Origin of the sequence: Kitasatospora sp. NPDC059646 (genome assembly GCF_042734615.1) — a bacterium.
GTDB lineage: Bacteria > Actinomycetota > Actinomycetes > Streptomycetales > Streptomycetaceae > Kitasatospora.
Genome location: NZ_JBHWDS010000040.1, coordinates 1 through 54,328, shown reverse-complemented (window position 1 = coordinate 54,328; position 54,328 = coordinate 1). Strand labels below are relative to the sequence as shown.

Sequence of the window (54,328 nt, the reverse complement as noted above, 5' to 3'; positions counted from 1 at the left end):
GCCGGGGCTGAGGTCGGGCAGGTAGGGGTGGGACCAGGAGTGGTTGGCGATCTGGTGGCCGGCTGCGGCGATCCGTTCGAGTTCGGCGGGGTGCGCGAGGGCGTGCAGGCCGACGCAGAAGAACGTGGCGGGGACGGCGTACCGGTCGAGGACGTCGAGGATCCGGCCGGTGTACGGCGGGTGGGGGCCGTCGTCGAAGGTGAGCGCGACCACGGGGCGTCGGCGGTCCCCGGCGGACAGGCAGCGGCCGGCCCGGTGCAGCTGGGCCAGGGCGTCGGGGTCGCCGGCCGGCTGCGTGTCGCGGCCGCCGAGCGTGCCGGTCGCGGCGCTCAGCCGGAACACGGCGGCCGGGTCGCGGACCGCTGCCAGGGCCAGTTCCTCGGCCGGGACGGAGCCGAATCCGGAGCGGGGCGGCAGCACCCACGGGTCGGCCCGGCAGACGGCCAGTCCGGCGCCGATCAGGCCGCCGTCGAGCACGCCGTTGGTGGAGTCGATCACCGTCAGCAGGCTCTCCCCGGCCGCCGCGAACTCCCGTTGCAGGCGCAGCAAGTGGCCGGTGACGGCGGCTACCGGCCCGGCGTCGAAGCGGGCCGGCGGGGCGGCGGGGCGGCCGTCCTCGTCGAGTACGGCGACCTCGTAGCCGGTGCCGGTCCAGGCGATTCCCGAGTAGCGCATCCTGCCCCTCCCGCCGGTCGCGGCCTGCCGCCGCGAGACCGCTCGGGAGCCTTTCGGACGGGTCCACGGCCGTCAAGTCCCGGAGGGGCCGCCGGGGCCCGGGCGGGTGGCCGAGCCGCAGGTGGACGGGCCGTCAGGTCCCGCTCGCCGGGCGGAACGTTTCGGCGCGGCGGCGGCGGGGGCCCGCCGCGGGATGCGTGGCGGGCCGGCCTGTCGACGGGTCAGCGGCTGGCGATGGAGACCTTGCGGAAGTCGACCCGGAGGGTCGGGAAGCCGTCGCCCGGGGCGTTCTGGTCGTCCTCGCCGCCGGCCGCGATCTTCTGCAGCACGTCGAGTCCGGAGGTGACCTGGCCGAACGGGGTGTAGTGGGGCGAGAGCTTGGTGTCCTTCCAGACGAAGAAGAACTGGCTGCCGTTGGTGTTCGGCCCGGCGTTGGCCATCGCCACGGTGCCGGCCGGGTAGGTCGCCCCTTCGAGGTTCTCGTCGGGGAAGGAGTAGCCGGGGCCGCCGCTGCCGGTCCCGGTCGGGTCGCCGCACTGCAGCACGTACAGCCGCTGGGTGGTGAGGCGGTGGCAGTGGGTGCGGTCGAAGTAGCCCTTCTCGGCGAGGAACCGGAACGAGAAGGTGGTGCACGGGGCCTTGTCGGTGAGCGCCTTGAAGGTGATCGTCCCCTGGGTGGTGCGCAGGACGGCGTTGTACGGCTTGGCGGCCTTCTTCGCGTCGAACACCGGGATGCCCTTGAAGTTGTCGGCGGGCACGGCGGGCGAGTACACGCATCCGGTGCCGGCGGTCGCGGCGGCCGTCGGTTCGGCGGCGGCCGCCGCGGTGGTGGACAGGGCGAGCGGCAGGGTGCACAGGGCGGTGAGCAGCGCCCAGGACTTGCGGGTCGTCTTCATCTGGCGGCCTCCCCAGTGGAGTCGGTCGGGCATCGGCGTTGATCAGGGACCTGCCATACCTGCCCACTCGGGCCCCGCCCACACCCCGTACCGCTGCGGTCACACCCTTGACGGCCCCTTGACGGTCCGTCACGGCGGGAGCGCCCCGCCCCCCCAGTGGGGCGCTCCCGGGTCGTGCGGGGCGGTCAGCGGCCCCAGGCGGAGAACTCGGCGGTGGCGTTGTTGCCGCTGCCTCCGGCCGGCTGCGGGACGTAGAACTTCAGGTCGGTGCCGCTGGAGTCGTAGCTGTTGGAGCCGACGTACGGGTTGTTCCAGTGGACCTGGATGATCCGGCTGTTCAGCAGCGGGTTGGCGCAGTTGTCCGCGTAGAACCGGGCGTAGCCCTCGGTGCCGGTGGCGAAGCCGTTCGACTCGGAGGCCCAGCTGCCCTGCTGCCCGTCGTAGATGTGCACGGGCGGCTCGTAGGTCCAGATGCCGTGCGAGAGCCACCAGTTCTCGCGGGTGAGGGTGCAGCCGGTCCAGTTGTTCAGCTTGACGGTGGTGCTGCGGGCGGCGCTGGCGAGGGCCGGCTTGGCGGCCTCGGCGGTGGGCGCCCCGGCGGTCGCGGCGGAGGCCGTGCCGGTCAGCGTGAGGGCCAGTGCGGCGGCGGCGGTCAGCGCGCCGGCGAGGCGGATGCGGGTTCCCATGATTTCTCCCCCCGGAGTATCGGCGGCCGGTCTGTCCGCCGGCCGTGTCACCACTGTGCGACGTCGGGATAAACCTCCGATGGACGGGCAATGACAGCGGTGTTCATCCGGCCCTTGCGGGGCCCGGGCGCCGCCCCGGACGGGTACCCGCGCGGGGCGCCGCGTGCGCGCCCCGGGCGCGGGGCGGGACGGCCGTCGCGCCCCGGTGCGCCTGTGCGGGAGGTGTCGCAGGAGGAGAAGCATGGCGGCAGCACACCCTTGAGAGAGAGGCATCGTCCCGTGGCCAGCGAGTTCCAGCGCGCCAAGCTCACCACCATGTTCGCGGCGTTCGACACGGACCGGAACGGGTGCCTCGACCGGGACGACTTCCAGGACCTCGCGGAGCGCTGGCACCGTCTCCCCCGGGTGGCCGCCGATCCCGAACTGGCCGGGCGGGTCACCGAAGTGGTGCTCGGTTGGTGGGAGCGCCTGTCCGCTGCCGCCGACCGCGACAACGACGGCGACGTGGACCTGGACGAGATCCTCGCCATGGTCGACCGGCTGCCGGCCATGCTGGAGGCCGTCAACGCCACCGCCGACGCGGTCTTCGACGCGGTCGACGAGGACGGCGACGGCCGGATCTCGCACGCCGAGCACCGCCGGCTGGTCAACACCTGGCACGGCCGGGCGATCGACACCGCGGACGTCTTCGAGGTGCTCGACCGCGACGGCGACGGCTACCTCGGCCGGTCCGAGTTCGCCCTGCTGTGGGCGCAGTTCTGGATCAGCGACGACCCGGCCGACCCGGGCAACCTGCTCTGCGGGCCGGTCCCTCGGCAGCGGCCCCGGCCGTCGGCGAACTCGTCGGAACGCTGTCGGAGTTGAGGTGTTCACGGATACCCTCTGCGCGGACGGCACCGGCTGTCCGCACCGTGGAGGAGGGGTCAGGGTGAACACGCTCGCGGCACGGACGGGAGCCGGCCTCGATCCGGTGCTGGCGGACCGGGTGACGGAGGCCCTGCTGCTGGCCGGCCTCCCGGTCGCGCACGGCGGCCACGGGCCGGGCGTCCACCTGCTGCCGGACGGGGCGCCCGGGGCGGTCGTGCTGCGCTGGCTGGCCTCGCCCCGGTTGGAGGACGCGGCGACGGCGGGCGGCGGGCCGAATCCGGCGGCGGCGACCCGTCAACTGGTCGCCGACGCCGTGGAGAACGCCCTCGCCGAGTTCCTCCCCGCGCTCGGTCTGGACGCGGAGCACACCACGGTGCGCGGTGCGGCCGGCCTTCCGGCCGCCGCCCCGCCGGAGCCGAACTCCCCGCCGCCGGTGGATCCGGCGGTCCGGGCGGACCTGGTCACGGCCGTGCGCCGGAGCGCCGCGCTGGCCGGCCTCCCGCTGGCCACCCGCCCGGGCGCGGCCGGGATCACGCTGACCGCCTGCACCCCGACGGGGCTCCCCGATCTCGGCTGGAACCCGTCCCCCCGTCTGCCCGCGGACGTCCGCCCCGCCGTCCGGGACGCCGTCCGCCACGCCCTCGGCGTCGCCCTGGCCGCCACCGGCCTCCACCTCACCTGGCACCGGCCCCCGGGCATCCCGCCCCAGCTCCGCGCCCACGGCCCGTCCGGCGCCTGACGACCCGTCGGCCGGCTTCCTGACGGCCGGTCAGCAGTTCTCAGGAAGGTGGTCGGCGAGCAGGGCCGCGAAGTCCTCGGGGGTGAGGATGCGGATGCCGAGCTCCTCGGCCTTGGTGCGCTTGGAGCCGGCCTTCTCCCCGGCGACCAGGAGGGTGGTGCGCTTGGAGACGGAGGAGGAGGCCTTGCCGCCGGCGCGTTCGACGAGTTCGTTCATCTCGTTGCGGGAGAGGGCGGCGAGCGGGCCGGTCATCGAGCCGGTGACGACCACGGCCTCCCCCGCCAGCGGGCCGGCCTCGCCCGCTGCCGCGGCAGCGGCCTCGCCTGCTGCGGCGGGGCGCTGCGGCTCGGTGACCTGGGTGCCGACCTGCTGGGCGGTCAGCTTGTCGAGGAGCGGGGCGAGTTCGAGGAGCTCGGCGGCGACGACGCGGGCCTTCTCGGTGCCGATGCCGGGGACCTCGGCGAGGGCTTCGGCGTCGGCGGCGCGGATCGCGGCCAGGGAGCCGAAGTGCGCGGCGATCCGGCGGGACATGGTGCGGCCGGTGCCCCGGACGCCGAGGGCGCAGAACACCCGGTTGAGGGGCTGGCTGCGGGCGGTCTCGATGGCGGCCAGCAGGTTGTCCGTGGAGGTCTCGCCCATCCGGTCCAGGGCGAGGAGCTGCTCCCGGGTCAGGGTGAAGAGGTCGGCGATGTCGCTGACCAGGCCGGATTCGACCAGCTGGACGGCGCGGGTGCCGCCGAGGCCCTCGATGTCGAGCTGGTCGCGGCCGGCCGCGTAGATCACCGAGGCGACGGCCTGGCAGTTGCGGCCCCGGACGCAGCGCCAGCGCTGCTCGGAGGTGTCGATCTCGTCGCCGCAGCGCGGGCAGGCGGCGGGGAAGACGATCGGGGCCTGGGTGCCGTCGCGCCGGTCGGCGAGCGGGGCCTCGACGCGCGGGATCACGTCGCCGGCCCGGAAGACGTAGCAGAGGTCGCCGAGCATCAGGTCGCGACGGGTGATGTCGGCGGGGTTGTGCAGGGTGGCGTAGGTGACGGTGACGCCGTCGATGACCACCGGCTCCAGGACGGCGCGCGGGGCGATGATGCCGGTGCGGCCGACGTTCCACTCCACGTCGAGGAGGCGGGTGACCTTGTGCTCGGCGGCGAGCTTGCGGGCCACCGCCCAGCGCGGGGCGCGGGAGCCGCTGCCGGCCTGGTGGCGGTCGGCGGCGGTGTCGGCCTTGACCACCACGCCGTCGATGCCGAAGGGCAGGGCCTGGCGCAGCGCGGCGATCTCGTCGATGCGCTGTTGGACGGCGTCCAGGGTCTCGCAGCGGAGCGGGGCGGCGGCGGTGCCGGCGGCGGTGCTGGCGCCGAGCACGGCGAGACGGGCCAGCAGGGCGCTGTGCGAGAGGTCGACGTCCAGGCCGATGGCGTCGTAGGCGAAGAAGGTGAGCTCGATCCGGTACGGGCGGTCCTTGGCGCGCAGGGTGCCGGCCGCGCCGCTGCGCGGGTGGGCGAAGGCGGGCGCCTCGTGGGCCAGCCGGATCCGGTTCGCCTCCTCGAACTGGGCGGTGGTGAGCAGGACTTCGCCGCGCAGCTCGACATCGATCGGCTCGGTGAGGGCGGCGGGGAGGCCGAGGACGGCGTCGGCGGCGTGGGTGATGTCCTCACCGGCCAGGCCGTCGCCGCGGGTGAGCATCTGGACCAGGCGGCCGGCCCGGTAGCGGGCGGCGACGGCGAGCCCGTCGAGCTTGGGCTCGACGCACCAGCCGGCCACCGGGCGGCCCAGCCGCCGCTCCAGGCCGGCCGCCCAGTCGGTCAGCTCCTGGGCGTCGAAGACGTTGTCGAGCGACAGCATGGGGACGGAGTGCGGCACGTCGCCCCGGACGGCGCCGCCGGCCACCTTGCCGGTCGGGGAGTCGGGCAGCACCTCGCCCGGGTGCTCGTCCTCGTACGCGGTGATGGCGCGCAGCAGCGCGTCGTACTCGTCGTCGCCGAGCGGCGTGGAGCCGTCGGTGTAGTAGGCGGCCGAGGCTGCGACCGCGGCCGCGACCGCGTCGGCGTAGTCGGCGGAGGAGAGCAGCGAGGAGGCGGTGTCCGTCATGGGAACATCATCCTGACCAGCACTGACAATCCGAAGGAACGGTTCCGCATCGGCCGCTGCGGCACCGGGCCGGCGGTCCGCCGTCCCGGTCGGCGGGGGCCTCCCTCGGCCGAACTGACGGTGCGTCGGTTCAGAGCGCGGTGCCGATCAGGGCGAGCGCGCCGGCGCAGGAGACGGCGAGCACGCCGTTGCGGGTCGCGGTGGGCGACAGGCGCGGGGAGAGCGCCATGCCGGTGGCCGCGCCGAGGGCGAGCGCGGCCACCGGGGGCCAGGGCGGCGGCACCGGGCCGAGCACCAGCGCGGTGCCGATGTTCTGCACCAGGAAGAAGGCGTGCAGGGTGGCCCGGGCCTGCCGGGGCGGCCAGCCGGCGTTGGCGGCGTACAGGCCGATCGGGGGGCCGCCGACGCCGCCGACGACGTTCAGTGCGGCACTGGCGAGTCCGCTGATCCAGGCGCCGGCGGGGCGGCGCAGGAACGAAAGACACAGCCCGCGGGCGAGCAGCGCGACGCCGGCCAGCACGCCGAGGCCGGCGGCGACGGCGAGCAGCCGGGTGTCGACGGCGTGCAGGAGCCGGGCGGCGACGGGGGCGGCGAGCAGGGCGGGCAGCAGCAGCCGGCCGGCGTCCCGGGGGCGGACGTGCCGCCAGTCCCGGGACAGCGGCAGCAGCGAGGCGAGCACGGCGAGCAGCAGCACGGTGGGGACGCCGCGGTGCGGGCCGAGCGCGGCGATCAGGGCGGGGGCGGCGACCAGCGAGAAGCCCATGCCGGTGGCGGCCTGCGCGAACGCGCCGAGCGCGACGGCCGCCGCCGCGAGGGTCTCGGGGCCGGTCACCGGCTGCGGTCCAGGGTGCAGCGGCGTTGGAACCACAGGGCGACGGCCATCAGTGCGGCGGGCAGCACGGTGAAGCCGAGCAGCAGGGCGTCGAGTGCGGTGCCGCTCTGTGCGGCGGTGCGGCCGCCGGTGCTGGAGGCGAAGCCGCCGAGCGCGAGGGCGGCGGAGTACAGGTAGGGGCCGACGGCGGTGCCGGTGGCTTCGGTGGCGGTCCACACGCCGGTGTAGGCGCCGGCCTTGGCGGATCCGGCGGTGTCGGCGGCGTGGACGGCGTCGGACAGCAGGGAGAACGCGAACAGTTGCAGGCCGGAGAAGGCGATGCCCATGGCCATCACGACGACGGCGGTGAGCGCGGTGCCGGGGCCGCCGCCGAGTCGGGCGCCGGGCAGCAGGGCGAGCGAGCCGGCGGCGAACACGGCCTGGGAGAGCAGCAGTCCGCGTTGTTTGCCGATCCGCCGCGACCAGGCGCTCCAGCCGGGTCCGGCGACCATCGCGGGGGCGAGGAACAGGCCCATGAACAGCGCCGTCAGCGTGGCGTCGTGGAACAGGTACTGGGTGGCGTAGGGCAGCGCGGCCAGGAACAGGTGGGTGGTGGTGCCGGTGAACAGGTAGGAGAGCACCAGGGCGCGGAAGTTGCGGTCCCGGCCGGCGATCCGCAGGTCGGCGAGGGCGGAGTGTCCGGCGCGCGGGTCGGGCGGGCGGAAGCCGCAGGCGTCGGTGAGTCGGCGCACGCCGCTCAGGGCGACGGCGGCGGAGGCGGTCATCGCGACGGCCAGCAGCACTGCCATCCGGGCGTAGTCGGCGCGGCCGCCGCCGGCGGCGAGGGCGGGTGCGGCGACGCCGGCGCCCAGCAGACCGACCGTCAGCAGGGCCATCCGGAACATGAAGACCCGGGTCCGCTCGTGGTAGCCGACGAGCAGGTCGGACGGGGTGGTGAGGTAGGGCACCTGGAAGGCGGCGAACAGCAGGTTGCCGGCGATCAGCCAGCCGCCGACCCACAGCGCGGCGGGTGCGCCGGTGAGTGGGCCCGGGACGGAGAACAGGGCGGCCATCGCCAGGCCGAGCAGCAGTCCGGTGCGCATCATCCGGCGGCGGTGGCCGTGGGTGCGGGCCTGCCGGTCGGAGCGGGAGCCGAGCAGCGGGTGCACCACGATGTCGACGATCTTGGGCAGCAGCAGGGCGGGTCCGGCGAGGGCGGCGGGGACGCCGAGCACGTCGGTGAGGAAGTAGAGCAGCAGCAGTCCGGGCACGGTGACCCAGACGCCCATGCCGACGGAGCCGGTGGCGTACAGGGTGAGGGTGCGGCGGTCGGCCCGGGGCGGGGCCTGAGGGTCCGTCACGGGGTGCTCCGGTGGCGGGCGGCGACGCCGGCGGCGAGCGGGGCGTCGTCGAAGGAGCCGGCGGCGGCGCGCGCGGCGAGGGTCTTCCGGACGATCCGGTCGGTGAGGGCGGGCAGGTGCCGGGCGAGGAAGAACTCGATCGCGCCCTTGCGGGTGGTGGGCAGGTCGCGGCGGGCCCGGACGGCGAGCGCGGCGCGTTCGACGGTGTCGACGACGCCTTCGAGCGGCTCGTAGACGCTCATGCCGTCCAGCGAGAGTCCGGCGGCCCTGGTGGAGTCGTGGATGGGGCTGCGCACGGCGGACGGGTAGACGCAGCTGACGGTGACGTGGGTGGCGAGTTCGAGGCGCAGCGCGTCGGCGTAGGCGACCATGGCGCGCTTGGAGGCGCCGTAGGCGGCGGCCAGCGGGAGCTGCATGACGGCCATCCGGGAGGTGACCATGACGACCCGGCCGCGGGCGGCGACCAGCGCGTCGACGCAGGCGGCGGTGGTGCGCCAGGTGCCGAGGAGGTTGATGTCCAGTTGGCGGCGGGCTTCGTCGCCGGGGGCGAGTTCGGCGGGGGCGGGTCCGCCGATGCCGGCGTTGTTGACCAGGATGTCGAGGCCGCCGAGGGTGTCGAGGGCTTCGGCGACGGCGGTGGTGACGCTGGTGTCGTCGGTGAGGTCGCACCGGAGGACGGTGAACGGTTCGTCGCCGGTGGGGCGCAGGTCGAGGCCGACGACGTGGGCGCCGGCCCGGGTGAGGCGTTCGCCGAGGGAGCGGCCGATGGTGCCGGAGGCGCCGGTGATCAGGATGCGGCGGCCGCGCGGGTCCTGACGGCGGTCAAACAGTCGGATCGTCATATCGCAGCCTTCGGAGTGGGTTTGACGCCGGCCCGGCGGGCGCCGGCCCGCAGTTCGCGCGGCAGGGCGGCGGTGTACTGGTCGAAGTCGATCCGCATCATCGGGCGCTTGGCGCCCCAGCGGCGGACCGCGGCGGCGTGCGCCCGGCGGACCTGGGCGCGCTGCTGCTCGGGCGCGGGCAGCGCGTACCGGCCGGCCAGGTGGGCGGCGACCAGCTTGCCCTGGGCCTCGACCACGGGGAGCGCGGCGCCGGTGGACTGCATCAGGCCGACGAAGCTCAGCGTGGGCTCGTCGAGGTGGAAGACCCGCTGGTAGAGCGGCATCGCCTCGGGGTCGTCGCCGGTCCAGCGCGCGTCCAGGAACGGGATGGTGACGTGGTATCCGGTGGCCCAGACGATGACGTCGACCCGGTCGGCGGTGCCGTCGGTGAACACCACCCGGTCCCCGTCGAGCCGTTCGATGCCGGGGCGGGCCTCGACCTCGCCGTGGGTGAGCCGGTGCAGGATGGTGTCGCTGATGGTGGGGTGGTTCTGGAACAGGCCGCCGGCCGGCTTCGGCAGGCCGTACCTCTCGGGGGTGCCGACGGCCAGCCGCAGCACGGCCTGGGCGACGGCCTGCCGGATCCGCCAGGGCAGGACGGCGAGGGCGCCGCCGGTGGCGTCGGCGGGGCGGCCGAACAGGTACTTGGGCACGATGTGGCTGCCGTGCCGGGCGGACAGCAGCACCGGTCCGTCCGCCACGTACGAGGCGTCGACGGCGATGTCCATCGCGGAGTTGCCCATGCCGACGACCAGCACCTTCCTGCCCCGGTAGGCCTCGGCGTCGCGGTGGTCGTGGGCGTGCAGCTGGGTGCCGTCGAAGCGGCCGGGGTAGCCGGGGCCGGGCCACTTCGGTTCGCGGTTGTGGCCGTTGGCGACCACGACGGCGTCGTACCTCCCGGTCGCGCCGTCCTCGGTCCCGACCTCCCAGTGCGCGCCGGTGCGGCGGACGGCGGTGACGGCGGCGTGGAACCGGACCCGCTCGGTGACCCCGAACCGGTCGGCGTACTCGGCGAGGTAGCCGGCCACCCGGGCCGCGGACGGGTAGTCGGGCCAGTGCGCCGGCATCGGGTGGTCGGCGAACTGGGTGCGGCCCTTGCTGGTGTTCAGGTGCAGGCTGTCGTACGCGGGGGACGGGCCGGCGCTGTCGCCGCCCGCCCACAGGCCGCCGACCCGGTCGCCGCGTTCGAGCACGGTGACGTCGAGGCGGTGGTCGAGCAGCGCCTTGGCCGCGGCGAGCCCGGCCGCGCCGGCCCCGATCACCGCCACCTTCGTGGAGCCCATGGCCGGGCCCTCCTCTCTGCGGAAGGCGCTCATTCAATCGAATGATGGAGTAATGGGCAATGCTCGGTGAGCTGGGTTTTCGCTCTCCGTCACGCGATTGAAACCGACGCGACACGTCCGGTAGCCTCGGACTCATGAGCACCCGGTCCGAGGACGGTCCCCGCGAACGCATCCTGGCGACGGCCACCCGCCTGTTCGCCGAGCGCGGGTACGACGCCACCAGCACCCGGGCGATCGGCGACGCGGTCGGCCTGAACATCGCCACCGTCGCCTACCATGTCGGCGCCAAGCCGGAGTTGTACCGCGAGGTGATGCGCCGCGCGCACCTCGCCCAGCGCGAGGTGGTCACCGAGGCGGTCCGCCGGCTGCACGCCTGCGGCCCGTCCGCCGAGGAGACCCGGGCCGCGCTGCTCGCCTTCGTCGACGACTACCTGTCGTTCTGCCTGAGCCACCCGGAGGTCCCGGCGCTGTGGATGCGCCGCTGGCTGGCGGAGGGCTCCGACCTGTCGGACATCGAGACCGAGTTCGCCGGGCCGCTGGTCGCCGAGGTCGCCGCCGCCGTCCGGCAGGTCCTGGCCCGGGCCGGCATCGGTGCGGGCGCGGACGTCGAGATGCTGGTGTTCACCATCGTCTGGACGTCCCACTCCTTCGGCCAGGCCGGCGTGATCGACCCGGCCGGCCGCCGCCTGGGCCCGCTCGACCTGCCGGTCCTCGACCGCTTCCGCCGCCACCTGCACACCGTCGTCACCGGCGTCCTCGACCAGCACCCCTGACGCCCCGTCGCCGGTGCGGCCCGCGCCCGGGCCGACTCGCCCCGGCGCTCGCCGGCCCGAACCCCGAACTCGAACACCACTGTTCAAGTTCGGGGTTTTCCGGTATCCCTTAACCCGTACACCACTGTTCGAGTTATGGGGGTCACCTTGCACGGCACCGCACACCACCCGGCGACCGCCGGAGTCCGCTCCCCCGCGCACCCGCGCCGCCGACTGCTGCTCGGCGTGCTCTGCCTGGCCCAGTTCATGCTGATCGTCGACGTGACGGTGATCAACGTGGCGCTGCCTGCGATCGGCGCCGACCTGCACCTCGGCCGCTCGGCGCTGACCTGGGCGGTCACCGCGTACACGCTCTGCTTCGGCGGGCTGATGCTGCTGGGCGGGCGGCTGGCCGACGGGTACGGGGCGCGCCGCGTCCTGACGGCCGGTCTGGTCCTGTTCACCGCCGCCTCGTTGGCGGGCGGCCTCGCCGAGGGGCCCGGCGTCCTGCTGGCGGCGCGCTCGGCCCAGGGGGTCGGCGCGGCACTGGTCTCGCCGGCGGCGCTGGCCGCGCTGACCCGGGCCTTCGACGGGCCGGAGCGCACCCGGGCGCTCGGCGTCTGGGCGATGCTCGGCGGGATCGGCTTCGCGGCCGGCGCGATGCTCGGCGGGCTGCTCACCGCCGGCCCGGGCTGGCACTGGGTGTTCTTCGTCAACCTGCCGGTCGGGGTCGGCGTGCTCGCCGCCCTGCCCGCCCTGCTCCCGCCGTCCGGGCCGTCCGGCGCGCACCGGACGGACCTGCCGGGCGCGCTGCTGGTCACCGCCGCCACCGGTTCGCTGATCCTCGGCCTGGTCGACGCCGGTGACGACGGCTGGGGTTCGGCCGGCGTCCTGCTGCCGGTGCTCGGCTCGGCGCTGTTCTACGTCCTGTTCGCCGTCGTGGAGCGCCGGACGGCGGCCCCGCTGATGGACGTGCGCCTGCTGGCCCGCCGCCCGGTCGCCGCCGGGTCGCTGCTGATGCTGGTGGCCACCGCACTGCTGCTCGGCCTGGTCTTCCTGGGTTCGCTGTACCTCCAGGACGTCCGCGGGCTGTCCGCGCTCGCCACCGGCGCGCTGGTGCTGCCGATGGCGGCGGGCACCGCGGTGGCCGCGCACCTGACGGCCCGTCTGCTGGCGCACGCCGCCGTCCGGTCGGTCGCCGTCGGGGGCCTGCTGCTCGCCGCGGCCGGCAGCGCCCTGTCGGCGTTCACCGGCGGCCCGGCCTGGACGGTCGCCGGGCTGACGCTCGCCGGGTTCGGCGTCGTCCCGGTGCTGGTCTGCGCGACCACGACCGCGCTCGGGTCCGTCCCGCACCGGGAGGCGGGGGTGGCGTCCGGGGTGGTCAACACCTTCCACGGGGTCGGTGGCGCGGTCGGCATCGCGGTGGTGTCCACCGTCGCCGCGCCGGGCATCACCGCGCACTCCGCGGCGGGCTTCCCCGCCGCGCACCTGGTGCTCGCCGGGGCGGCGCTGCTGACGGCCGCGCTCGCCGCCGTGCTGGTACCGCCGGGCCGGGCCGAGCGCCCGGCCGGGGTGCACGGACACTGAGCCGGGCGGCGCTGCCTAGACTCCGACCATGGACTCCGACCAGCGCGCCGCCGCGCCCACCCGGCGGGCCGGCTCCGGCGGGCCCCGCCGGGCCGACGCCGAACGCAACACCGCCGCGATCCTCGCCGCCGCCGCCGACTGCTTCGCCCGCGACCCGCAGGCCAGCATGACCGAGATCGCCGCCGCGGCGGGCGTCGGCCGGGTCACCCTCTACGCCCGTTTCCCGTCCCGGGAGGCGCTGCTCGGCGAGCTGATGGACCGTGCGCTCGGCGAGGTCGCGGCCGCCGTGGCCGGCCGGCGGCTCGACCGCCTCCCCGCCGACCGGGCCCTGCGCACCCTGCTCCGCTCGTCCTGGCAGCTGCTCGACCGCAACCTGCGGATGCTGCACGCGGCCCGGCGCGCGCTGCCCCCGGAGGCCGTCGAGGAGCGCCACGCCGATGTCCTCGCCGCCGTCGGGCAGTTGATCGAACGCGGCCGGGACGAGGGCGCGTTCCGCACCGACCTGCCCGCCCACTGGCTGGTGACCAGCGTCTACACGCTGATCCTCGCCGCGGGCGACCAGGTCGAGTCCGGCCGCTTCTCCTCGGGCGAGGCGCTGGCCGCGCTGGAGGCGACCGTCGACTCGGCCCTGCGGCCGCCCGCCTGAGGTCCGTTGACGGGGTGTCAGCGTCCGTCGCGCGGGCGCTCCCACTCCTCGGGCTCGTCCGGCCCGTACTCGGCCTCGGACTGCTCGCGCAGCTTCTGCGCCCGCTTCTCCGACTCCGCCCGCTCCTCCGGCGACAGGTTCTCCGCCGCGGTCCGCATCTGCCCGAGCCGCTCGCCGATCGCCGAGAGGTAGCGGTCGGACTCCACCACGTCCCGCATCCCGATCCGCCCGCTCAGCACCTCGCGGGCCATCTGCTGCAGCTCCGGGCCGACGCTGTCCGTCTTCGCGATCGTCCGCAGCGCCCGGTGCAGCTCGGCCGCCTGCGCCGGGTTGTCCGCCACATCGAGCAGTTCCTCGTCCGAGATCTCCGGACCGTCCAGCTCGCGATCGTCTGCTGCGCCCATGGCTGCTCCCCCTCGGGATCGGTGATCAAGGAATCATAGTCGCCGTCCGCGAGGGGCGTCACGACGCGCCGACCGACGCGCCCGGCTCCGGGCGGGCGGCGGCCCGCCGGCGCAGCGTCGGGTCGCCGCCGCGTCAGATCGCCGCGGCCAACCGGGCCGCCGTCTCGGTGGCGGCGGATCCCCAGCGCGGGGCGCCGGCGGTGAGGCGGGCGCGCAGGCCGCGCAGTTCGTGGCGGACCAGGGCGGGGAGGGCGCCGGGCGGGGTGTCGAGCAGCGGGGCGAGGGTGGCGACGGCGGTGTGCGGGTCGTCCTGGCAGAGGTGGCAGTCGGCGATCCGGACCGTCAGCATGGCGCGGGCGGAGGGGAGTTCGCCGCTGTCGAGCAGGCCGAGCGCGGTGTGCGCGGCGGCCAGTGCGCGGCGGGCGAGGCGCGGGTCGCCGCTGGCGGCGGCGAGGTCGCGCAGGGCGGCGGCGGAGCCGGACGCGACGCGCATCCGCAGGGCGGGCAGGGCGAGCCAGGAGACCGGGGCGGCGGCGTCCTCGGGCCGGTCGAGGTGGTGGCGGGCCCGGCCGAGGTGGCGGACGGTGGCGCGGACGTCGCCGGCCAGGGCGGTGGCGCGGGCCTCGCCGATCTGGGAGAGCGCGCCGGACCAGTGGTGGCCGGGTGCGGCCCGGCGGATCTCGCGGGCGTAGTCGCGGGAGGAGGCGGGGTCGTCGTCGAGGAGGCCGAGGACGGCCATGTCGCTGAGTGCGGCGACCTGGGTGGCGGGGTCGCCGGCCAGGGCGGCCCAGCCGACGGCGCGGTCGAAGCAGGACATCGCGGTGGCGGGCCGTCCGCCGTGCAGGCGCAGGCTGCCCGCGGCGTGGGCGTGTTCGGCGGCGAGCCGGGCGAGCACCCGGCGGTGCCGGGCGGGGGCGTCGGCGAGCCGGGCGACGATCGCGCGCAGCGTGGCCTCGATCACGGCGCCGGGGCCGCGTTCGCCCATCGCCCTTTCGGCGCTGTGGAGTTGGGCGCCGAGGACGGCGGCGAGGGCGTGCACGGTGTCGGTGTCGAGCGGTCCGGCGGGGTTGCCGCAGAATGCGGCGTGCAGGGCCAGTGCGGCGTCGGCGGGCGGGAGTTGGCAGCCGTCGCCGCCGTGCAGCGGGCACTGCAGGTCGTAGTGCGGCAGCCGGGTGGGGCAGTTGTCGGCGGTGACGGACGCGGTCGCGGTGTCGCCGGGCGGCAGCGGGGGGCGCAGCAGGTGGGCGGGGAGGGCGGGGCGGTCGGCCTCCGCGCTTTCGGCACGTCCGTAGGAGCGGGTCAGTTCGCCGCTGGTGGAGAGGAGTTCGTCGAGGCGGTGGACGAGTCGGGGGGTGGCGCGGCGGGCGCCGTGTTCGAGCCGGCTGACGGCGGTGTGGTCGTAGCCGACGGCGGCGCCGAGTTGGGCCTGGGTCCAGCCGGCGCGGCGGCGCCAGTGGCGCAGGAGTGCGCCGAATTCCTGCCAGCTTCCGCTGTCCGGTGCCGCGACCGGTCCGGTTGCGCCCAGCATCCGCCGCCACCTCCCCGAAGGCTCCGCTGCGTCCGCCCGTGCGGGGGCGGTATCGAGACCGTACCGAACCGACCGGGGCCGCGTACATGGCGTGGTCTGTACCTGTTCTCTGCCAACTGTGCGTGACCTCCGGGTGTTTGACGGAACTTGCCAGCTCTTGGTGCGCCCTGTCAGGTCCGTTGACCGTGGCATGGCGAGGGTGTGAGGGTTCCGGGCACCCCCACACCCGTGGCACCCCACGCCGGGGCACCCCCACACCATTTGGAGCTCTGATGAAACGCAGATTGCTGACCGCCGGCACCACCCTGGCCGTGCTGGGCGGCATGCTGGGTGGTTTCGCCGGTCAGGCGTCCGCCGCCCCCGTGCCCGCCCCGCTCGCGCCGACGCCGCTGGCAGCGGCGGTCTCGGCGGCGGATCTGGCCGCGTCGGCCGGCCTGGACGCACTGGCCAAGGGCCCTGACGAGTCGTACGAGCGGCAGTCCGTCACCCCCTTCCTCGGCGGCCTGTACTCGGTGTCGTACCAGCGCAGCTACCGGGGTCTGCCGGTGGTCGGCGGCGACGCGGTGGTGCTCGCCGACGGCCAGGGCAAGGTCCGGGCGGTGCAGAACGCGGCGTCGGGCCCGGTCGGGGTGCCGACGAAGGCGAAGGTCGGCGCGGCGGCCGCGGAGGCGGCGGCGCGGACGAAGCTGGCGAAGGTGGACTCGGCCGAGGCGCCCCGCCTGGTGGTCCGGGTCAAGGACGGCACCTCGCGGCTGGCCTGGGAGTCGGTGCTGTCGGGTTCGGCCGAGGGCCGGCCGAGCCGCCTGCACGTGTTCGTCGACGCGGTCACCGGCGAGGTCGCCGACAGCTACGACGACGTGAAGGCCGGCACCATCAACAGCAAGTGGAACGGGCCGGCGGGCCTGACCATCTCGACCACCGGCTCGGGCAGTTCGTACTCGCTGCGCGACCCGAGCCGGCCGGGCCTGCAGTGCTCGGACTACTCGACCGGGCAGGTCTTCAGCAAGTCCTCGGACTCCTGGGGCACGGGCAGTGCCACGTCGAAGGAGACCGGCTGCGCCGACGCGATGTTCGCGGCGCAGAAGGAGTGGGACATGCTCCGCGACTGGCTGGGCCGCAACGGCCACAACGGCAACGGCGGCAGCTGGCCGGTGAAGGTCGGCCTGAACGACGTCAACGCGTACTGGGACGGCTCGACGATCTCGATCGGCCACAGCCAGTCGAACGAGTGGATCGCCGCGATCGACGTGGTGGGCCACGAGTTCGGGCACGGCCTGGACCAGTACACGCCGGGCGGCGCGAACAACGAGGCGGGCCTCGGCGAGGCGACCGGCGACATCATGGGTGCGCTGACCGAGGCGTACGCCAACGAGCCGTCCCCGTACGACTCCCCGGACTACACGGTCGGCGAGATGATCAACCTGGTCGGGCAGGGTCCGATCCGGGTGATGTACAACCCGTCGCAGATCTCCGGCAACCCGAACTGCTACTCGGCGTCCATCCCGAACACCGAGGAGCACGCGGCGGCCGGCCCGCTGAACCACTGGTTCTACCTGCTGGCCGAGGGCTCGAACCCGGGCGGCGGAAAGCCGTCCAGCCCGACCTGCAACTCGTCCTCGGTGACCGGCATCGGCATCCGCGACGCGGGCCGGGTGTTCTACGGCGGCATGCTGCTGAAGACCAGCGGCATGACGTACAAGAAGTACCGCACCGCGACCCTGACGGCCGCCAAGAACCTCGACTCCAGCTGCAACTTCTTCAACCGCACCAAGGCCGCCTGGGACGCCGTCAGCGTGCCGGCCCAGGCCGGCGACCCGACCTGCGTGGGCACTCCGACCAGTGACTTCTCGCTGGCGCTGAGCCCGTCCTCGGGGACCGTGCAGGCGGGCGGTTCGACCACGGCGACCGTCTCGACGGCCGTCGTCACCGCCCCGGCGGCGACCGTCTCGCTGTCCGTCAGCGGCGCCCCGTCCGGCACCACCGCGACGGTCTCGCCGTCCTCGGTGCAGTCCGGCGGCTCGGCGACGCTGAGCGTCAACGTGGGCGCGAACACCCCGGCGGGCACCTACACGCTGACCGTGACCGGCTCCGGCCCGGCCACCCACACCGCGCAGTACCAGCTGACGGTGAGCGGCGGGGGCAACCCGGGCGGCTCGGCCCCGGACATCAACGTGGCCAACGTGCAGGCGCACCTGAGCCAGCTGTACACGATCGCGCAGCAGAACGGCGGCAACCGCCGTGCGGGCACCGCGGGTTACTCGCAGTCGCTGGCGTACGTGAAGGGCAAGCTGCAGGCGGCGGGCTACACCGTCACCGAGCAGACCTGCACCTCGTGCAGCTACACCTCGAACAACCTGATCGCGGACTGGCCGGGCGGCCCTTCGGACCAGGTCACCATGTTCGGCGCGCACCTGGACTCGGTCTCGGCCGGCCCGGGCATCAACGACAACGGCTCCGGCTCGGCGGTGCTGCTGGAGAACGCGCTCGTGCTGGCGCAGCAGAACCCGACCATGAGCCGGCACGTCCGGTTCGCCTGGTGGGCCGGTGAGGAGCAGGGCCTGCAGGGTTCGCAGTACTACGTGGGCCAGCTGTCCTCGACGCAGCGCGCGGCCATCAAGGGCTACTACAACTTCGACATGGTCGGCTCCCCCAACGCCGGCTACTTCGTCAACAACGTCAACTCGGCCACCGCGGCGCCGCTGAAGGCGTACTGGGACTCCCTCAACCTCCAGCCGGAGGAGAACGTCGAGGGCCAGGGCCGGTCGGACGACTACCCGTTCCAGCAGGCCGGCATCCCGACCTCGGGCTACGCGGCGGGCGCGGACGCCGTCAAGACGTCCTCGCAGGCCGCCAAGTGGGGCGGCACGGCGGGCCGTTCGTACGACTCCTGCTACCACCAGGCGTGCGACACCACGTCCAACGTCGACGCGACGGTGCTGAACCGCAACGCCGACGGTGTGGCGTACGCGATCTGGAAGACCTCGGTGTCCGGCACCACCGTGCCCGCGAACGACTTCAGCGTCTCGGTGAACCCGGCCACCGGCACCGTCCAGGCCGGCTCGGCGGCGACCGCGACGGTCTCCACCGCCACCACCTCCGGCTCGGCGCAGAGCCTGTCGCTGACCGCGAGCGGCGCGCCGTCGGGCGCGAGCGTCTCGTTCAGCCCGTCCACCGTCACCAGCGGCGGCAGCTCCTCGATGACGGTCAGCACCTCCTCGTCCACCCCGGCCGGGACGTACACCGTCACCGTGACCGGCACCGGCGCCTCGGCCACCCACACCACCACCTTCACCCTGGTGGTGAACGGCGGTGGCAGCGGCAACACCACCTGGGCCGCCGGCGTCAACTACAACGTGGGTGACGTGGTCACCTACAACGGCGTCAGCTACCGCTGCCTGCAGGCGCACCTGTCGCAGAGCACCTGGACGCCGGACGTGGTCCCCGCCCTCTGGCAGCGCGTCTAGCGGCGGGGCACAGCACAGGGGCGGGTGCGCCGCGGCCGGTTGGGGGACGGGCCGCGGCGCACCCGCCCCGTCGTGCCGTCCTGAGCTGCCGTCAGGCGGGCAGGCGGACGACGGCGGCACCGGCCTGGGACTCGCCGAAGCCCCAGACCGCGACCGGCGTGCAGCCGACCGCGTCGGTGACGTCGCTCCACGACCAGTGCCGGGCGCCGCTGTAGTGGCCGCCCTCGCTGCGCGCGTCGGCCTCGGAGCGGCAGAGCATCCGCAGGTGGTCGCGGAGCGCGGGGTGCGCGACCGTGCGCAGCCGCTCCTCCCACGGCTCGGCGGCGACCGGGCGGCTGCCGAAGTCGTGGGCGGTGACCAGGTGTTCGGGGCCGCGCTCGGTGAAGGTGGCGGCCCGCATCGCGTCCCGCAGGGTGCCGTCGGTGGCGACCCGCAGCACGACGGTCAGCCAGTGGTTGAGCTTCTTGCAGGCCTTGCCGGTCAGGTCGACGCCGTGGCGGCGCAGCAGCGGCGCGAGTTGCGCGCCGCGCAGCACCGCCCCGTCGGCCTCATCGGTCGCGGCGACGGCCAGCAGGTCGGCGACGAAGCCGTCGTCGAACGGCCGGGGGCCCTTGTGCCCGTCCGCGCCCCACGGTCCGGTGCCGGCCAGCAGGTCGGGGTCGAAGCGGAACAGCGACGCGGCGAGGTCGAACTTCCAGTTCCACGGCGAGAAGGGGTGCGGGCCGTCCGGGTCCGGCAGGTGGCCCGCCCCGCCGTCCGACAGGGCGTCGGCGGTGGCCCACGAGTTGGGGAACAGGAACTCGTCGAGGGTGTCCGAGGCGTAGTACAGCCCGTACCCGGTGCCGGCGAGGTCGCCGGCCGCCTCCTCGCCGAGCAGCGCGGCGAAGGCGCCGCCGAGCGCGGCGTTCCACCCGCCGGGGTCCTTGTCGGTCGTCACAGTGCGCCCTTCTTCCTGTCGCGTACGGGAGTTGACGCAAGCTACCGCCTTCCGGCGACACTCGCTCCAGGTCCGCCCGACGGGCCGCACCCGTACGATGGCGCGCGGCCGGATCCGCGGATCGGACGGGTCGCCGGCCGGCCGCGGGGGTGAGGGTCGCCCGTTGTCGCACCGTGCCGCGCTGTTCACCGCCGCCTCTGCCGGACTACGGCCCCCGCGGAGGTGGCGCTGGTGCCGGCGTTCGTGCGGAAGACCTTCGTGTTCCAGGTGTTCGTCATCCCGTCCGGCTCGATGCTGAACACCCTGCGGAAGGACGACCGGGCCGCCGTCGACAAGTTCAGCCCGCGGCTGGGCGGGACGCCGAAGCGGGGCGAGGTGGTGGTGTTCCGCGACCCGGGCGGCTGGCTCGACGAGGCCCCCGGCGGCGGGGGCGTTCTCGGCGGCGTGCAGACGGCGTTGAGCTGGGTCGGCCTCGCGCCGTCCGCGAACGGGAAGGACCTGATCAAGCGGGTCTTCGCGGTCGCCGGCGACACCGTCGACTGCCGGGCGGGCCACCCGCTGACGGTGGACGGCACCGCTCGCGACGAGCCCCACCGCCACCCGGGCGCGACGCCCTGCGACGACTACCCGGTCGGTGCCGTCACCGTCCCGCCCGGCCACCTGCGGGTGATGGGCGACCACCGCAACGACTCCGCCGACTCCCGCTACCGGCAACTCCACGACCCGGGCGGCGGTTCCGTGCCGACCGGGAACGTGGTCGGCCGCGCCCGCCTGGTCCCGTGGCCGCTCTCCCGCTGGGACCCCCCGGTCCCCGCCGCCTTCCGGGCCATCGGCTGACCCTCACCGGCCCGCCACCACCGGGTGTCGCGCGCCTCCGGCGCGGGGTGCCGGGACGCCCGGCCCCCGTTCACTCGCCGAGGCGGTCGAGCCAGGCGTGGCCGGGGTGGATGCGGGCCAACAGGGCGGCGAGGTCCTGCCGCCGGGACCGGTCCAGGTGCGGCAGGACGCGGTCGAAGTCGGCCCGGTCCTTGGGGCGGGTGGCCTTCGCCTTGAACAGCAGGACGAGTTCGGGCCGCAGGTACGGGATGCCGCTGCCGGTGTGCTCGACGATCCGGGCGTAGGGCAGGCGCAGCGTCTCGTCGCGGCGGCAGATCCAGGTCGTCCCGTCGTGCGGCTCCCGGAACACGTCGAACCGCCACTGCCCGGTCGCCGGGTCGCGGGCCCAGGTCTGGTGGGTGGCCGCCAGCACCTCCGGCGCCGCGGCGGCCCACACCGTCCCGGACCCGACCGCGTCGAACTCCAGCTCCGGGAAACGCCGTTGCACCTCCCCGAAGGCCGCCGCGGGCACCGCGATCTCCAGGTCCCCGTGCGGCCGCCCCTCCCCGCCCAGGAACAGGTCGAGGGCCCAGCCCGCCGCCACGTACCAGGGCGCGGTGAGCCCCGCCAGCCGCGCCGCGACCTGCTCGGGCCGCCACGGCGCCGCCCACCCGGCAGTGATCTCGTCCTCGCCGGGCCGTACGCCGCCCGGTGGCAGGGTCTCCGTCACCGCTCGACCCTACCGGCCGGCGTCGCGTCCGTCAGTCGGCCCGCACCGGCTCCAGGCGCAGGCGCTGGAGCGGTCGCCACGGCGGCGGCTCGGCCGGGCCGAACCAGACGCGGACGTCGACGCCGGTGCGGACGGGCAGTCGGGGGAAGTCGTTGGCGGCGTGCTCGGTGCGGTGCAGGACGTGACGGGAACTCAGGTGGCGCTCGGCGTAGGCGTCGAACGCGGTCGCGGACGGCGGGGCGCAGATCGTCACGTCCACCTCCGGCGCGCCCGGCGGGGGCGTGTAGCAGGGGCCGCGCAGCAGCAGGACGTCGTCGCTGTCGATCATCGTGGCGTTGGCGGCGTCGCGGTGGGCCCGCCAGACGGGGCCGCCGTAGAACGCCTCCAGTGCGCGCCGACGGTGCGTCATGTCGGGGAAGGCGCGCAGCCAGACGAAGCGGTCGGGGTCGTCGAGGTCGCGGAAGCGGCCGCCGAGCGTGATGCCCGCGTCCTGCTGTCCGGTGACGAACTCCCGCTCGAACAGGTCGATCAGGGTGTCGCGGGCGCCGGGGTGCAGGGTGTACTGGCGGAGTTCGACGACGCTCATGCGGCTTCCCCGGCTTCCACGGCGGCCTCGGCGGTTTCGGAGGTCCCGGCGGTGGCGGTCGGTCCGGCCGTGTCGGTGGGTCCGGCGGTGCGGGTGAGGTCCATGACCCAGTTGAGCTCCCAGGTCCGGCCGCCGTCGGCGGAGAACTCCTGTTCCCAGCGGGCGTGGTCGGGGCCGAGGCGGTGCCAGGTGAAGTGCACCGCGATCGGGCGGCCGCCGTACCGGTCCTCGCCGTGGAAGTCTCCGCGGTCGCCGGTGAAGCCGCCGACCACGGGCGGGTCGAGCCGGCCGGTGCGGCTGTCGGACCAGTGGATCGCCCACTGCCGGGTCTCCCGGTCGAACAGCCGCAGCGTCACGCCCTGCCGGCCGAGGGTGGGGAAGGTGATCTCGTCGATGTTGCCGGCCCCGCCGAACAGCGGCCGGACCTCGGCGTGGCCGGGGAACTCCTCCCAGCTGCCGCCGGCCGGGTCGGCGAGCGGGGTGGTGAGGCGGCGGTTGGCCACCTGCCAGGAGCCGTGCAGGAAGTCGAAGTCGTTCATGGGCCGCAGGCTAGGACCGCTCCACTGACATCCACTGTCAGTGGAGCGGCGCACACTGACCGGTATGCGTGCGAGCCGCCTGGTCACCCTCCTGCTCCTGCTCCAGAACCGCGGACGGATGACGGCCCGTCAGCTCGCCGAGGAGCTGGAGGTCTCCGTCCGCACCGTCTACCGGGACGTCGAGGCGCTCGGCGCGGCCGGCATCCCGCTGTACGGCGAGGCCGGGCACGCGGGCGGCTACCGCCTGGTCGACGGCTACCGGACGCGCCTCACCGGGCTGACGGCCGAGGAGGCGCAGGCCGCGTTCCTCGCCGCGCTGCCCGGCACCGCCGCCGACCTCGGCCTGGGCGGGGCCCTCGCCACGGCCCGGCTCAAGCTCCGCGCCGCGCTCCCGGCGGAGCTACGCGCGCACGCCGACCGGATCGAGGAGCGCTTCCTGCTCGACGCCCCCGGCTGGTACGCGGGCGCCGACGACACCCCGCACCTGGCCGCCGTCGCCGACGCGGTGTGGGCGCGGCGCACGGTGCTGCTGCACTACCGCCGCTGGCGGGCACCGGAGGAGATCAGCCGTCAGGTCCGCCCGTACGGGCTGGTGTTGAAGGCCGGCCGGTGGTACCTGGTCGCGGACGGACCGTCCGGGCTGCGCACCTACCGGGTCGACCAGATCCTCGGACTCACGCTCCGGGACGAGGAGTTCACCGTCCCCGAGGGCTTCTCGCTGGCCGCCTGGTGGGCCGCCCAGGTGGCCGGCTTCCCCGCCCGCCTGCACACCGGCACCGCCCTGGTCCGCCTCACCCCGGAGGGCGCCCGCCGCCTCGGCGTCCCACCCGCCCCGACCGGCTGGACCGAGGCCCGGCTCCCGATCGAGTCCGTCGACCACGCCCACGACGAGTTCCTCCGCCTCGGCACCGACATCGAGGTCCTGGAACCCCCCGCCCTCCGCGAACGCCTCGCCGCCACCGTCCACGCCCTGGCATCGCGCTACGGCCGCGGGCCCGAAGCCCGCGGCGAGCGTGCGCGCCGAGGGGCGGGGGTCTGACGGGGGAGGTCCGACGACAAGACCCTAGGGTTTGAGGGACAGTACGACCGCGCTCCGGAGGACTCCTTGCTGCAACTGCGACTCATCGTTCCCGCCGACCTGCGCGGACAGGTGCTGGACCGGCTCGATGCCTGTGTCGGTGTCGCGCACGTCGCGGTGCTGCCCGGCGGGGCGGTTCGGCCGGCCGGGGACCTGGTGCTGTGCGACGTGGCCAGGGAGGCGGTCGACGAACTGCTGGGCGAGCTGCGGGCGTTGGGCCTGGCCGAGCGCGGGGCGATCGTCATGGACGAGACCGGGCTGACCATTTCGCGGACCGCCGAGGAGGCGGAGGAGCGAGCCCCGGGCGAGGGCGTGGACGCGCTGGTGTGGGAGGAGGTCTCCGGGATCGTCCACGAGGAGTCCACGCTCAGCTGGGTCTTCCTCGCCCTGCTGACCGTCGCCACCATGCTGGCCGCCTGCGGCGCCGTCCTGGACAGCGCGATCCTGGTGGTCGGTGCGATGGCCGTGGGCCCGGAGTTCGGTCCGCTCGCCGGGCTGTGCGTCGCCGTGGTGCAGCGCAGGGCCCGCCCGGCGGCCCGGTCGCTGCTGGCCCTGGTGGTCGGGTTCACCGTGGCGATGGTCCTCACCGTGGGCTTCGCGCTGCTGATGGACGCCCTCGGCCTGTTCAGCGATGCCAAGTTCGCGGCGGCTCGCCCCAACACCTCGTTCATCTGGCAGCCGGACGCCATGTCGTTCGTGGTGGCTTTCCTGGCCGGTGTCGCGGGCCTGCTGTCGCTGACCTCGGCGAAGGCGTCCGCACTGGTCGGGGTGGCGATCTCGGTGACCACCGTCCCGGCCGCGGCCAACGCCGCGGTGGCCGTCGCCTACGGCGAGTACGCGCAGGGCTGGGGTTCGGCCGTGCAGTTGGCCCTGAACCTGTTCGGGATCGTGCTGGCCGGCGTGCTCACGCTGCTCGCCCAGCAGGGCGCCTGGTACTTCGCCCGCCGACGCTGAGCCCTGCCGGGCGCCGAGGCCGGTGCCGGCTGCCGAGCCCACCGCCGCCGGAACCGTCGCGGGCGCTCACTCCGGCGGCCGCGGCGCCTCGCGGGTGGCGGGCAGGTGGCGGGTGAACAGCAGCGCGCCGCCGGTGATGACCGTGCAGGCGAGGACCGCGGACTTGAGGCCCTGGATCTGCGCGTCCCGGTAGTGGTCGACGAGGGCGGCGGCCTCCTGCGGCGGCACGTCCGACCGGGTGGCGAGCGCGGCGGAGACCTGGTCGGCGGGGACGAACGAGATCCCGGCCGAGACGTGCGTGCCGACCTCCTGCGCGACGGCCTCGCTCACCCGCGGATCGCTCTCGATCTTCGTGGTGACGGAGGCCGCGAGGGCGCCGATGAGCAGCGCGCCGATCAGCGCCGTGCCCAGCGAGGAGCCGAGGTTCTGCGCGGTGTACTGCAGGCCGCCGGCCTCGCTGCGCTCCGCGGTCCGCACGCTGGACTGCACGGTGTTGCCGAGTTGGGAGGCGAGCATGCCGAGGCCGATGCCGAGCAGCGCCATCGCGCCCGCGAACGAGCCGCCCTCGAGTTCCGGCCCGATCGCCGTGATCAGCCACAGCGTGGCGGCGAGCAGCACCAGCAGGCCGATCCGGACGATCGTCCGGGACGAGGCGAACCGCAGCAGCAGCGAGCCGCACATCGAGGTGGCGAGCATGGTGGCGGACACCGGCAGCAGTCGCAGGCCGGTCTGGAACGCGTCCAGTCCCTGCACGACCTGTAGGTACAGCGGGATGACGAAGAACAGGCCCAGCAGGACGGTGTTCTGGTTGAACAGCGTCACCAGCCCGGCCCGCAGCGGCCGGTTGCCGAACAGGCCGAGCGACACCAGCGGTGTCCCGCCCCGCCGTTCCCGGTGCCGTTCGTGGACGCAGAACAGGTACAGCACCGCGGCCCCGAGCCCGATGGCGAACAGCGTCGGCGCGAAGCCGAGCACGGTGAACGGGGGGTTCCTGGGCTGGACCCAGCCCCAACTGCCGCTCTGCAGCACGGCCAGCACCACCAGGGCGAGCCCGGCGGCGGACAGCGCGGCGCCGAGCACGTCCAGGGCGGGCCGTTCGGCCGGTGCGGGCTGCGGGGGGATCCAGCGCATCACCGCGAGGATCGCCAGCACCAGCACGACCTCTCCCGCGAACACCAGCCGCCAGGTCAGGTAGGTGGTGACCCAGCCGCCGAGCAGCGGGCCGACGGCGATGCCGGCACCGGCCAGGCCGCCGATCACCCCGTAGGCGATCGCCCGCTCGCGGCCCCGGTAGGAGCCGGCCGCCAGGGCGGCCAGCGCGGGCAGCACCAGCGCCGCGCCCAGCCCCTCGATCACCGACCATCCGACGGCGAGCACGCCGACCGTCGGAGCCACCGCGGTCAGCCCGGAGCCGATCCCGTACACGACCAGGCCGATGACGAAGACCCGACGGCGGCCGATCATGTCGCCGATCTTGCCGCCGGTCAGCATGAAGGCCGCCATCACCAGGGTGTAGAGGGTGATGACGGCCTGGATGGTGGTCACCTCGGTGTCGAAGTCCGCGACCAGTTGACTGATCGACACGTTCATCACCGAGGCGTCCAGCACCATCAGGAACTGCGCCGTCCCGAGGACGACCAGCGGCTTCCACCTGTTCACTGTGCCTCCCCGGCCCTCGCGCGGACCGGCGCTCGCCCCGGGTCAGCCGCCGAGGATCCGTGCCTTCTGTGCGGCGAACTCCTGCTCGGTGAGCACCCCTTGTTCCTTGAGCGCGGCGAGCTGCTGGAGCTGGTCGAGCTTCTGCTCCATGCTCGGGGCGGCCGCCGGCGGCGGGGCCGGGGCGGGCGGCGGGGCAGCGGCGACGGGTTCGGCGTAGGCGGCCTGCTGGGCGTCCTGCTGCGCCCAGCGGCCGGCCTGCCGGCGGGAGACCCGGTTGGAGACGGCGGTGGCGGTACCGGCGACGACCGCGGTGCGGGCGACGCCGCGGAGCAGTCCGGGCATGGGTTTCCACCCTTTCTCTCTCGGCTCGTTCTCGGGTGCCGGGCTCGGGTGACGGGCTCGGATGACGGGCTCGGGTCGGGGACGATCAGGTCGGGGACGATCAGGTCGGGGACGGTCAGCTCGCGGGGTCGGATCCCTCGACCGCGTCGAGGACCTCGACGAGGTCCTGCAGCGGGACCCGGCCGCCGGCGACCAGGCGGGCGTCGGCCCGGCGCAGCGCCGCGGCCAGCGGGGCGGCCCACCGGTTCTCGTAGAGGAGGACGGCGGCGGAGTCGCCGGGGTCGAGCAGGCTGCCGGCCTCGGCCAGGTCGTCGCCGCCGAGCAGGCCCGAGGAGGCGCCCTCGAACACGGCGAGGTCGAGCAGTCCGTCGCCGTCGAGGTCGGCGATCTCGACGGCCGCGACCGTCCCGTCGGCGCCCTTGCGGAGGAAGGTCAGGTCGAGGATCCGGATGATGCCGCGGTCGACCAGGTCGACCAGCAGGGGCAGTCCCTCGCCGGTCAGTCGGCTGCCCGGGAAGGAGATCACCAGGTAGTCGATCGGGCCCAGTTCGTCCACGTCGTGGGGTTGGTTGCTCATGGCGGCTCCCGGGGAAGGGCGGCCGGCCATGCGCGCCGACCGGCTGCGGGGCCGGCGGGCTTCGCCGCGGACCGGCCCGATTCCACGCTAGCCCTCACGGTGGACGGCCGCCCGTCCGCCGCCTGCGGGCCGCGCCGGGCGCGGTCGCGGGACGGACCGTGACGAGCCGCTACGCCGGGCGACCGGACCTGGGGCGGTCCGGGCGCAGCAGGACTTCGCTGCCGATCGGCGTGAATCCGCAGGCGAGGAACGCCCGCAGGGAGCGCGCGTTGCCGGGTGAGACGGCGGCGAACACCGGCTCGCCGTCGGGGAGGAGGGTGAGCGCGTCGGTGATCAGCGAACGGCCGCGGCCGGGGCCGGGCTCCTCCGGGTGGTGCAGCTCGATGCTCAACTCGCGTCGGCCGGCCAGACCTCGGGCGAGCGTGACCAGCCCGCGCCGGTCTCCGTACACGCCGACCTCGCTGCGCACCTCGCGGGCGTGCTGCACCCTGGGGTGCCCGTCCACCCCGTCGAGCGGCTCCAGTTGGGCGGGGCCGCCGCTGCCGCGGCCGACGAGTGTCGCGTCGAGGCAGCCGATCCAGCCGCCGGGGCCGGCCAGGTGGCGCAGGAAGCCGGGTGCCATGGACTCCCCGAACCCGTCCGGCTCCTGCGCCCGCACCTCGGTGTCGCCGAGCGCCGTGGCGACGACCGCATGTCCGGTGAACGCGACCGAGCACTCCAGCCCGTTCCCCAGCGCGGGCAGTACCGTCACCCCGCCGTCCACCGGCGGGAACTTCCCCTCGGCCGCGTTCAGGAAGTACCCCAGCAGCGGATGCGACTCGCCCATTCCTCGACCACCCCGTCAGTCCGTGAACCACCGATCCCCGAACCTACCCCCGCATCCGTCGCGGCGGGGCCGACTGCCCGCCCGCGGGGCTCCGGTGGCCGGTCGGCGGTGGTCGATCCGCTCGTCGAGGTCCTCGCCGAAGCGGCTGCGGTACACGCCGCGGGCGAGGAATCCGGGCGACTGGTGGCCGCGGCGGCGCGGGTCCGTGACCTGCTCGTCCCACGGGTACGCGCCGTCGAGGTACGGCCGGGCGGCCGTCTCCGGCGTCGACTCCCCTGCGACGATCGCGGTCCAGAGCTCGCGGCCCTGCCCGACCACTCAGCTCAGCGGCTCAGGTCCCGCCGTCCGCCGGGACGCCTTCGGCCGGGTCGGCCGGCGCCTCCTGCGCGGTCTCGTGGACGAGCGTGAAGTCCTCCACTACCTTGCGCGGCTGGTCGGCCAACCAGCGTTCCGGGGCGGCGAGTCGGGGTCGTGCCGCGTCCGGCGCCTGCCAGAACCGGTCGGGGACGTGGTCCTGCGGGTGGGCGGGGCTCCGGAGCATTCCGGTGCCCGTCGATGACCAGGGGATCCGGGCGAGAGCGGCGGCGGCCTTGACGCGGCGTCGGCCGGTGCAGTCGCAGTAGCCCCGGTCCCTGGCGAACGCGGACGCGCCCGGCGGAAGCTCCGGCCCCTCGACCGCGCTCGGCACGAATCCCCGACCGGGTCGTCCCGCCCGCCGTTGACGTGCCCCCTCCTCACGGCCCTCGCGCCCGCAGGTCCACCCGACCATGGCCGGGGCCGGACCCGGCCCGCGCCCCGGCATCGAGGAGCGGAGCGACGCATGACACCCCGTCAGAGCTGGCAGGACTCCGGAGCATTCCGGTGCCCGTCGGCGGCCAGGGGATCCGGGCGAGAGCGGCGGCGGCCTTGACGCGGCATCGGCCGGTGCAGTCGCAATGGCCCCGGTCCCTGGCGAACGCGGACGCGCCGGGCCGAAGCTCCGGCCCCTCGACCGCGCTCGGCACGAATCCCCAGCCCGGGTCGTCCCGTGTCCCCTTCTCACGGTCCTCGCGCCCGCAGGTCCACCCGACCGTGGCCGGGGCCGGACCCGGCCCGCGCCCCGGCATCGAGGAGCGGAGCGACGCATGACGCGCCGTCAGAGCCAGCCGGCGTACCCGGCCCGGTAGGCCGCCCGGACGGCCGGGCGGCGGACGGCGGGGCTGCGGGCCAGCAGGTCGCGGATCAGCCAGGAGTCGAACCAGACGCCGCCGCGCCGGCCCGGCGAGAGCGGGTCGTCGCGGTCGATCTCGGCGCGCAGCGCACCGCGGACCCGGACGGCGGGGCGGGTGTGCGGGAAGGCGAGGTGCCGCCAGACGGCGAGGTCGAGCGGGACGGCGGTGACGTCCGGCGGGGTGGGCCAGGGCAGGTCGGTCTGCGGGTGGCGCGGGACGAGGGCGAGCTCGGGGTGACGGGCCGTCAGCGGTCGGCCGGGGCCGAGCAGCGCGCAGCGTTTCACGGGGCCGTCGGTGCCGGGCTGGTAGTGCCGGAGGGCGTGGTCGAAGACGGTGGCGGCTCCGGCGTGGTCGAACGCGACGGGTGAGCCGTCGGCGGCGACGATCAGGTCGACCAGGGTGGTGCCGATCTCCTGGCAGCTGCGGTCGTTCCACCGGCCGTCGGCCCCGACGGGGGGCACGTCCGACCGGTCGTGGACCAGGTCGGTCCAGTCGGCGACGGGCGGGCGGGGGCCGGCCGGGACGCGGCGGACCGCGGCGGGTTCGAGCCAGACGGCCTGCCACAGCGAGCAGTCGTCCTCGCGTGCGCCGACGGGGTGCCCGCAGCGGGCGCAGGCCAGGTTGGGGCCGTCCTGGCCGGTGATGCCGCAGCAGTAGCCCGCGGCGGAGCCGGGGATCAGTGTGGTGCCGGTGACGTCGGCGGGGGCGAGCACGGTCCGCCCGGGCGGGCCGTCGGACAGGTGGTGCGGGACAGGGGCGTAGTAGCCGCGGGCCTCCGCCTCGCCCTCCGCGAGGTCCTCCCAGCTCCGCCAGGGCGGGCCGGACGGCTCGGGGTCGACCGCGTACGTCCCGGCGTCCATCAGGTCCGACAGCCGCAGGCCGTTGCCGACTTGGTGGCGGGCGTAGGGCGGGAAGCGGACCTGGCTGACCGGGCGGGTGAGTGCGCTCGCGCAGTGTGTGCAGGCGAAGAGCTCCAATGGGCACCCTCCTTCGACGATCCGCACAGGATCGGGCCCCGGGCGGGCCGGCCGCAACGAGTTTTCGACGGGGCGTCAGCCGGCGGACCCGGCCGCCCCGTCCCGCAGTGCCGCGTCGACCTGGGCGCGGTCGTAGCCGATCCGGACGAGGTCGAACGCGGCGGGTCGCGGGCGCTGCTCGGGCGGCAGCGCCAGGTGCGCGTCCACCTGCTCCCGGCTGTAGCCGCGGCGGACCAGGTCGAAGGCGGGGGCCGGCCCCTCGTCCGGCGAGGTGGCGCTCCGGCGTTGCCACCAGCGGGTGCGGCGTTCCTCGGTCATGGCTGTGGCCCTCCCCTGTCCCGGCGCGCGTTGCTGCCGGGGATGCTACTCGCCGACATCCGGCACCACCTATGGCACCACCTGGCACCGCATGGCATCACGTGGCACCACCCTGAGCCATCCCGAGCCATCCCGAGCCATCCATCATCGCCCCAGGTCAGAGCCCCCGGGGCTGCCGGGCCGCCGGCATGGCATCACGAATCGCTTGCCATGGCACCAAAGTGGTGCCACCATGGAGCCATGGACCTCACCCCGTATGTCGACAACCTCCGACGCGAGCTCGCCGTCGCCGCCGAGGCCGGCGGACCGGACGCCCGGGAGCTGGCCGATCGGCTGACGGCTCCGCTGGAGTCGGCGACCCGGCTGACGATGCTCAACGTGCTCTCCGCCGCGATGGCCGAGATCACCCGCGAGCTCGCCCCGGGCTCGGTCGACGTACGGCTGCGCGGCGTGGATCCGGATTTCGTGGTGACCCGGCCGCCGGTCGAGGCCGCGCCGGCCGAGCCGGCCCCGGAGCCGGCTGCCGCGCTCCCGCCCGCCGAGCCGCCCGCCGCCGAGGACGACGGCGCCACCGCCCGGATCAACCTGCGGCTGCCGGCGCAGCTGAAGGCGCGTGCCGAGGAGGCCGCCGCCCGCGAGGGGCTGTCGGTGAACGCCTGGCTGGTGCGCGCGGTGGCGTCGGCCGTGGAGGGCGGGGCCCGTCCGCGCCCGCAGCAGCCGGAGCGACTGCAGGCGGTCGGCCAGAGTTTCACCGGCTGGGTCCGCTGACCTCGGCCGCCCGAGCACCGAGCACCACCCCGGGCCGGCGACGGCCCCGGGCTCCATCCCGGGCGTGCGACGGCCGGGTTCCCACTCCTGACGACCCGTGAGGACGGTACAGCCATGCCTTCTTTCGACACTCCCGAGCCGATCTCGCTGAGCGCTCAGGTGTACTGCGGCTCGCTGCAGGTCACCGCGACGGACCGCACCGACACGGTGGTCGAGGCCCGCCCGCACGACCCGAAGCGCGAGCCGGACGTGCGGGCCGCCGAGCAGACCGAGATCGGCTTCGCGGGCGGCGTGCTGACCGTCCGCACTCCCCGGCAGCGCTCCCTGATCGGCCGGTCCGGCGTCGTGGACGTGTCGGTGGAGGTTCCGGCCGGGTCGCGGCTGGAGGCCGCCGGCTCCTGGCTCCAGGTGTTCGGCGAGGGCCTGCTCGGCGAGGTGCGGGTGAAGAGTTCCGCGGGTGACGTCCGGCTGGACCGCACGGGGCCGCTGCACCTGACGGCCTCGCACGGGTCGATCACCGTCGACGGGGTCCGGGGCCGGGCGGAGATCACCACCAGTTCGGGCAGCCTGCGGGTGGGGCTGCTGGACGGTCCGGCGGTGCTGAAGAACTCGCACGGCGCGACCACCGTCGCGCTCGCCACCGGGGACCTGCGGGTGAGCGGTGCCAACGGCGACATCACCGTCGAGCGGGCCGAGGGCTCGGTGCACGCCACCACCGCGCACGGCACTCTGCGGATCGGCGAAGTGGCGCGCGGCACCGTGCAGTTGGAGACCGACTTCGGCGCGATCGAGGTCGGCGTCCGGGCCGGCACGGCCGCCTGGCTGGACGTCAGCTCGCAGCGCGGGCAGGTCCGCAACACGCTCGCCGGGACCGGCGCCCCCGAGCAGGACGAGGAGACCGTCGAGGTCCGCGCCCGGACCCGCTTCGGCAACATCGACATCCGCCGCGCCCGCGCCTGACGCCTCTCGGCAGTCCAGCAGTTCAGCACCTTTCACCTTCGAGTCCGCCATCGGGAGGACACATGCGCTCAATTGTCATGCCCACATCCAATAAGCGCTCGGGCCCCGCGGTCTCCGCCGTCGGCCTGCGCAAGTCGTACGGAGACCGGACCGTCCTCAACGGAATCGACCTCACCATCCCCGCCGGGACGGTCTTCGCCCTGCTCGGCCCGAACGGGGCGGGCAAGACCACCACCGTGGAGATCCTCTCCACCCTGGTCGGCGCTGACGGCGGCCAGGCGCAGATCGCCGGCCACGACCTGGCCACCGACCCGGACGGAGTCCGGTCGGCGATCGGGGTCACCGGACAGTTCGCCGCCCTGGACGACATGCTCACCGCCGAGGAGAACCTGCTCCTGATGGCCGACCTGCTGCGGCTGCCCCGCAGTCGAGGGCGCTCCCGGGCACGGGAGTTGCTGCAGCGCTTCGACATCGCGGAGGTGGCCGCGAAGCGCGCCGCGACCTTCTCCGGCGGTATGCGCCGCCGTCTCGACCTGGCGATGACGCTGGTCGGCGACCCCGAGGTGATCTTCCTGGACGAGCCCACCACCGGCCTCGACCCGCGCAGCCGCCGCACCATGTGGGACACCGTGCGCGGCCTGGTCGCGGGCGGCACCACGGTCTTCCTGACCACCCAGTACCTGGAGGAGGCCGACCAACTGGCCGACCGGATCGCGGTCCTGGACGGCGGCCGGATCGTCGCCGAGGGCACCGCCGACGAGCTGAAGTCACGCATCCCCGGCAGCCACGTCCGCCTCCGCTTCGCCGAACCGGCCGCCTACGACCGCGCCTGCGCCGCCTTCCCGGCGGCGAGCCGGGACGAGGAGAACCTCGCCCTGCGGATCGCCGGGGACGCGGGCCTGGACGCCCTGCGCACCCTGATCGACCGGCTGGACGCGGCCGGCGTCCCGGCCGCCGACTTCTCCGTGCACACCCCGGACCTGGACGACGTCTTCCTCGCCCTGACCGGAACCGCCACCGGAACCGCCGCCGTCCCCGCACCCCGCCCCTCCCTCGCCCAGGAGACCCCGCGATGAGCAGCACCCTCGCCCTGTCCGTGCACGACTCGATGACCATGCTGCGCCGCAACCTCAAGCACGCGGCCCGCTACCCGGCGGTCTCGCTCGGGCCGGCGATGACACCGATCCTGATGCTGCTGCTGTTCGTCTACGCCTTCGGCGGCTCGATCGGCGCGGGCATCGGCGGCGGCGGCCGGGACGCGTACCTGGCCTACCTGACGCCCGGCATCGTGGTGATGGGCGTCGCGGCGGGCGCGATGTCCACCTCGATCGCGGTCTGCTCGGACATGACCGGCGGCATCATCAACCGCTTCCGCACCATGAACATCACCCGGTCCTCGTTCATGACGGGCCATGTGATCGGCAGCGTGATCCAGACCATGACCGGCCTGGTGCTGGTGATCGGGGTGGCGCTGGCGGTCGGCTTCCGCTCGGACGCGAGCGCGCTGGAGTGGCTGGCGGCGTTCGGGCTGCTCACCGCGATCGCGTTCGCCGTGACCTGGCTGTCGGTGGCGCTCGGCCTGATCTCGAAGACCGTCGAGTCGGCCAGCAACAAGCCGCTGCTGATCCAGTTCCTGCCGTTCCTGGGCTCGGCGTTCGTGCCGGCCGACTCGATGGCGCCGGGGCTGCGCCTGTTCGCCGAGTACCAGCCGTTCACGCCGATGACGGAGACGCTGCGCGGGCTGCTGTCGGGTTCGGCGATCGGCTCCAGCGGCTGGGTGTCGCTGGCCTGGTGCGCGGGCATCGGCGTGGTCGGCTACGCCTGGTCGCGCAGGCTGTTCGGCCGCACCGCCCGCCGCTGACCCGCCGTCAGCAGTCGACCGGGGGCCCGACGATCCGTCGGGCCCCCGGCAGGCGTGGGTCAGTTCACGGGGGTGTAGACGCGTTCGACCTGCTGGGTGCCGGACCTGGTGCGGTAGGAGCGGACCCACTTGGCGGTGGCGTCGGGCCTGGTGCGGTCGGACAGGACGTAGTAGTCCATCTGGGCCCGCTCGGCGGTGATGTCGAGGACGCCGTAGCCGTGCGAGTCCAGGTCGGTCCACTTGACGTGCCGGTTGGCGGCCTGGATCGCGGCGGAGGCCACCAGCGACAGCGTCTGCGGGGCGACCTTGAGGATGTCGTCGATGTTGTCGGAGCTGACCGAGGTGACCACGAACTCGGTGGCGGCGCTGCCGGAGGACGGGTAGGTGGCGGCCTCGAACGGCACGTCGCAGGCCCAGGCGGAGTGGATGTCGCCGGTGAGGAACACCGTGTTGGTGATGCGGTGGTCCTTCAGGTGGCCGAGCAGTTCGCGCCGGTCGTGCGTGTAGCCGTCCCACTGGTCGACGTTGACGGCCAGCCCCTCGCCGGGCAGGCCGAGCAGTTGGGCGAGCGGGCGCAGCAGGTAGTCGGGCAGGGCGAGGAACGCGACGGGCGAGATCATCACCTCGTTCCCGACCAGTCGCCAGGTGGTGTCGGAGGCGGCCAGCCCGGCCTTCAGCCAGTCGAGTTGGGCCCGGCCGGTGAGGGTGCGGTCGGCGGAGTCGACGTCGCCGTTGCCGATGCCGGCCTGCTGGGAACGGAACGAGCGCAGGTCGAGCAGGTGCAGGTCGGCGAGCCTGCCGTAGCGCAGTCGCCGGTAGGTGGTGCCGGCGACGGACGGGCGGACCGGCATCCATTCGAAGTAGGCCTGCTTGGCGGCGGCGACCCGGGCGCTCCAGTCTCCCTCGGTGCCGGGGGTGTGGTTCTCGGCGCCGCCGGACCAGGCGTCGTTGGCGAACTCGTGGTCGTCCCAGATCGCGATGGTGGGGACGGCGGCGTGCAGCGCCTGGAGGTCCGCGTCGGTCTTGTAACGGCCGTGCCGGGTGCGGTAGTCGGCGAGGGTGAGGATCTCGTGGGCGGGGGCGTGCGGGCGCACCACGGTGCCGCGGGTGCCGTACGCGCCGGAGGCGTACTCGTAGATGTAGTCGCCGAGGAACAGGAAGACGTCGAGGTCGCCGCGGGCGGCGAGGTGGCGGTAGGCGGAGAAGTAGCCGGCCTCCCAGTTGGCGCAGGAGGCGACGCCGAGGCGCAGCCGGTCGACGGCGGCGTCGGTGGCGGGGGCGGTGCGGGTGCGGCCGACGGGCGAGACGGCGTCGCCGGCCAGGAAGCGGTACCAGTAGGCGGTGTCGGGCTGCAGGCCGCGGACGTCGGCCTTGACGGTGTGGTCGGTGGCGGCGGTGGTGGTGACGGTGCCGCCGGCGGCGATCGCGGTGAAGGCGCGGTCGGTGGCGAGCTGCCACCGGACGGTCGTGTCGGGTCCGAGGCCGGAGCCGGGTGCGGCGGCGGCGACGGGGGTGACGCGGGTCCAGAGCAGGATGCCGTCGGGCAGTGGGTCGCCGGAGGCGACGCCGTGCAGGAACTGCGGTCCGTCGGCGGCGGCGGCGCTGCCCGCGGTGGCGGCGAGCGGCAGGGCGAGGGCGCCTGCGGTGAGGGCGGCGGCCTGGATGACCCGCCGGCGCGGCGGACGGGCGGCGGACGCGGCGGCGGACGCGGCGGCGGTGGGCGCGGAGGCTGTGGGTTCGGTCACACCACCTGAGGCTTACTCACGGGTAATGGCTTGTCCAGACCCCGGGTTGACTATTCGTCAAGCTTTCACCACGATATCGCCGAGCAATCAGATCGTCTGCGAACCGCTCGGGGGGCGCGGGCGGCTCCGGCACTCTGGGGGGCAGGCCGATGGCCTGGGACGACGACGGGCCGCGGGACGCGGCGAGAACCGGCCGGACGGGCTGCTGGTGGCTGCTCGCCTGCCTGCCGCTCGCCTGGCTGGGCAGCGGGGAGGTGCTCCAGTTGTCGCGCGGCTACCCGCCGCCGTGCGTACCGGGCAGCGCCGGCTCTGCGGACTTCTTCCTCACCGCCTACCACCTGCTGGTCGCCCCGGCCGCCTTCGCCCTGCTGGTCGCCGCCGGGCTCCTGGCCCGACGGCCCGCAGCCCGCTGGCGACTGCTGCTGTGGACGCTGATCGTCCTGCTGATCCACTTGAACGTCCGTCACTGGCTGCAGGGCCCGGCGGACTTCTGCTGACGCGCCGGGGCCCGTCCGCCCGTGCGCGCCGGGGCCGGTACGGTTCGGGTACGGCGACGCACCGGAGGGGGCTCCCATGACGGACCGACAGCCCGAGCGCGCACCGGGCGCTCCCCCGTACCGGGGGCTGATCCTGGACTTCGTCGGCGTGCTCACCCGCGACGTCCGGGAGTCGTTGCGGTCCTGGTGCGAACGGGAGGGACTCGACGCCGACGCGTGGCGCCGGACCCTCACCGAGGATCCGGTGGCCCGGGCGCTGTACGCGGACCTGGAGGTCGGCGTCATCGGGCAGGCGGAGTGGAACCGGCGCACCGCACCGCTCCTGGGCCTGCCCGACCACGTGAACCTGATGGGCCGGGCGTGGGCGGCGGTCCGGCCGGCGGCCCGGATGGTCGGGCTCGCCCGGGCCGCCCGGGCGGCCGGCTGCACGGTCGCCCTGCTGTCGAACAGCTTCGGCACGGACCCGTACGACCCGTACCGGGCCCTGGGCGTCCGGGAGTTGTTCGACGTCGTGGTGATCTCCGAGCGGGAGGGGATCGCCAAGCCGGACCCGGCGATCTACCGCCTGACCTGCGAGCGGATGGGCCTGCCGCCGGAGGCGTGCGTGTTCGTCGACGACCGGCCGGTCAACCTCGCCCCGGCCCGCGAACTCGGCCTCACCACGGTGCACGCCGAGGGCGAGGAGGCCGCCGTCGAACACCTGGCGCGGCTGCTGCGCCTTCCCCCCGCCGCGGCCTGACGCCCGACCGGCCGCGGCGGGGGCGGCCCGTCGGGGCCGGAGGTCAGCAGCCGGCCAGGACGTTGGCCAGCGCCGTCTTCTCGGCGGAGTCGACGGACAGGTTGTAGTAGTACTTCACCTGCACCCAGGCGCGGACGTAGGTGCAGCGGTAGCCGGTGACCGGCGGCAGCCACTCGGCCGGGTCCTTGTCGCCCTTGGAGCGGTTGGAGCTGGCGCTGACGGCGAGCAGCTGCGGGCGGGTGACGTCGTTGGCGAAGGCCTGGCGCTGCGCGGTGGTCCAGGCGGAGGCGCCGGAGTCCCAGGCCTCGGCGAGCGGGACGATGTGGTCGATGTCCAGGCTGGACGCCGAGGTGAAGGTCAGGTTGTCGTACGGGGAGACCCAGGTGCCGGAGGTGGCGGCGCAGCTCGAGTCGGTGACCACGTTGGAGCCGTCGCGCTTGATGACGGTCTCCCGGGTGTTGCAGGTGCCCGAGATGGTGATCCAGGTGGGGAACAGGTCGCGGCTGTAGCCGGTGCGGTCCTCGGCCTGGACGGTGAGCTGGCTCAGGTAGCTGCGGGCGGTGGCGGCGGAGACCGGGGTGGGCAGCGCGGCCTGGGCGGTGCCGGCGCCGACGGTGAGCGCTCCGGCGGCGAGGGCCGCGGTGGCGGTGAGGGTGGCGATGCGGCGGAGGGCGGCGAAGCGGCGGACGGAACGGTTCGTCACGACGGGTGCTCCTGGACTCGTTGCGGGGCAGGGTGCGGGTGCCGAGCCAGCGTGGCAGGACCGGGGTCTATGCGGGTAGATCCCCGGCCGTGAAGATTGCATTACCGTCCGATGGCCATCTCCGGCGACGATGTGAAGGTCCATCATCAAACGACCGGTGGCCGCCCGGTGCGGCCTTCCCGGCTGCGTGCGGCGGGCCGCTCGGCGGCCCGACGCGGCCGGCACGGTCCGGTTCAGCGACCGCGCGAGGCGGGCCAGCGGTCGAGCGGGAGCGGGCCCCGCGAGCGGATGGTGCGGATCGCGAAGGTCGAACGGGCGTCCCGCACCGGGCCGATGGCCAGGATGTCGTCCAGCAGCACCTGCTCGTACGTGGCCAGGTCCGGCACCGCGATCTCCACCAGGAAGTCCGCCTCCCCCGAGATCACGTGGCACGCGACCACGGCGGGAATCTCCGTCAGCGCCTGCTCGATCTGCCGCGAGGTCTCCCGGGAGTGCTGCTCCACCCGCAGCGCGACGAACACCGTCAACCCCAACCCCACGCGCTCCCGGTCGAGTTCGGCCCGGTACCCGGCGATCACCCCGTCCGCCTCCAGGGCCTTCGTCCGCCGCAGCGCGGAGGACGGCGAGAGCCGGACGGCCTCGGCGAGATCCACGTTGGCCGTCCGGCCGTGGCGCTGCAGGTGTTCGAGGATGGCACGGTCGATGCGGTCGTACTGCTGGCTCGGCATGCTGTGCACCCTAGCCGGGCCTGCGTGGTGGATTCTGCCGTTCCGGCCTCGCGGTACGGGGGAATTCGCCAGCGCGTGCCGCGCGGTCGGGGCCAGAATCGGGTCATGTCCGAGAACACCGAAGGCCGCTCCCACCTGTCCACCGCCGGCGCGTCCGCGCTGTACATCGGGGCTCTGCTGGGTCCGAGTCTGCTCCTGCTCCCGGGGCTCGCCGCCCGCGCGGCCGGGCCCGCCTCGCTGCTGGTGTGGCTGGCGCTGCTGGTGCTCTCCGGGCTGATAGCCGTGGTGTTCTGCGCGCTGGGCACCCGGCTCGGCTCGACCGGCGGCGTCGCCGGCTACACGGCGGCGGGCCTCGGCGAGCGGGCCGGACGGGCGGCCGCCTGGTGCTTCCTGGCGGGCGTGGTCGCGGGCGCGCCGGTGGTCTGCCTGATCGGCGGCAGCTACGCGGCGGCGGCCCTCGGGGCCGGCGACTCGACGGCCGTCCGCGCGGCCCTGCTGCTGCTCGGACTGGTGCTGGCCGTCCGGCTGTTGGGCGTGCGCACCGGCGCGGGGCTCCAACTGGTGCTGGTGTCCGTGCTGGTGGCCCTGGTGCTGTTCGCGGTGCTCGGTGCCGCACCGCACGCGCGGGCCGAGCACTGGACGCCGTTCCTGCCGTACGGCTGGGCGGGCGTGGCGCGCGCCGCGCCGCCGCTGATGTTCGCCTTCGTCGGCTGGGAGGCGGCCGCCTCCCTCACCACCCGCCTGCGCGACCCGCGCCGGCAGCTGCGCCTGGTGGTGCTGATCGCGTTCGTGGTGACCTCGCTGCTCTGCCTCGGCCTGGCCGCGGCCACCGTCGCGGTGCTCGGCCCGGGCGCTGGCGGGGCCGTCCCGCTGGCGGACCTGCTGCGCGCGGCGATCGGCGGCGGCGGCCGGATCCTCGCTGCCGGCGCGGCCCTCGTGCTGACCCTCGCCGCCACCAACACCTACCTGACGGGCGCCGCCGAACTCACCGAGGCCCTGCTCCCGCCCCGGCCGAACCCCGGCCGCCGCGGCTCGTACGCCGTGGTCGCCACCACCGCCGTGACCGGCGGCCCGCTGATCCTCCTGGTCGGCTCGGGCGTCCTGACGACCTCTCAGCTGGTGGCCGTCCCGACCGCGCTCTTCCTCGCCGTCTACCTGGCCTGCACCGCCGCGGCGGTCCGCGTGCTCGACGGCCCCGCCCGGGCCGCCGCCGCCGTCTGCTGCCCCGCCGTCCTGGCGCTGCTCCTCGGCACCGGCTGGCCGGTCCTCGCCGCGGCGGCGGTCGCCCTGGCGGCGGCGTTCCTCGGCCGGCGCCCGGGCGACGTTCCCAACGCCGACGAAGCACCCGCCACGGCAGAGCTGTTGAGGACCCGCTGATCCCCCCGGCGCGCGGGCCGTCGCGGCGTCAGGCGCCCGCGCGGGGGGCGCCGTCACCGCGGTCCTCCCGCAGGGCGGCGAGCCGGACGGACCACTCCCGTTCGGCGACGGCGACGCCGCGCTCCAGCGTCTCCACGAACTCCGCCCGGCGCACCGACACCACCGTCGGCTCCTGCCGGGGCTCGGTGCCCCAGGCGGCGCCGCCTCCCTCGAACGTCCGGCAGGCGAGGTGCACCGACTCCCCGTCGGGGAACGCGAACACCGCCGCGTCGTCGGTGCACTCGCCCCACTCCAGGAAGACCCACCGCGCCAGTTCCTCCGCGGCCCCGTCGTCCGCACCGAGGCCGGCCTCGTCGTACCTCGCCCGCTCGGCGACCCGCAGGGCCTCCACCGGCGAGGTGAACCCCGCCGGCGCCGCGGTCGGAACGCGGAACCGGACGAGCTCGTCCTTGAGCTTCTTGACCAGCAGCGGCGGGTAGAACGCGTTGTCCCGCGCATCCACCCACAGCCCGCCGACGAACACGTCGACGCACAGCAGCCCCGGATCCCGCCCGCCGTGGAACTCCAGCCCGAACCCGTCCCGCGACCCGACCAACACCGCACCCTCCCCGTCCGACGCCACTGGACACACCTGACCTCACGTCAGAACACTGCCCGCGGAGGACTCGACCGGAGAAGGCACCGGGGTCCTTCGACGTCGACGCGCCCGCACCACGGCCCGGGCGTCGAGGACGGACGAGAGGCACACCGGTGGAAGCCGTTCCAGCCCCTTCGTGCGAAGCCGGCACGCTGTGGACGGTAGGGCACGCACAGCTCCGGGACCAGCGCCAGGGCGGTCCTCCGGCGCAGCAGTCGGCTTGACTTCAACTCGGCTTGAAGTTCTACGGTGCTCGGACCAGCGATCACTTCCAGGGGGTACCGCACATGACGACCCAGCACCTGTCCGACGCCGAACTCGCCGGCCAGCCGGCCGCGTACTGGACCGGAGTGGCCTACCAGGCCCTCATCTCGTTCACCCGCTCGCAGCAGGCCGAACTCGGCTTCACCCAGCCCCAGTTCTGGCTGCTGCGCAACCTGTCGGTGAACGACATCTCGCCCGACGGCCGCGGGATGACCGTCCCCGAACTCCGGCAGGCCATGAGCTCCTACCTCAGGCCCGAGGACGACCTGGCCGCGGAGGCGGAGGTCCTGCTGGGGCGCGGCTGGCTCACCCGCGACGCGGAGGACCGGCTGTGGATCACCGACGCGGGCGAGGAGGCCCGCGTCGACCTCAAGCGGCACGCCCCGGCCATCCGGGCCCGCATCCACCGGGGCATCGACGACGCCGACTACGTCACCACGCTGAAGGTGCTTCAGCAGATGATCCGGAACACGGGCGGCGCCCCCGCTCACTGAAGGAGGTCCAGGGGCGGCGGCTCCGCGGAGATGCCGTCCTCGCCCTCGCCCGGGCCGACCTGCTGCCGCCGCTCCGCCGCCTCCCGCGCGCGTTCCTGTTCCCGTTCCCGCCGGGCGGTGCTCGCGCGTTCCTCCGCGATCGAGGGGACGGCGGCGAGCGCCTCGGCCGGTCGGCCGTGCCTGGCCAGCAGGTCGGCCAGTTCGAAGGGGGCCCGGCGGTGGGCGGAGGAGCGCAGCAGCGCGGCGGCGGCGTCGGGTCGACCGTCCCGTTCCAGCAGTGCGGCCAGGGCGGTGTCCCACTCGTCGGGCTCCTGCGCGCCGAGGGCGGTGGCCTCCGCGATGCCGTCCGCGCAGCGGCCGTCCTCGCCCAGCAGCCACAGCCGCAGGTGGCGGACGGTGTCCGGGTGGCCCTCGGCCCAGGCTCCGGTGAGCGACTCCAGGAGTGCGAGGGCCTGGCCGGGGCGGCCGTCGGCGGCGAGCAGTTCGAGCGCCCAGTGGATCTGGTTCCAGCAGTCGTAGTAGTCGTAGGTCGGCCGGCCGGTCTCCACGGCTTCGTCGATCCTGCCCTGACGGGCCAGCAGGTGCATCAGCGCCACCCGGTCGTTGGCGCCGTCGTGCGCCGCGATCCGGCCGCGCAGCAGGGCCTCGGCCTCGGGCGCGCGCCCGGTTTCCTCCAGCGCCTGCGTGTACCGGGGGACGACGTGGGGCTCGCGGGCGGCCAGCTCCGCGAGCTCCTCGATCCTGCCCTGTCGGGCCAGCAGGTTCGCGTAGTGCTCCGGGAAGTTGAGGGGGAGCTGCCGGTTCCGTCCGAGCTCGGCCCGCATGAGGTCGACGGCCTCCCCGCCCCGGCCCGCGCGTTCCAGCACCCGGGCGGTTCCGATCAGCACCTCCCACCGGCCGAGACCTCCGCGGCACCAGTCGCCCGCCGCGCCTTCCAGCGCCTGGTCGAGCAGGTCGAGCACCTGCTCGTCCCGGTTCTGTCCCTCCGTCAGGTCGACCAGCTTCGACAGCAGCCAGGACTCGCCGAGGTGCGGCGCGAGGATCTCGATCGCCACGTCGACCTGCCCGGCCTTCACCGCCAACTCGGCGTACCGTGCGCATGCGTGGCCGTCGCCGCGCCGGGCCTGGTCGGGGCGTACCAGCGCGAGCGCCTCCCCGCCCGCGCCCTGCTGGATCATCACCTCGGCGGTGAGCCACTCGGCGGGGCGCCAGCCGATCTCGGCGAACGGCTCCAGCAGGGCGAGCGCCCGTTCGAACTCCCCTTCCGCGCACAGTCCGCGCACCGCGCCCTCCGCGCAGTGCCAGTCGCCGCGTTCGCGGGCGGCCCGGACCAGGTGCTCCACCTGCCCCTGGTCGAGAAGGGTGCGCACCACGCTCGGCGGGACTCCGCCGAGGGTGCGGGCCTGCCAGGAGAGATCGTCGACGTTCATTCGGAGCACCCTACGGACCGTCACCGACAGCAGTGGGACCGGCCCGCCTGCTAGAATGACCGTCACACGCAAGCCTTCTCGGCGCGGACTCCGATCCGCCGAGGAGGCTTTTTTCATGCCCGGAGTCGCGGGCCCCGCCCGTGCGGGGCCGCTCCGGGGCCACGGCACGGCCGCCGGATCCGCGCACCGGCCGTGTTCCCGCCTGCCCGCACGAGGAGACTGTGACATGAGCGCACGAACGAACACACCGTCCGCCGGGGGCACTTGGCGGCTCGGCGACCGCACCGTCAACCGTCTCGGCTTCGGCACGATGCGGCTGACGGGCACCGCGCCCTTCCACGGCGGGGTGCCGCGCGACCGCGAGCGGTCGATCGAGGTGCTGCGGCGGGCGGTCGAGCTCGGCGTGAACCACCTCGACACCGCCGCGTTCTACTTCTCGGCGACCCGCTCGGCGAACGAGCTGATCAACCGGGCGCTGGCGCCGTACCCGGAGGACCTGGTCATCACCACCAAGGTCTGGCCGGGCCGCGACCCGTCGGGCGCCTGGTGGTGGGCAGCGCCGGAGCAGCTGCGCGGCCAGGTCGAGGAGAACCTGCGTCAACTCGGCCGCGACCACCTGGACGTGGTGAACCTGCGGGTGCCGCCCAGCCGGCGGTCCGGCTCGATCGCCGAGCACTTCGGCGCCCTGGCCGACCTGCGCGCCGCCGGACTCGTCCGCCACCTGGGCGTCTCGAACGTCACCGCCGCGCAGCTGGCCGAGGCCCGGGCCGTCGCGCCCGTGGTCTGCGTGCAGAACCCGTACGGAATCGGCGCGCCGGACGAGGACCGCGCACTGCTGCGGCAGTGCGGTGAACTCGGCGTCGCCTTCGTCCCGTTCTTCGCGATCGCGGGCTCCGGGGGCGAGCCGGATCCGACCGCCGGCGACCACGGGGCGGTGCACGAGGTGGCCCGGGCGCACGACGCGTCCGTCGCGCAGGTCCGGCTGGCGTGGACGCTCCATCAGGGGCCGCACGTGCTGGCGATACCGGGGACCGGCGATCCGGACCACCTCGCGGAGAACGTGGCGGCCGGCTCGCTGCGCCTCTCGGACGACGAACTGGCGCGCCTCGACGCGCTGCGCGCCGAGGGGGTTGCCGGGTCGAACTGACACCCGGAGCGTCGTTCGGGCATTCCGTTGCGGGCGCGGGCGGTTCACCGGCGGGTGGGGTTTGGGCGCGGACGGGCAGCGGGAAGGGCGCCGACGGTCCGATGATCGGGCGATGGACCAGCCCTCGGGCCCCTTCCCACTGCCCCTCCCGTCCGTCCCGACCCTCCCGCCGGTCCCCCTTCCCCTCCCCCTCCCTCTCTGCCCGCACCCGCTCCCACCCCCGTGGAGCTGGCCCTGGCAGTGGCACTGCCGCTGCTCCGTCCCGGGCCCGACGCCGAGCCCGACCGCCACTCCCCCGCCGCACCCGATTCCGACCCCGACGACGGCCCCGCACCCGACCCCGATCACGACGGCCCCGATCACGACGGCCGCGCAGCCGTCGACGCCCTCGCCGCTCCGCACGCCGACACACCGTCAGTCCCCGGCTGCTGAGCGGGAGAGCGCCGCGGCCACTCCGGTCGCCTCGATCGCGTCCCCGCTGCCGCCGGCCCCGCTTGCCGCGCCTTCGACGGCGGTGGCCGCTCCGCCCGCGACGCCCCCGGCCGGGGCGGGGGTGATCGAGCCGTCGGTGTGGGCGGCCGTGCTGGTTCTCACCGTTCTGCTGCCGGCGGCGCTCGCCGCGCTCACCGGGCAGCATCTCGTGTTCTCCAGGAGGAGCCGATGAATCCCGCCCCGCTGCTCGGCGCCCTCGCGGCGACGGCCCTCGCCGTCGGCGCGCTCGCAGTGGCGCACCGGGTCCGTTCGAAGCCCCCGGAGGGCGGGCCGCCGCCGGAGCCGCACCCGACCCTGGGCGCGATCGGCTCGGGGCTGCTGTCCGGGTTCACCCTGTTGACCGGGTTCCTGATCGCCACCGGGTGGGCCGCCCGCACCACCGGCATCGTTCCGCCGGACGGGCTGTACCTGGCGGACCTGGCGGCGGGCGGCGCGGTGCTGCTGTACCCGTCGCTGGCGGGGCTGCCGTTCACGCCCCGGTACGCGGCGGCGGTGTGCCTGTTCGGGCTGCTGGTCGGCTACGTGACGGTGACGGCCGTTCAACTGCGGCCCTGAGTGGAGGGGTTGCCCCGCCGGCTCGCTGGGTGGGGGTGGCCGGCGGGGCTGGGGAGGATGGTCAGGAGGTGGTGCAGGCGGCCCCGTTGAGGGTGAACGCGGTGGGTGCGGTGTTGTTGCTGCCGTAGGTGGCCTGCACGCCGAACGCGGTGGAGGCGCCCGCCGCCAGGGTGCCGTTGTAGCCGAGGTCGGTGGCGGTCACGGCGGCACCGCTCTGGGTGACGGTGGCGTTCCAGGCGCTGGTGATCTTCTGGTCACCGGGGAAGGTCCAGCCGAGCTTCCAGCCGGAGATGGTGGTGCTGCCGGTGTTCTTCACGGTGATGTCGGCGGTGAAGCCCCCGCTCCACGAGTTGGCCCGGTACGCGACCGAGCACGACGCCCCGCCGGGCGCGGGCGACGTGGGCGGCTGCGAGGTCGGGGGCTGCGACGTGGGCGGCTGGGAGGTCGGGGGCTGCGACGTGGGCGGCTGGGAGGTCGGCGGGCTGCTCGGGTCGGGCGCGTTCGCGGCCAGCTGGTAGGCGATGTCGGGGACGAAGGTGCCGGCGGCGGCCGCGCAGCCGTCCGCCTCGCCCGGGGGCTTGATCCACAGGAACGCGTCGACCGCACTGTCCCCGGTGCTCGCCGTGGGGTAGTTGCCGATCGCGCGTCCGGACGGGTCGCACCAGGCGCTGCCGGCCGGGCCGTTGCCGTTGCGGCTGGTGTCGATGACGGCGTGCAGGTTGCCGGGGTTGCCGAGCGAGGAGAGCAGGCTGCGGGCGAACGCGGTTTCGTTGGCGGTGGTGTTGAAGTTGGAGACGTTGGTGAAGAAGCCGTCGGCGTTGAGCACGCCCGCGGTGCGCAGCCGGTTGGCCTGCTCACCGGCGGAGTTCCAGGTGGAGTGGCCGCCGTCGAGGTACACCTTGGTGTTCGGGCCGGCGTTGTGGATGGCGGTGACGGCGCGCGCCAGCGAGGCGAAGCGGTCGCTCTGCTGCTGGGCGCTGAGGCAGGTGGTGAGCGCGATCGAGTCCGGTTCGAGCACCACGATGGAGCGTGAACTGCCCAGCCCGGCCGCGAACTTGGTCACCCAGGCGTCGTACGAGGCGAGGTCGGGCGCACCGCCGGCCGAGGCGCCGCCGCAGTCCCGGTTGGGGATGGTGTAGGCGACCAGCACCGGGGTCTGCCCGGCCTGCTCGGCCGCCGAGGTGACCGCGCGGACGTCCGAAGTGACGGTGTTGGGGCGGTAGTTGCTGAACCAGATGCCCTGCGGCTGGCTGGCGATCCGCTTGGAGATCACCGGCGTCCGGGAGTCGCCGGGGTTGGCGGCCACCCACTTGACGACCTGGGAGGCCGGGTCCCGGTAGAACTGGGTGCCGGCCGGCAGGCTGCCCTGCACGGCGGCGTCGGCACCGCCCTGGACGCCGGCCACCAGGCCGAGTGCGGTGGCGGTGGCGGCCAGGGCGAGCACGGCGGCCCGGCGGGTGGGCCGGCCCTGGCGGGCGGCGGGGTGCGGCGGGACGGTGCCGCGCCGGCGGCGGTCGGGGGTGTGCACGGTGTCCTCCGGGGTGCTCTCGGGTGGGAGAGGGTGGACGGCAGCCGGGTGGGGGCCCGCTGACCGGGGCCGATGCGGAAGGCGGAGCATGGGAGCGCTCCCGCAACGGGTCCGGCCGATGGTAGCGGCCGGACCGGCCCCGGCGGCAGGCTCCGTGCACCACGAACTTCCCCCGCCGCCCGTGCCGTTGACGCCCCGACACCCGCCCCGACCTGCGCCCGCACCCGTCGGCGGCCGGCCCCGCTCCGAGCCGCCGGACCGGCCCCGCCCGCCTGTAACTTTCCGCCGGGGGGCGGGGGCGGGCCCCCGCCGGACCGTCGGCGCGGGCGCGTACGGTGGGCCGGGGACGTGCGAGGACCTGCGGAGGCGGACGATGCGCACACTGGGGCGAGTGGTCGGAAACCCGGTGCCGGCGGCGCTCCTCCCGTCCAGCCTGGAGGCGCTCGACGGCCCGCCGATCAACGGCACCGTCGACGGCGGCTTCGCCTCCCTGATGCTCATCCCGGCCACCGGCCGGGCGGTCGGCCGCACCCGCAAGTCCGGCGCGCCGAACCCGCGTCGACCTCGTCGCCGTCGGGCGGGACCCAGCACCAGCACACCGTGACGACCACCTGCCCGGCCTGGGCCACCGTCTGCTGGAAGGCCCCGAGCCGCTCGTGGCGGCCCAGGTGGCCGCCGAAGGCCGACCGGGAGGACGACAGGCAGCGGCACGCAGGGGAGCGCCGCATCAACCGCCTAAAGGACACCGCGCAGTGGCAGCACGGCACGACAGGCCCGCGGTCCGCGATGAGGCAACCGTTCTGGTACCGGCCGTCGACGAGCGGCCGTGACCAGCGGCCTCGCCGTCCGCATCAGCCGGTCGCCCTCGCCCCTGCGCAGGCGTCGGCGATGACCTGTGTGTCCCAGTAGAACGGACGGACCTCGGTGATCTTCCCGTCCTTGACCGTGATCGTCTGCAGGATCGGGAAGGAGAGTTCGCGGCCTGTCGCACGAGCACGAGCACGGACCCGGGTGAGCACTACCGCAGTCTCACCGGTGGCCAGGAACTCTTGCTCCGCCATGTCGAACGACTCCCAAGCGGCACCCATCGCGAGGAAGAACTGCGTCATGCCCGAATGCCCGCGCCAGGTGCCCCCGTAGGGCAGAGAATCGGCTTGGTGCAGCACGACGTCCGGCGCGAAGAAGGGGGCGAGCAGGTCGAATGAAGCCTCGTCAGGGCCGCCGGCTGCAAGGTACTCCGCCTCGGCCGCGTACATGCCGGTGAGGACCGCAATCGAGTCTGTAGTGGATGACATCGCCATGCCGCCAGTGTGTTCAGCAGGGGCAGACCGCGCTGGCGGCTATCCGACATCGATATCCCTGCACAACCCGACCGCAACGTCGGCCTCGCTCTCGCGCGGCAGCGATCGACCGGCCGGGCGGCGGACGTGCGGGCCGGGAAGCCGAACCCCCGCGCCACAGCGGCGCCCGACTGGTGAGGGAACGCGGGTCGAGGCGCGAGAACCGCGGCGTCCCGCCCGCCCTCGGCACCCTGCCGAGCCCCGCAGCACAGGCCGACGGCCCGTGCGCCACGCCGGTGGTCGGCCCGGCCGTCGGTCGGACGGGTCCGCGAGGCCCGTGCGGGGCCGACCTTGCGGCGCCCTTCGTTGCTCCCGTCGCGCGGTGGTTGCGGCCCGGCGGTGCGATCAGGCCATGGAGGTGACCGACAACGGGCGTTGCCGGCGGTGGTCGCTCGGTAGCATGACGGAGTGTCAGCCGATCACTGCGAGGAGACCGCGACGGAGCTCCGCTTCACTGCTCTCGGGCCCTTGAAGGCCTGGCGTGCGGGTCGGGAGTTGAGGATCAATCGGGCGCAGGACCGGGCGGTGTTGGCCGTCCTGCTCGCGCATGCGGGCCGGCCGGTGCCGGTCGGCGAGATCATTGACGCCGTCTGGGGCGAGGAGGGCGACGACGCGCCCGATCGGGCGGCCGCGCTGCCGGGCAACGTGTATCGGCTGCGCAGCGCGCTGGGTTGCGGTCCGACGGTGCTGCGGCACGTCGGCAAGGGCTACCGGCTGGACGTCGCGCCGGAGCGGATCGACCGGACGGTGTTCCTGTCCGCGCTCGCCGACGCCGCCACCGCTCGCCTCGACCGGCAGCCTGAGCGGGCCTGTTCGCTGCTGTCCTCGGCGCTCGACCTGTGGTCCGGTCCGGCCCTGGACGGTGTGCCGGGCCCGTTCGCGGCGCACGAGCGCCGGATGCTGGCGGGCCGGCGGGAGGAGGCGCTGCGCGCCCACCGCGAACTGGCCGTGGAGCTCGGCCGTTCCGAGGCGTGCGCCGCGGGGCCGGTCCTGCGCCCGTTCCAACTGCCGCCGGACCTGGCCGACTTCACCGGTCGTCGCAGCCAACTCGCCCGGATCGCCGGGCTGCTGACTGCGACGGATCGCGCCGCCCCGCCGCTCGTCGCCGTCACCGGTCCGCCGGGCGCGGGGAAGAGCGCGCTCGCCGTCCGCGCGGCCCATCTCGCGGAAGCTTGCTTCCCCGACGGTCAGTTGTACGCCGACCTGCGGGCCGCCGACGCCTCCTCCACCCCGTCCACCCCGTCCACCCCGACCGCACCGGCCGTCCTGGCATCGTTCCTGCGCGCCCTCGGAGTCGACGAGCAGGCTGTCCCGGCAGGCGCGCACGACCGCCGGGAGCTGTACCTCCGCATGCTCGCCGACCGCCGGGTCCTGGTGGTGCTCGACGGGGTTCCGGACCTCGACCGGATCCGGCCGCTCCTTCCGACCGCCCCGACCGCCGCCGCCCTGGTCGTCCTCGACGAGGATCTCCCGGCGCGGAGTTCGCCGGCCCACACGGTCCGAGTCGGCCGGATGACCTCCCCCGAGGCCGTCGCCCTCCTCACCCGGGTGATCGGCCCCGAACGTCCCGCCCACGAACCCGAGGCTGCCCGAGCGCTCGCCGCCGCCTGCCATCACCTGCCCCGCGCCCTGCGCCACGCCGCCAACCGCCTGGTGCGCCGCCCCACGTGGCCGATCTCGGCCGTTCTCCCGCCCCCGGGTCCACCCACCGACACCTGAGCGGGCCCGCGCCACCGCCTTCGCGCTCCCGGCCGACCGTGGCCGGAGGGCGGTTCGGGTGACGGGCGCACGCGGAACAACTGCTATTACTGGAGCATGCAGGAAGAGACCGCACGCTCCGCGATCGACACGTTCATCTCCGCGTTCAACGCCTCCGACGACAGCTATGTGACCGCCCTGCTCTCCCAGGCGCTGACCTCGGACGTGGTCTTCTGGGGGCCGTTGGGCCGCAGCGAAGGCATCGCGGCGGTCGAGCGGTTCGTGCTGGACATCCGGCACCACCCGGCGGGGCCGGGCACGATGGTGCGCTGTTCGGCGGTGGACATGCCCGGCGAGTGGGCCCGCTACCAGTGGGTCTTCACCACCCCGGAGGGAGGCCCCCGCCTGGCGGGAACGGACGTCGTCCATCTCCGGCGGAGCCTCATCGACCAGTTCATCGTCTTCGCGGGCGACATCGGGCCGTCCGCCTCCTGAGTCGCTTCGCCCTGCGGGACGTCGCCTGCCGACCGGCGCGCCGTCCCGCAGGGGTGTTCTCCGCTGCCCTCGCTGCTCTCCCTCCCCCGGGCCCGCACTCTGCTACTGGCGCGTAAACGCTGTCGTTGATCGCCTGTCAATCGGTGCATCACAGAATCCGATCGTCGGCGTGATCATCTGCCGGGCAGGCAGGTCCTGGCGTCGACGACCGTCGTGAACCGCAGGAGAGGACCGAGCAGTTGAGCCGCAGCACCGTACGAGTCACCCGGAAGCGGGGCGCTGCCGCCCTGGCCGGCGCCGCCCTCGCGGCGCTCCTGACCGCGCTGGGCGCCTCGGGCACCGCGCACGCCGTCTACGACCGGCCGACCGCGAGCATCTGGGACGACGAGGAGTTGCCGAACAACGGTGCGCACCTCGACAACCCGGGCCAGTACGGAACGGCGCGGCTGGTGATGCAGCCCGACGGGAACCTCGTCGTGTACTACGCGCCGGACCACGACTTCGCCCGCCAGTACCCGACCTGGGCGTCCGGCACGGTCGGCTGCGGTGCGAAGGCGGTCATCCGCAGCGACGGCAACCTGGTGGTGCTGGACGCGGGCGGCGCTCTGTGCTGGGAGAGCGGCACCGCCGGGCACCCGCACGCCCGGCTGACGCTGTGGCGCAACGGCGACCTGCTGATCACGGACGCCTGCAACCGCACGGTCTTCGAGCGGCAGCCCGGCATCACGTACGTCCCGGACCAGACGCACGGCCCGATCTTCGGGCCGACCTCGGTGGAGAGCCCCTACGTCGTGCTGCCGCCGCCCACCGACTGCTGAGCCGTCCTGCCGGAACGGGCCACCCCGCCCCGGGCCGAGGGGCCGCCCCACCGCGAGTCCCGGCCCGCGCCACCGCGAGTCCCGGGGCCGCCCCGCGAGCCGCCCCACCGCGGTGCCACGGCCCGCCCCACCGCCCGTCGGCGGGCGCCGCCCGGGAAGTGACGATCCCGCAGGAGACGGGAGACGGGAACCGCCATGGAGACCACCGCCGACGCCGGGCTCCGCTTCCGGCTCCTCGGCCCGCTCGACGCCTGGCACGGCGAGCACCGCCTCGCGCTCGGCCGCCGCCAGCAGCAGGCGTTCCTCGCCATGCTGCTGGCGGAGCCGTCGCGGGTGCTGACGGCCGCGCGCCTGGAGGACGGGGTGTTCGAGGAGGACAGCGCGCCGGGCAACCCGCGGGCGGTCCTGGCCACGCACGCCTACCGGCTCCGCCGCGAGCTGCGGAGCCACGGGCTCGGGCACCTGCTGGTGACGGTGGACGGCGGCTACCGCCTGGACGTGCCGGCCGGGTCCGTCGACGCCGTCGTCTTCGACCGGCTCACCGCCCGGGCCGGCGAGGCCCTCGCGGCCGGTGGGCGGCCGGCGGCGCGCGACCTGCTGGCGCGGGCGCTGGCCCTGCACGAGGGCGAGCCGCTGGCCGGTCTGCCGGGCCGGCACGCCGCGGAGCTGCGCCGGCACCTGACGGAGCGTCGGCTGGAGGCGTGGGAGGCCAAGCTCGGTCTGGACGTCGAACTGGGCGACGCCCCGTCCTGTCCGGTCGAGCTGGACCAGGCCGTGTTCGCGCACCCGTTCCGGGAGCGGTTCCGCGCGCTGCTGATGCTGGAGTACCACCTGTCCGGCCGGCCCGAGGAGGCCCGGGCGGTGTACCTGGACGCCCGCCGCTTCTTCCGCGCGGAGGGACTGGCCTGCCCGGAGCTGGACGCCCTGGCCGAGCGCGTGCGCCGCTGCGATCCGGCGCTCGCCACCGCCGCCCGGCCGGGGCCGGCCGCGGACCGTCCGGTGCGCCGCTCCACGGCCGAGCCGGTGCCCGAGCAACTTCCGCCCGCGCTACCGGACTTCACGGGCCGTCGGGCGGCGCTGGACGGGCTCGCCGCCGCGCTGTCGCGGCCGGACCCGGGGGCCGTCGTCATCTCGGCGATCAACGGTCTCGGCGGTGTCGGGAAGACCAGTCTGGCCGTGCAGGTCGGCCACGCGCTGCGGGGCCGCTTCCCGGACGGCCGGCTGTACGTGGACCTGCGCGGCGCGCAGGGCGTTCCGCTCGATCCGGCGGAGGCCCTCGCGGCGTTCCTGACCGCGCTGGGCGTGGACGACCGCGCGGTCCCGGCGGACCTCGCGGAGCGGGCCGCGCTGTTCCGGACCACGGTGACGGGCCGTCGGCTGCTGATCCTGCTGGACAATGCGGCCGGCCCGGAGCAGGTCGCCCCGCTGCTGCCGGGTTCCCGGACCTGCGCGGTGCTGGTGACCGGCCGGGCCTGGCTGACCACCCTGCCGGGCGCGCGCCACCTCCACCTCGACGCGATGACGACGGCGGAGGCGGTCGGCCTGCTGGCCGCCGTCGCCGGCCGGGCCCGGGTCGACGCGGAGCCGGCGGCGGCCGCCGCCATCGTCGCGGCCTGCGGCCGGCTGCCGCTGGCCGTGCGGGTGGCGGGTTCCCGGCTGGCCGCCGATCCCGCGCAGTCCCTGGCCGGCCTGGCCGCGAGCCTCGCCGACGAGCGCACCCGGCTGGGTGAACTCGCCCACGAGCAGGCCGCGGTGGAGCCCGTCCTCGCGCTCTCGTACGCCCGGCTCTCCGCCGAGCAGGCCCGCGCGCTGCGGCTGCTCGCCCTGCCGGACGCCCCCGAGCTGGGGTCGGCGGACGCGGCCGCGCTGCTCGGCCGGGGCGCCGCCGAGACCCGCGAACTGCTGGACGCGCTGGTCGACCTGAACCTGCTGCGGTCGCCCGCCGCCGACCGGTACGGCTTCCACGACCTGCTGAAGGTGTTCGCCCGGCAGCGCGCCGCCCGACTGGACTCCCCCGCCTCGACGACGGCCGCGTTCGCCGGCCTGCTGGACTTCTGCGTGGCGAGCGCCCGCAACGCGGAGCGGACCGCCCACCGCGTCCAGCCCGCCGACCGGCCGGCCGACCCGCCCGGGCAGCACGTCCAGCCCGCCGACCGCCCGGCCGACCCGCCCGGGCAGCGCTTCGACACCATCGAGCGGGCCACCGCTTGGATGCGCGGCCGGACCGCGCTGCACCGCGCCGTGATCGACCGGGCCTGCACGGACGACGCCCTGCCGCTGGCGCGGGCCGTCGATCTGCTGGACGCCATGGGCTCGGTGCTGTTCGGCCGCGACTACGTGACGACGGTGGCGGACCTCGCGGGCCGGGTCGCCGCCGCGGCGGGGGCCCGCGGCGAGCGGGACGTGGAGGCGCTGGCCCGGTCGATCCGGGGCGGCATGCTGTGGCACGCCAACTCCTATGCGAAGGCCGGGGAGGAGCTGCGCGGCTGCCTGGAGCTGTGCGAAGGCGACGAACGGCTCCGGCTGCGGGCCGACACGCTGAAGCTGCTCGGCGCGAACGCCCGTGCGCTGCGGGAGTTCGGGCCGGCCGTCGGCCACCTGGAGGAGGCGGCGGCGCTGTTCCGCCGACTGGCGGACCATACCGCCGAGGGTCTCGTCCTGGGTGAACTGGCGTTCAACCAGGCCCAGTTGGGGAATCTGGCGGCGGCCCGCGCCGCCGCCGTGCGGTGTGTGGAGCTGACCGGCCGCCAGGTGTCGATCTCCGAGTCCGTCGGGCGGTACTACCTGGCCCGGGTGCTGCACCTGTGCGGCGACCTCGAACCCGCGCTGGAGCAGGCCCAGCAGGTGCTGGAGCGGTTCCGCTCGTTCGGCATGCTGGCGTTCGAGGCGGCGACGGGCAGTCTGATCGCCCGCATCCACCTCGCGGCGGGGCGCGACCGGGCCACCGTCCGGGCCGCCGAGGAGGCGCTGCCGCGGGCCCGGCAGGTCGGCGGCATGCTGGAGGCGGCGCTGCTGCGGGCCCTCGGCGAGGCGCTGGTCCGGCTGCGCCACACCGACCGGGCGGGCGTCTGCCTGCGCCAGGCGCTGGGCCACCTGCGGCAGTTGGGCCTGGCGGGTGAGGCGGCGGAGGTGGAGGAACTGCTGCGCGGCCTGGGCTGAGCCGGGCCGCGTCGGGCGTGCTCATCGGTTGTCCATCGCCGTCCGGGAGTCTCCTTCTCGTGCCCGGTCGACCGGCCGGGCCACCGAGGAGAGGGGATCAACATGTCCATCAAGGGAGCCCGGAAGGCCGCGCTGGCCCTGGCGACGGCGGCGATGGCCGGCGGCATCGCGCTGACGGGTGCGGGGGCCGCCTCGGCGGCGAGCGGCGGCGGCTGCGGCGGCCCCGGCTGGGAGCAGATCTGCATCGGTGCGGGGTCGGGGCAGGTGCAGGCCACCGTGGCGACGAACTTCGCCAGCAACAACTGCAGCGAGCAGATCATCATCTGGGACTACACCACCAACAGCCAGGCGATCTCGACCACGATCCCCTGCCGGTCCGGCCAGTACACCTACACCTACAGCCTGACCAACCCGGCGGCCGGCCACGACTACAAGGCCGAGGTGCGGTTCTACTGGAACGGCGGCTCCGGCTACGAGTACCAGGTCAGCCCCGACCTCTGGTACTGATCGCCGCGACGGTGAACCCGACCACCTGAGCCGACTCCCCCGACAGACCGCCGACGACCGGCGGGTGGCCGCCGCCCCCCCCCGGTCGTCGGCCGGTTGCCGCGCACCCCGTCCAGCGCGCCGCGCCCCGGGCGCGCCCGACACGGCGCGCCCAGTCCGACGACCCTGGCT

At 74.8% G+C, this 54,328-nt stretch carries 54 protein-coding genes and 1 pseudogene (1 of these 55 cut by a window edge); 25 read left to right on the top strand and 30 right to left on the bottom strand.

What is annotated here, in order from left to right:
* The 3 genes from ACFV1L_RS25360 to ACFV1L_RS25350 form a co-directional block, all read right to left on the bottom strand.
* A protein-coding gene (locus ACFV1L_RS25360; RefSeq protein ID WP_380369628.1) for a polysaccharide deacetylase family protein crosses the window boundary here: on the bottom strand, positions 1–675 show its 5' portion. The gene continues 384 nt to the left of window position 1, outside the view; only the first 675 of its 1,059 coding nucleotides appear in the window; its start codon is at positions 673–675; its stop codon lies beyond the left edge, outside the window.
* A gap of 221 nt (positions 676–896) precedes the next feature.
* Positions 897–1,571 (bottom strand): peptidylprolyl isomerase, encoded by a 675-nt coding sequence (locus ACFV1L_RS25355; RefSeq protein WP_380369625.1) that lies wholly within the window; start codon positions 1,569–1,571, stop codon positions 897–899.
* A 185-nt stretch (positions 1,572–1,756) separates the two neighbouring features.
* Positions 1,757–2,257 carry an aegerolysin family protein gene (locus ACFV1L_RS25350; protein WP_380369623.1) on the bottom strand — a complete coding sequence of 167 codons (501 nt, stop codon included), beginning with the start codon at positions 2,255–2,257 and terminating at the stop codon, positions 1,757–1,759.
* A gap of 279 nt (positions 2,258–2,536) precedes the next feature.
* On the opposite strand from ACFV1L_RS25350, the gene ACFV1L_RS25345 reads away from it, so the two are divergent.
* Positions 2,537–3,121, top strand: coding sequence for an EF-hand domain-containing protein (locus ACFV1L_RS25345; RefSeq protein WP_380369620.1), 585 nt, complete (start codon positions 2,537–2,539; stop codon positions 3,119–3,121).
* Positions 3,122–3,185: 64 nt separating this feature from the next.
* A complete protein-coding gene (locus tag ACFV1L_RS25340; RefSeq protein WP_380369617.1) occupies positions 3,186–3,863 on the top strand; it encodes a hypothetical protein in 678 nt (225 codons plus the stop codon).
* A gap of 30 nt (positions 3,864–3,893) precedes the next feature.
* Here the strand turns inward: ACFV1L_RS25340 and ligA are convergent, their stop codons facing one another.
* From ligA to ACFV1L_RS25315, 5 genes and pseudogenes are all read right to left on the bottom strand, one after another.
* Entirely contained in the window at positions 3,894–5,948 is a 2,055-nt protein-coding gene (gene ligA / locus ACFV1L_RS25335; RefSeq protein ID WP_380369616.1) for an NAD-dependent DNA ligase LigA, read from the bottom strand.
* A gap of 130 nt (positions 5,949–6,078) precedes the next feature.
* Positions 6,079–6,780: a TSUP family transporter gene (locus tag ACFV1L_RS25330; RefSeq protein ID WP_380369613.1), complete on the bottom strand. Its 702-nt coding sequence runs from the start codon at positions 6,778–6,780 to the stop codon at positions 6,079–6,081.
* Positions 6,777–8,183 (bottom strand): annotated as a pseudogene (locus tag ACFV1L_RS25325) (MFS transporter); the annotation flags it as partial. The gene ACFV1L_RS25330 and the pseudogene ACFV1L_RS25325, both read right to left, overlap by 4 nt.
* Positions 8,117–8,962 (bottom strand): SDR family NAD(P)-dependent oxidoreductase, encoded by an 846-nt coding sequence (locus ACFV1L_RS25320; RefSeq protein ID WP_380369611.1) that lies wholly within the window; start codon positions 8,960–8,962, stop codon positions 8,117–8,119. The pseudogene ACFV1L_RS25325 and the gene ACFV1L_RS25320, both read right to left, overlap by 67 nt.
* On the bottom strand, positions 8,959–10,284 hold the full coding sequence (locus ACFV1L_RS25315) for a flavin-containing monooxygenase (protein WP_380369609.1): 1,326 nt from the start codon (positions 10,282–10,284) through the stop codon (positions 8,959–8,961). The genes ACFV1L_RS25320 and ACFV1L_RS25315 overlap by 4 nt, the downstream gene beginning before the upstream one ends.
* A gap of 134 nt (positions 10,285–10,418) precedes the next feature.
* Here ACFV1L_RS25315 and ACFV1L_RS25310 point away from each other — a divergent pair, with 134 nt between their 5' ends.
* The 3 genes from ACFV1L_RS25310 to ACFV1L_RS25300 all read left to right on the top strand — a co-directional run bounded on the left by ACFV1L_RS25310 (position 10,419) and on the right by ACFV1L_RS25300 (position 13,269).
* Positions 10,419–11,057, top strand: a complete 639-nt coding sequence (locus ACFV1L_RS25310; RefSeq protein WP_380369606.1) for a TetR/AcrR family transcriptional regulator — start codon at positions 10,419–10,421, stop codon at positions 11,055–11,057.
* Positions 11,058–11,192: 135 nt separating this feature from the next.
* Positions 11,193–12,623, top strand: coding sequence for an MFS transporter (locus ACFV1L_RS25305; protein WP_380369604.1), 1,431 nt, complete (start codon positions 11,193–11,195; stop codon positions 12,621–12,623).
* Positions 12,624–12,651: 28 nt separating this feature from the next.
* Positions 12,652–13,269, top strand: coding sequence for a TetR/AcrR family transcriptional regulator (locus ACFV1L_RS25300; protein ID WP_380369601.1), 618 nt, complete (start codon positions 12,652–12,654; stop codon positions 13,267–13,269).
* Positions 13,270–13,286: 17 nt separating this feature from the next.
* Here ACFV1L_RS25300 and ACFV1L_RS25295 read toward each other — a convergent pair whose 3' ends face one another.
* Together ACFV1L_RS25295 and ACFV1L_RS25290 are read right to left on the bottom strand one after the other, a co-directional pair.
* The gene (locus ACFV1L_RS25295; RefSeq protein WP_380369600.1) at positions 13,287–13,673 is read right to left on the bottom strand and encodes a hypothetical protein; all 387 of its coding nucleotides are present in this window, start codon (positions 13,671–13,673) and stop codon (positions 13,287–13,289) included.
* A 133-nt stretch (positions 13,674–13,806) separates the two neighbouring features.
* Entirely contained in the window at positions 13,807–15,201 is a 1,395-nt protein-coding gene (locus ACFV1L_RS25290) for a helix-turn-helix domain-containing protein (RefSeq protein ID WP_380369598.1), read from the bottom strand.
* Between the two features lie 272 nt (positions 15,202–15,473).
* On the opposite strand from ACFV1L_RS25290, the gene ACFV1L_RS25285 reads away from it, so the two are divergent.
* Positions 15,474–18,665 carry a M28 family peptidase gene (locus tag ACFV1L_RS25285; protein WP_380369596.1) on the top strand — a complete coding sequence of 1,064 codons (3,192 nt, stop codon included), beginning with the start codon at positions 15,474–15,476 and terminating at the stop codon, positions 18,663–18,665.
* Between the two features lie 91 nt (positions 18,666–18,756).
* On the opposite strand, the gene ACFV1L_RS25280 is transcribed toward ACFV1L_RS25285, so the two are convergent.
* Positions 18,757–19,602 (bottom strand): hypothetical protein, encoded by an 846-nt coding sequence (locus ACFV1L_RS25280; protein ID WP_380369595.1) that lies wholly within the window; start codon positions 19,600–19,602, stop codon positions 18,757–18,759.
* 231 nt (positions 19,603–19,833) lie between these two features.
* On the opposite strand from ACFV1L_RS25280, the gene lepB reads away from it, so the two are divergent.
* On the top strand, positions 19,834–20,439 hold the full coding sequence (lepB, locus tag ACFV1L_RS25275) for a signal peptidase I (RefSeq protein WP_380369593.1): 606 nt from the start codon (positions 19,834–19,836) through the stop codon (positions 20,437–20,439).
* A 70-nt stretch (positions 20,440–20,509) separates the two neighbouring features.
* Here lepB and ACFV1L_RS25270 read toward each other — a convergent pair whose 3' ends face one another.
* Genes ACFV1L_RS25270 through ACFV1L_RS25260 form a run of 3 tightly spaced genes read right to left on the bottom strand, consistent with a single transcriptional unit; the run spans position 20,510 to position 22,273 of the window.
* Complete coding sequence (locus ACFV1L_RS25270; protein ID WP_380369590.1) at positions 20,510–21,148, bottom strand: hypothetical protein; 639 nt, start codon at positions 21,146–21,148, stop codon at positions 20,510–20,512.
* A 31-nt stretch (positions 21,149–21,179) separates the two neighbouring features.
* A complete protein-coding gene (locus tag ACFV1L_RS25265; RefSeq protein ID WP_380369588.1) occupies positions 21,180–21,734 on the bottom strand; it encodes an NIPSNAP family protein in 555 nt (184 codons plus the stop codon).
* Positions 21,731–22,273 (bottom strand): hypothetical protein, encoded by a 543-nt coding sequence (locus ACFV1L_RS25260; RefSeq protein ID WP_380369585.1) that lies wholly within the window; start codon positions 22,271–22,273, stop codon positions 21,731–21,733. The genes ACFV1L_RS25265 and ACFV1L_RS25260 overlap by 4 nt, the downstream gene beginning before the upstream one ends.
* Positions 22,274–22,337: 64 nt before the next feature.
* Between ACFV1L_RS25260 and ACFV1L_RS25255 the strand changes: the two genes are divergently transcribed.
* Positions 22,338–23,312 (top strand): helix-turn-helix transcriptional regulator, encoded by a 975-nt coding sequence (locus ACFV1L_RS25255; RefSeq protein ID WP_380369582.1) that lies wholly within the window; start codon positions 22,338–22,340, stop codon positions 23,310–23,312.
* Positions 23,313–23,378: 66 nt separating this feature from the next.
* On the top strand, positions 23,379–24,305 hold the full coding sequence (locus ACFV1L_RS25250) for a DUF389 domain-containing protein (protein ID WP_380369579.1): 927 nt from the start codon (positions 23,379–23,381) through the stop codon (positions 24,303–24,305).
* A gap of 66 nt (positions 24,306–24,371) precedes the next feature.
* Here the strand turns inward: ACFV1L_RS25250 and ACFV1L_RS25245 are convergent, their stop codons facing one another.
* From ACFV1L_RS25245 to ACFV1L_RS25210, 8 genes are all read right to left on the bottom strand, one after another.
* Positions 24,372–25,964, bottom strand: coding sequence for an MFS transporter (locus ACFV1L_RS25245; protein WP_380369576.1), 1,593 nt, complete (start codon positions 25,962–25,964; stop codon positions 24,372–24,374).
* Between the two features lie 42 nt (positions 25,965–26,006).
* Complete coding sequence (locus ACFV1L_RS25240) at positions 26,007–26,306, bottom strand: SHOCT domain-containing protein (protein ID WP_380369573.1); 300 nt, start codon at positions 26,304–26,306, stop codon at positions 26,007–26,009.
* Positions 26,307–26,421: 115 nt separating this feature from the next.
* Positions 26,422–26,883: a DUF6325 family protein gene (locus tag ACFV1L_RS25235; protein WP_380369571.1), complete on the bottom strand. Its 462-nt coding sequence runs from the start codon at positions 26,881–26,883 to the stop codon at positions 26,422–26,424.
* A gap of 169 nt (positions 26,884–27,052) precedes the next feature.
* Positions 27,053–27,709: a hypothetical protein gene (locus ACFV1L_RS25230; RefSeq protein ID WP_380369568.1), complete on the bottom strand. Its 657-nt coding sequence runs from the start codon at positions 27,707–27,709 to the stop codon at positions 27,053–27,055.
* A gap of 15 nt (positions 27,710–27,724) precedes the next feature.
* A complete protein-coding gene (locus ACFV1L_RS25225; RefSeq protein WP_380369566.1) occupies positions 27,725–28,027 on the bottom strand; it encodes a hypothetical protein in 303 nt (100 codons plus the stop codon).
* A 13-nt stretch (positions 28,028–28,040) separates the two neighbouring features.
* On the bottom strand, positions 28,041–28,397 hold the full coding sequence (locus tag ACFV1L_RS25220; protein WP_380369564.1) for a hypothetical protein: 357 nt from the start codon (positions 28,395–28,397) through the stop codon (positions 28,041–28,043).
* Positions 28,398–28,844: 447 nt separating this feature from the next.
* Positions 28,845–29,897 (bottom strand): hypothetical protein, encoded by a 1,053-nt coding sequence (locus tag ACFV1L_RS25215; protein ID WP_380369562.1) that lies wholly within the window; start codon positions 29,895–29,897, stop codon positions 28,845–28,847.
* Positions 29,898–29,972: 75 nt separating this feature from the next.
* On the bottom strand, positions 29,973–30,215 hold the full coding sequence (locus ACFV1L_RS25210; RefSeq protein ID WP_380369560.1) for a hypothetical protein: 243 nt from the start codon (positions 30,213–30,215) through the stop codon (positions 29,973–29,975).
* 240 nt (positions 30,216–30,455) lie between these two features.
* On the opposite strand from ACFV1L_RS25210, the gene ACFV1L_RS25205 reads away from it, so the two are divergent.
* The 4 genes from ACFV1L_RS25205 (at position 30,456) to ACFV1L_RS25190 (ending at position 33,804) form a co-directional block, all read left to right on the top strand.
* The gene (locus ACFV1L_RS25205) at positions 30,456–30,983 is read left to right on the top strand and encodes a toxin-antitoxin system HicB family antitoxin (RefSeq protein ID WP_380369557.1); all 528 of its coding nucleotides are present in this window, start codon (positions 30,456–30,458) and stop codon (positions 30,981–30,983) included.
* A gap of 114 nt (positions 30,984–31,097) precedes the next feature.
* The gene (locus tag ACFV1L_RS25200) at positions 31,098–31,943 is read left to right on the top strand and encodes a DUF4097 domain-containing protein (protein ID WP_380369556.1); all 846 of its coding nucleotides are present in this window, start codon (positions 31,098–31,100) and stop codon (positions 31,941–31,943) included.
* Between the two features lie 77 nt (positions 31,944–32,020).
* On the top strand, positions 32,021–33,019 hold the full coding sequence (locus ACFV1L_RS25195; protein WP_380369553.1) for an ATP-binding cassette domain-containing protein: 999 nt from the start codon (positions 32,021–32,023) through the stop codon (positions 33,017–33,019).
* Positions 33,016–33,804, top strand: a complete 789-nt coding sequence (locus ACFV1L_RS25190) for an ABC transporter permease (protein ID WP_380369551.1) — start codon at positions 33,016–33,018, stop codon at positions 33,802–33,804. The genes ACFV1L_RS25195 and ACFV1L_RS25190 overlap by 4 nt, the downstream gene beginning before the upstream one ends.
* A gap of 59 nt (positions 33,805–33,863) precedes the next feature.
* Here the strand turns inward: ACFV1L_RS25190 and ACFV1L_RS25185 are convergent, their stop codons facing one another.
* Entirely contained in the window at positions 33,864–35,468 is a 1,605-nt protein-coding gene (locus tag ACFV1L_RS25185) for an alkaline phosphatase D family protein (protein ID WP_380369672.1), read from the bottom strand.
* Positions 35,469–35,698: 230 nt separating this feature from the next.
* On the opposite strand from ACFV1L_RS25185, the gene ACFV1L_RS25180 reads away from it, so the two are divergent.
* Entirely contained in the window at positions 35,699–36,046 is a 348-nt protein-coding gene (locus ACFV1L_RS25180; protein WP_380369550.1) for a hypothetical protein, read from the top strand.
* A gap of 76 nt (positions 36,047–36,122) precedes the next feature.
* Positions 36,123–36,785, top strand: coding sequence for an HAD-IA family hydrolase (locus ACFV1L_RS25175; protein WP_380369548.1), 663 nt, complete (start codon positions 36,123–36,125; stop codon positions 36,783–36,785).
* A 43-nt stretch (positions 36,786–36,828) separates the two neighbouring features.
* On the opposite strand, the gene ACFV1L_RS25170 is transcribed toward ACFV1L_RS25175, so the two are convergent.
* Positions 36,829–37,488, bottom strand: coding sequence for an HNH endonuclease family protein (locus tag ACFV1L_RS25170; protein WP_380369546.1), 660 nt, complete (start codon positions 37,486–37,488; stop codon positions 36,829–36,831).
* A gap of 233 nt (positions 37,489–37,721) precedes the next feature.
* Entirely contained in the window at positions 37,722–38,216 is a 495-nt protein-coding gene (locus ACFV1L_RS25165) for an Lrp/AsnC family transcriptional regulator (RefSeq protein WP_380369544.1), read from the bottom strand.
* Between the two features lie 105 nt (positions 38,217–38,321).
* Between ACFV1L_RS25165 and ACFV1L_RS25160 the strand changes: the two genes are divergently transcribed.
* A complete protein-coding gene (locus tag ACFV1L_RS25160) occupies positions 38,322–39,593 on the top strand; it encodes an APC family permease (RefSeq protein WP_380369542.1) in 1,272 nt (423 codons plus the stop codon).
* Positions 39,594–39,621: 28 nt separating this feature from the next.
* Here the strand turns inward: ACFV1L_RS25160 and ACFV1L_RS25155 are convergent, their stop codons facing one another.
* Positions 39,622–40,191: a hypothetical protein gene (locus tag ACFV1L_RS25155; RefSeq protein ID WP_380369540.1), complete on the bottom strand. Its 570-nt coding sequence runs from the start codon at positions 40,189–40,191 to the stop codon at positions 39,622–39,624.
* Between the two features lie 326 nt (positions 40,192–40,517).
* Between ACFV1L_RS25155 and ACFV1L_RS25150 the strand changes: the two genes are divergently transcribed.
* On the top strand, positions 40,518–40,988 hold the full coding sequence (locus ACFV1L_RS25150) for a MarR family transcriptional regulator (protein ID WP_380369538.1): 471 nt from the start codon (positions 40,518–40,520) through the stop codon (positions 40,986–40,988).
* Here ACFV1L_RS25150 and ACFV1L_RS25145 read toward each other — a convergent pair.
* The gene (locus tag ACFV1L_RS25145; protein WP_380369536.1) at positions 40,982–42,418 is read right to left on the bottom strand and encodes a tetratricopeptide repeat protein; all 1,437 of its coding nucleotides are present in this window, start codon (positions 42,416–42,418) and stop codon (positions 40,982–40,984) included. The genes ACFV1L_RS25150 and ACFV1L_RS25145 overlap by 7 nt on opposite strands.
* 226 nt (positions 42,419–42,644) lie before the next feature.
* On the opposite strand from ACFV1L_RS25145, the gene ACFV1L_RS25140 reads away from it, so the two are divergent.
* On the top strand, positions 42,645–43,565 hold the full coding sequence (locus ACFV1L_RS25140; RefSeq protein WP_380369535.1) for an oxidoreductase: 921 nt from the start codon (positions 42,645–42,647) through the stop codon (positions 43,563–43,565).
* Positions 43,566–43,979: 414 nt separating this feature from the next.
* Here ACFV1L_RS25140 and ACFV1L_RS25135 read toward each other — a convergent pair whose 3' ends face one another.
* Complete coding sequence (locus ACFV1L_RS25135) at positions 43,980–44,159, bottom strand: hypothetical protein (RefSeq protein WP_380369532.1); 180 nt, start codon at positions 44,157–44,159, stop codon at positions 43,980–43,982.
* Between the two features lie 66 nt (positions 44,160–44,225).
* Between ACFV1L_RS25135 and ACFV1L_RS25130 the strand changes: the two genes are divergently transcribed.
* Positions 44,226–44,612: a hypothetical protein gene (locus tag ACFV1L_RS25130; RefSeq protein ID WP_380369530.1), complete on the top strand. Its 387-nt coding sequence runs from the start codon at positions 44,226–44,228 to the stop codon at positions 44,610–44,612.
* Between the two features lie 61 nt (positions 44,613–44,673).
* Here the strand turns inward: ACFV1L_RS25130 and ACFV1L_RS25125 are convergent, their stop codons facing one another.
* The gene (locus ACFV1L_RS25125) at positions 44,674–46,140 is read right to left on the bottom strand and encodes a glycoside hydrolase family 6 protein (protein WP_380369527.1); all 1,467 of its coding nucleotides are present in this window, start codon (positions 46,138–46,140) and stop codon (positions 44,674–44,676) included.
* A gap of 391 nt (positions 46,141–46,531) precedes the next feature.
* Here ACFV1L_RS25125 and ACFV1L_RS25120 point away from each other — a divergent pair, with 391 nt between their 5' ends.
* Positions 46,532–46,744, top strand: a complete 213-nt coding sequence (locus ACFV1L_RS25120) for a hypothetical protein (RefSeq protein WP_380369525.1) — start codon at positions 46,532–46,534, stop codon at positions 46,742–46,744.
* A 247-nt stretch (positions 46,745–46,991) separates the two neighbouring features.
* On the opposite strand, the gene ACFV1L_RS25115 is transcribed toward ACFV1L_RS25120, so the two are convergent.
* Positions 46,992–47,441, bottom strand: coding sequence for a nuclear transport factor 2 family protein (locus tag ACFV1L_RS25115; RefSeq protein ID WP_380369523.1), 450 nt, complete (start codon positions 47,439–47,441; stop codon positions 46,992–46,994).
* A gap of 447 nt (positions 47,442–47,888) precedes the next feature.
* On the opposite strand from ACFV1L_RS25115, the gene ACFV1L_RS25110 reads away from it, so the two are divergent.
* From ACFV1L_RS25110 to ACFV1L_RS25090, 5 genes are all read left to right on the top strand, one after another.
* A complete protein-coding gene (locus ACFV1L_RS25110) occupies positions 47,889–49,199 on the top strand; it encodes a BTAD domain-containing putative transcriptional regulator (protein WP_380369521.1) in 1,311 nt (436 codons plus the stop codon).
* 96 nt (positions 49,200–49,295) lie between these two features.
* Positions 49,296–49,673 (top strand): nuclear transport factor 2 family protein, encoded by a 378-nt coding sequence (locus ACFV1L_RS25105; RefSeq protein WP_380369518.1) that lies wholly within the window; start codon positions 49,296–49,298, stop codon positions 49,671–49,673.
* A 239-nt stretch (positions 49,674–49,912) separates the two neighbouring features.
* Positions 49,913–50,491, top strand: coding sequence for a hypothetical protein (locus ACFV1L_RS25100; RefSeq protein WP_380369515.1), 579 nt, complete (start codon positions 49,913–49,915; stop codon positions 50,489–50,491).
* 195 nt (positions 50,492–50,686) lie between these two features.
* Complete coding sequence (locus tag ACFV1L_RS25095; RefSeq protein WP_380369513.1) at positions 50,687–53,650, top strand: BTAD domain-containing putative transcriptional regulator; 2,964 nt, start codon at positions 50,687–50,689, stop codon at positions 53,648–53,650.
* 102 nt (positions 53,651–53,752) lie between these two features.
* A complete protein-coding gene (locus tag ACFV1L_RS25090; protein ID WP_380369511.1) occupies positions 53,753–54,157 on the top strand; it encodes a hypothetical protein in 405 nt (134 codons plus the stop codon).
* Positions 54,158–54,328: the final 171 nt, after the last annotated feature.

Excerpts from the sequence above, each read along its gene's own strand:
- ACFV1L_RS25260 (WP_380369585.1), bottom strand. The coding sequence starts at position 22,273 with ATGAACGACTTCGACTTCCTGCACGGCTCCTGGCAGGTGGCCAACCGC.
- ACFV1L_RS25290 (WP_380369598.1), bottom strand. The coding sequence starts at position 15,201 with ATGCTGGGCGCAACCGGACCGGTCGCGGCACCGGACAGCGGAAGCTGG.
- ACFV1L_RS25285 (WP_380369596.1), top strand. The coding sequence starts at position 15,474 with ATGAAACGCAGATTGCTGACCGCCGGCACCACCCTGGCCGTGCTGGGC.
- ACFV1L_RS25090 (WP_380369511.1), top strand. The coding sequence starts at position 53,753 with ATGTCCATCAAGGGAGCCCGGAAGGCCGCGCTGGCCCTGGCGACGGCG.
- ACFV1L_RS25190 (WP_380369551.1), top strand. The coding sequence starts at position 33,016 with ATGAGCAGCACCCTCGCCCTGTCCGTGCACGACTCGATGACCATGCTG.
- ACFV1L_RS25105 (WP_380369518.1), top strand. The coding sequence starts at position 49,296 with ATGCAGGAAGAGACCGCACGCTCCGCGATCGACACGTTCATCTCCGCG.
- ACFV1L_RS25255 (WP_380369582.1), top strand. The coding sequence starts at position 22,338 with ATGCGTGCGAGCCGCCTGGTCACCCTCCTGCTCCTGCTCCAGAACCGC.
- ACFV1L_RS25195 (WP_380369553.1), top strand. The coding sequence starts at position 32,021 with ATGCCCACATCCAATAAGCGCTCGGGCCCCGCGGTCTCCGCCGTCGGC.
- ACFV1L_RS25160 (WP_380369542.1), top strand. The coding sequence starts at position 38,322 with ATGTCCGAGAACACCGAAGGCCGCTCCCACCTGTCCACCGCCGGCGCG.
- ACFV1L_RS25210 (WP_380369560.1), bottom strand. The coding sequence starts at position 30,215 with ATGACCGAGGAACGCCGCACCCGCTGGTGGCAACGCCGGAGCGCCACC.
- ACFV1L_RS25310 (WP_380369606.1), top strand. The coding sequence starts at position 10,419 with ATGAGCACCCGGTCCGAGGACGGTCCCCGCGAACGCATCCTGGCGACG.
- ACFV1L_RS25305 (WP_380369604.1), top strand. The coding sequence starts at position 11,193 with ATGGGGGTCACCTTGCACGGCACCGCACACCACCCGGCGACCGCCGGA.
- ACFV1L_RS25145 (WP_380369536.1), bottom strand. The coding sequence starts at position 42,418 with ATGAACGTCGACGATCTCTCCTGGCAGGCCCGCACCCTCGGCGGAGTC.
- ACFV1L_RS25180 (WP_380369550.1), top strand. The coding sequence starts at position 35,699 with ATGGCCTGGGACGACGACGGGCCGCGGGACGCGGCGAGAACCGGCCGG.
- ligA (WP_380369616.1), bottom strand. The coding sequence starts at position 5,948 with ATGACGGACACCGCCTCCTCGCTGCTCTCCTCCGCCGACTACGCCGAC.
- ACFV1L_RS25175 (WP_380369548.1), top strand. The coding sequence starts at position 36,123 with ATGACGGACCGACAGCCCGAGCGCGCACCGGGCGCTCCCCCGTACCGG.
- ACFV1L_RS25095 (WP_380369513.1), top strand. The coding sequence starts at position 50,687 with ATGGAGACCACCGCCGACGCCGGGCTCCGCTTCCGGCTCCTCGGCCCG.
- ACFV1L_RS25300 (WP_380369601.1), top strand. The coding sequence starts at position 12,652 with ATGGACTCCGACCAGCGCGCCGCCGCGCCCACCCGGCGGGCCGGCTCC.
- ACFV1L_RS25150 (WP_380369538.1), top strand. The coding sequence starts at position 40,518 with ATGACGACCCAGCACCTGTCCGACGCCGAACTCGCCGGCCAGCCGGCC.
- ACFV1L_RS25130 (WP_380369530.1), top strand. The coding sequence starts at position 44,226 with ATGAATCCCGCCCCGCTGCTCGGCGCCCTCGCGGCGACGGCCCTCGCC.
- ACFV1L_RS25115 (WP_380369523.1), bottom strand. The coding sequence starts at position 47,441 with ATGGCGATGTCATCCACTACAGACTCGATTGCGGTCCTCACCGGCATG.
- ACFV1L_RS25350 (WP_380369623.1), bottom strand. The coding sequence starts at position 2,257 with ATGGGAACCCGCATCCGCCTCGCCGGCGCGCTGACCGCCGCCGCCGCA.
- ACFV1L_RS25320 (WP_380369611.1), bottom strand. The coding sequence starts at position 8,962 with ATGACGATCCGACTGTTTGACCGCCGTCAGGACCCGCGCGGCCGCCGC.
- ACFV1L_RS25165 (WP_380369544.1), bottom strand. The coding sequence starts at position 38,216 with ATGCCGAGCCAGCAGTACGACCGCATCGACCGTGCCATCCTCGAACAC.
- ACFV1L_RS25315 (WP_380369609.1), bottom strand. The coding sequence starts at position 10,284 with ATGGGCTCCACGAAGGTGGCGGTGATCGGGGCCGGCGCGGCCGGGCTC.
- ACFV1L_RS25240 (WP_380369573.1), bottom strand. The coding sequence starts at position 26,306 with ATGCCCGGACTGCTCCGCGGCGTCGCCCGCACCGCGGTCGTCGCCGGT.
- ACFV1L_RS25265 (WP_380369588.1), bottom strand. The coding sequence starts at position 21,734 with ATGAGCGTCGTCGAACTCCGCCAGTACACCCTGCACCCCGGCGCCCGC.
- ACFV1L_RS25230 (WP_380369568.1), bottom strand. The coding sequence starts at position 27,709 with ATGGGCGAGTCGCATCCGCTGCTGGGGTACTTCCTGAACGCGGCCGAG.
- ACFV1L_RS25235 (WP_380369571.1), bottom strand. The coding sequence starts at position 26,883 with ATGAGCAACCAACCCCACGACGTGGACGAACTGGGCCCGATCGACTAC.
- ACFV1L_RS25200 (WP_380369556.1), top strand. The coding sequence starts at position 31,098 with ATGCCTTCTTTCGACACTCCCGAGCCGATCTCGCTGAGCGCTCAGGTG.
- ACFV1L_RS25205 (WP_380369557.1), top strand. The coding sequence starts at position 30,456 with ATGGACCTCACCCCGTATGTCGACAACCTCCGACGCGAGCTCGCCGTC.
- ACFV1L_RS25140 (WP_380369535.1), top strand. The coding sequence starts at position 42,645 with ATGAGCGCACGAACGAACACACCGTCCGCCGGGGGCACTTGGCGGCTC.
- ACFV1L_RS25355 (WP_380369625.1), bottom strand. The coding sequence starts at position 1,571 with ATGAAGACGACCCGCAAGTCCTGGGCGCTGCTCACCGCCCTGTGCACC.
- ACFV1L_RS25295 (WP_380369600.1), bottom strand. The coding sequence starts at position 13,673 with ATGGGCGCAGCAGACGATCGCGAGCTGGACGGTCCGGAGATCTCGGAC.